Origin of the sequence: Galbibacter mesophilus, assembly GCF_023721415.1 — a bacterium.
Lineage (GTDB): Bacteria > Bacteroidota > Bacteroidia > Flavobacteriales > Flavobacteriaceae > Galbibacter > Galbibacter mesophilus.
Window position 1 is genome coordinate 519,041 of sequence record NZ_JAMQVC010000002.1, and the last position, 57,671, is coordinate 576,711.

The following is a 57,671-nucleotide window of genomic DNA, read 5'->3' on the forward strand; positions in this document are numbered from 1 at the left end:
CGGAAACAGAAACGTTCATAGAATCGATTTCACCTTCCATAGGGATAATAATGTTTTGATCGGATGCCTGCAACCATTCTTCAGAAAGACCAGTGGCCTCTGTACCCACCACGATGGCAGAAGACTTTTTATAATCTACAGAAGTATAATTTACGGAGGCTGTTAAGGCGGCACAATTAATTTGGATATTTCTTTCTTTAAAAAAATCAATAATTTCCGAAGTGCTGCCCGTGGCGATATTATTTGTGAAAATACACCCAACACTAGACCGAAGGATATTCGGATTGTAAAGATCGCTTTTAGGGTTGGCAATAATTACAGCATCTAAATTGGCGGCGTCGGCGGTGCGGAGGAGGGCGCCAATGTTGCCTGGTTTTTCAGGTGCTTCGGCTACTAAAATAAGTGGATTCTCATTATGGAATTGTAATTCCTTCAACGAATGATTTTTACTTTTGGCAACGGCAATAATTCCTTCCGTAGTCTGGCGATAGGCCAGTTTTTGATAGACTTCTTTGGATATTTTAATGACTTCGGGCTTGTCTTTGCTTTTCAATAGCTGAAAAACTTCTGTTTCCGATATAATATCCGGTGAAAAGAGCAGTGTTTCCAATTGGTAATTACCTTTTAAGGCCAATTCGGTTTCCCGAACACCTTCCAAAACGAATAATCCCGATTTTTTGCGTTCCCTAGATTTTTCTTTAAGCTGAAGTAATTGCTTAATAAAGGGGTTCTGCGTGCTGCTAATCTCTTTCAAACTGATTTTTTTTCAAAAGTAATGTAAATAGAAGAATGTATTCTAAAATTTGGCAAAAGAAATGGGAGGGAGACCGAAGACGGAGGCTGGAAGTTTGAAGGGTTTCTAGTTCTTTTCGGATATCGAGCAACGAAAAACGAAAAACTTTGCCACTTTGAACCTCTGAACCTTTGCATCTTAATGCATATTGCTGCTTTTCATCGATCAACAAAAAGCTCTTTAAAACTGTCACATCTGGCATCCAGCATCCAACTTCCTCGTAAATTTGTTTACAGCGTTTTATCCTTATAATAATTTACCAATAGCGCCACCACATAACTGTAGCTTTTTAATCCTTCTTTTTGGTTGTTTGCTTTTAAGAAGTTGTTATATGTTTGTTTAAAAGCAGGTTCGGCCTTGGTTTTGTGTCGTTTCCAAAAATTGGCGACTTCAATGTAATTTTTTATAATTCCACCGTGGACAATTTCGTTGTATTCCTCAAACTTCTTAATGTCCCTTCTTTTTACTTCACCTAAACAATACCGAAGCACATAAATGTAACCTGAATATTGAAAGTATAAATCTTCGTTGGCGGTGGCGGCAAGAAATGCTATAAAATTGGCCTCGTTTTCTGCGGAATATCCTATTTGGTGTGCCTGTTCGTGGCAACTTACGGTAGGATATTTAAAGTCGACTTGGAGTCCGTTTACCTGAGCTTCATTGGTAAACGGATTCAGGTAACCGCTGTATCCCATGTAGGTGAGAGCGGTGCTGTAAAGGGATGTTTTTATGCTTTTTGGATGATAGCTGAATGCTGGTATTTCTTTTCCCAGAACTCTGTAGCCGTCCATGGTTTTATTATAAATCTCAGCTTTAGAATACGGTATTTTCACCATGATGCTATCGTCTGCGACCAATTTTGAATGGATGGTGTTACTCTTTTCGATAAGTTTCTCAGTGAAATCATAAAGTTCTTCTGAAGTATAATCACTAGAAAGATTTAATTTTTTATGAATAGGAAGTCGGTAATAATTAAGTCCCCAGAATAAATGAAAGACAAAATAGATAAAAGAAATTACGAAGAATACTTCCCTAAAGAAAACACGTGTGCTGTAAAAGAAATACTTTCCTTTTAAAATTAAAAAACGAATGATGAATACTACCAACAAGGTGTAAAAAAGATCTCCAATGGAAAATGGAATCCAGCCGAAAGTATACCGAAAACCTTTTGAAATAAACTGATAAAGAAAGTTACTGTAATATTTTTCTATAAATTCCGGATATCCTGCCAGCCATTTCACCAAAATGTATTGTGGAATAATTGAAAAGGCTAAAATAGATTTGAGGCGGTTAGACATATTTTACCAGTAGAAATAATTTACATGGTAAATATGATGATATTTTTTTTAAATCAGCTGATATACAATTAGAGAATTATCCCTACTTGCCGATTTTTTATAAATTCAATTCTTATTTTTGTAAAATACCCATTACCAAATTCCAAGTCAATCAAAATTAGTAATGGGGATATTGCACCTGCCTTCCGGCCAGGCAGGTCTTACCAATATAAAAAAGTAGAATAACCAGATGAAAAATCTAAGCAATCAATATGAGTAAAGAAGTAAGAGCCCTAGCGCCTAATGAGATATGGGAAAAATTTGCCGATTTAAACGCGGTACCAAGACCTTCTAAAAAAGAAGAGCAAGTAATTGCCTTTATGATGGATTTTGGGCGAAACCTAAATTTAGAAACTTTCAAGGACGAAGTCGGGAATGTAATCATAAGAAAACCTGCTACTTCGGGAATGGAGAATAGAAAAACTGTTGTCCTGCAATCGCACCTTGATATGGTGCATCAAAAAAACAACGATACTAAATTTGATTTCAGCAATGAAGGAATCAATATGTATGTTACCGAAGACGGTTGGGTAAAAGCCAATGGTACCACTTTAGGAGCCGATAACGGGTTGGGAGTAGCGGCGATTATGGCAATTTTGGAGAGCAAAACAATACCTCACCCAGCGATAGAAGCTTTATTTACCATTGATGAGGAAACGGGCATGACCGGTGCAAAAGGTTTGCAAGGTGGTGTGCTTACGGGTGATATTTTATTGAATTTAGATACGGAAGAAGATGACGAAATTGATATAGGATGTGCCGGTGGTGTAGACATAACGGCTACCAGAAAATATGAAGAAGAAGACACGCCAGAAAATGTAACGGCATATAAAATTTTAGTAAAAGGTCTTCAAGGGGGACATAGTGGTATGGATATCCACCGCGGTTATGGCAATGCCAATAAAATAATGAATCGTTTGCTTTTTGATGGTTTTGAGAGCTTTGGACTAAGAATTTCGATGATAGATGGAGGCGGACTAAGAAATGCGATTCCAAGAGAAAGTGAGGCGATTATTGTTGTGGATGAAATCCATCACGATGCTTTTGCTTTGGAATTTAATCAGTTGGCAACCACTATTAAAAAAGAATATAGAACCAATGAGCCTTCTTTGTCTATTACTGCGGAAGTTATTGACGTTCCTGAGAAAGTAATGCATTTAGGAGTGCAAGAGGGGATAACCAGAGCCTTATATGCAGCGCATAATGGGGTTTATGTGATGAGTGCCGATATGGAAGGCCTAGTGCAAACCTCTAACAATATTGCACGGGTTAAAATTAAAGAAGGGAAAATAAAAGTTTTGTGTCTAACACGGTCTTCCGTGGAGTCTTCAAAAATAGATTTGGCCAATAGTTTACGTGCAACTTTCGAGCTATGTGGATGCGAAGTAACGTTAAGCGGTGAATATCCTGGCTGGAAGCCAAATCCGGAAAGTGCTATTTTGAAAGTGCTAAATGAAAAATACCAACAATTATTCGAAGAAACTCCGCATGTGGTAGCTTGCCACGCCGGACTCGAATGCGGTATTTTAGGACAAAATTATCCCGAAATGGATATGATTAGTTTCGGTCCGACCATCAAAGGCGCCCATTCCCCTGATGAAAGGGCGAATGTGGCTTCCGTTCAAAAATTTTGGAAATTTCTCCAAGAGATCTTAAAGGATATACCCGTTAAGGATTAAGTTGTTTTCAGCTATTATAGGAAAAGAAAATGACCAAAAAGCATCAGTATGCTACAAACGTAAAATGGACAGGCAACCTTGGCGATGGCACAAAAGGGTATGCTTCCTATACCCGTGACCATATTATTTCCGTAGAAGGAAAACCCGATATTATGGCTTCTTCAGATGTTGCTTTTCGCGGGGATGCAAGTCGGCACAACCCAGAAGATCTTTTTTTGGCCTCTTTGTCAAGTTGCCATATGCTTTGGTATCTTCATCTGTGTTCAGTGGAAGGTGTTGTAATTACTGCTTACCGAGATAGAGCAGAAGGTATCATGGAAGAAGATAAAAAGGGGAGTGGAAAGTTTACGAAAGTTGTATTGAAACCTTTGGTGGAAGTAGCTTCAGAAGAAATGAAAGAAAAGGCTATAAAACTACATCATAAAGCAAATGAATATTGTTTTATAGCCAATTCCTGTAATTTTCCAATAACCCACGAACCCAAGGTAAGGGTTAAAGAGTAAAGGAATTATTTCTTTAACATCTCCGCAGTTGCAACAGTACGGAATCCTAAATGTTCTTGTCCGGAATCCAATGAAGTAGCCATTCTTGCCGAGATTCTATAGCTGGCGCAATACGAATCACTACATAAAAATGAACCGCCTTTTATAACTCTTTCTTGGGAAAGTGGTGTATTTGGATTGTACCACTTGGTAGCTCCTTGCGGATTGGTAACTTCTCCCTGTTCCAACAGTTCTTTGTAGTAATTTATATTAAACCAATCTTGCGTCCATTCCCATACATTTCCAGACATTTCATACAGGCCATAAGAATTTGGAGGGAAAGACTTTACGGGTGCTTTATTCTCAAATCCGTCCTTTTCGTCATTTCTGGTAGGAAATTCCCCATCCCACGTATTGGCTTGGTCATTTAGCTTATTAACATCGTCGCCCCAAGCATACATTGAATTTTTAGAGCCTCCGTGCGCTGCCCATTCCCATTCTGCTTCGGTAGGTAATCTTCTTCCAGCCCATTCGCAATAAGCAATGGCATCTTCGTAAGCAATATGCACTACAGGATAATCTCCCATACCTTCAATAGAGCTTCCTGGGCCCTTTGGATGTTTCCAATCAGCGCCTATTTTCCATTCCCACCATTGGGAAAAATCATATAAATTGGGAACACTGTTTTTTGTTTTTTTAAAGACTAAAGAACCAGGTTGTAAAAGGGAATCATGTGGTTTAGGTGTGCCAGGAGGAACTTGTTTTTTTATTTCTTCCCATTCAATTTTTCGTTCCGCTACGGTTACGTATCCTGTTTCTTCAACAAACTTTGCATATTCGTCATTGGTAACTTCAGTTTCATCCATAAAGAAACCATCTACACGCACTGGGTGTGCAGGTTTTTCTTGATTCAATGCGAACTTATCGTTGTCTCTTGCACCCTGTGTGAAATTACCACCGGGAATCCAAACCATACCTTCAGGTGTTGCAACGTCTTTTGGTTTTTCCGTAATCAACGGTGCTGGAGTTTCTTTTTCAATAACTTCTGCAGTAGATTCCTTCTCTTCTTTGTTTTTACATTGAATAAGAAACACGCTAAACGTTACGATGGGTATTAGGCGTAGTAATTTCATTTGAGCTTTTTGAATTTGAATAATGCCAAACTTACAAAACTCTTTTCAAAAATCCACCCTCGCTTGTTTGATTTAAGCGGTTATTATCCTGTGTTTTTTAATAAAATCAGGATCAATGGTAACCCCATTTCCGTAACCTGTAGGAAGCTTAATTTTTCCATCCTTTGGAACGAGCGTAGAGGTATTGCATTCAAAAGGGATATTCGTAGAAATTCCTTTAAACTCATGGTAAGGCCCGGCATTTGGAAGTACGGAAACGAATTGCATCATATACAAATATCCAAGTCCGGTACCGGAAATATGCGGAGTGCATACCAAACCTTTGGCTGCTGCCATTCTAGCAACTTTCATACTTCTTATCATGCCACCAAAATAGAAAAGGTCTTGTTGAACCATGTGAACAGAGTTGGTGGCAATGAGCCATCTAAAATTACGGATGCTCACTTCTCCGCCACCCGAGCCAATAGGGATGGTGAGGTTTTCTGCAACTCGCTTCCAATCTTCATAATAATCCGTTGGAACAGGCTGTTCAAACAAATCGATTTCATTATTTTCTAGAAGTTTTCCAATTCTTATGGCTTCTTCGGCTTCATAACTTCCGTTGCAATCGGCGTAAATAGCAATGTCTTCACCGAAATTCTTTCGCATAAGCGGAATTAACTTTTCGGTTCTTCCGGCTGGATGTTCAGGGATGTTTCTTCTCCCACCAATTTTAAATTTAACGGCTTTGGCATTGGTTTCCTGCTGAAGCTTTTTAATGTTTTCTATACTTTCTTCAGCAGACTTACCTCGATTATTATTGGCCTGATAAATGGCGATATCGGTATGGTGTATGTCGCCAATGAGTTCTCCGGTGCTTTTTTTAGCTATATGTCCCAGCATATCCAAAATTGCCATTTCTACCGTGGCAAGCGGTATCCAAAGTGTGTACCCTTGGTATTTATAATTGTTTTGAAACAGCAGAACATCTTCCACCAATTTATCCAGATCGCGGGCATCTTTACCCACGAAAAACGGATTGATACGTTGTGTTTGCATAGGATATAAGTGAGGCATGCGAATATTATGACCTACACAGTATCCTTCAGCTCCCTCTTGAGACCTTACGCGGCACATATAATTTCCGTTATATTCCAAAAGTTCACACGATTCTATTATTACCTGATCTTTGAAAAGCTGTTTTTTTAAGACAGGCTTTTTTAAAGCTTCGTCCAAATCGGTATAATCTGGATACGTATTTTTGGTTTCTGTTGGTGCCGTATTGCAAGAATTTAAAAAAGAGACACCCACTCCGGCAGCAAGGGTATTTTTAACAAAATTTCTACGCGTATTTTTCATTGGTGCTAGATTGGTTTTTTTGTTTAATACTGATAAAGCTACATATTTTTTGAACCAGAATAGAAGCTATGAAGATATTTGATAACAAATCGATAAAATGAAAGCATTAGAACCCTAGAATTATTAGAAACTTTGTACCAAGTTAAAAAGAAAGTTTATAATGAAAATTACAAAGGGTTTAATTATAACGGCTTTATTGGCTGTTGTAAGTATTGGTTGCAAAAATGAAAATAAAGCAATTAAAAAAACTTCAACTGCAAAAAATGTTTTGGCTGAAGAAAATACGCCGATAAAAATGTACGGAGCCTTACAGATTGAAGGTGCCCAGCTTAAAAGTGAATGTGGAAAACCAATACAATTGGCAGGTATGAGCCTTTTTTGGCATCAATGGCCTGGAAAAGAATTTTGGAACGAAAAAGCATTTAGAAAACTTCGGGACGATTGGAAGTTACAATACCTAAGAGCTCCTTTAGGGATTGAACTAAAAGGCTGCTACATAGATAAACCAGAAGAAGGAATGGCACAAATGCGAACCGCTATTGAAGCGGCTATTGCCAATGATATTTATATTATTGTGGATTGGCATGCACATGATGCCCACCCTGAATTGGCGAAAAGTTTTTTTGCTGAAATTTCCAAGGATTACGGGAAATACCCGAATGTGATTTATGAAATATTTAATGAACCTACCGGAAGGTCATTTACCGATGTTGACGAAACTTGGCCTGAACTAAAAGCGTATTCCCAAGAACTTATTGCTACCATTCGAGAGAATGATCCGGACAATATTATTATAGTGCCCACACCATTTTGGGATCAACTGACCGATCAAGCAGCCGATGATCCCATCAATGTGGATGCAAACGGTAATGAAGTTTCCAATATTGCTTACACATTACACTTTTATGCTGGTCAGCATAAGGAAGATGTGCGTGATAAAGCGGAATATGCCATACAAAAAGGATTGCCTATTTGGGTGACAGAATGCGGACGTGTAGGGACAAATTTTGGAAAACCAAGGGCAGAGAATGCGAATCCGGTAGATGTAGAATCATTTGAAAAATGGATGCAATGGCTTAACAAACATCAAATAAGCTACAGTAAATGGTCTTTAAGCACCAAAGATGAAATGAGTTCTTCGTTTTATAAAGGTGCAGATCCACATGGAAATTGGACAGGAGCCGATTTAACCGAGGAGGGGAAATGGAACCGAAACCATTTCAGGGAACGTTTTAAAAACGGTTGGTCAGAAGGATGTAAATAGATTATTCCGAGGAAATACGCTAAAATTAATAATTACACATTTTTTTGAACGACTTCAAAAACCTTACTACCATCGCACTTCAAGGTCTTGGAAGGAAATTTCAACAAAAGCGCATAATCATGGGTGGCCATTAAAATGGTTCGCCCATTTTTATTTATTTCCTGAAGCACTTTCATCACTTCCACACTGGTTTGTGGATCGAGATTTCCTGTAGGCTCATCGGCTAGAATGAGTTCGGGGTCGTTTAAAAGAGCCCTTGCAATTGCAACACGCTGTTGTTCTCCGCCAGAAAGCTGATGCGGGAATTTAAAACCTTTGGTTGCCATGCCTACTTTTTTAAGAACTTCGTCAATTTTGGCGGTAATTTTATCTTTGTCTTTCCAACCCGTAGCTTTCAGTACAAACAATAAATTGTCGTTTATAGTTCTGTCTGGCAATAATTTGAAGTCTTGAAAAACAATCCCTAATTTACGTCTCAAGTATGGAATATCTTTTTCTTTGAGCGTTTTTAAATCATAATCAACTATAGTTCCAGAGCCTTGCGTTAAAGGAAGATCACCATAAAGTGTTTTCATAAAACTACTTTTTCCACTTCCAGTTTTACCGATTAAATAAACAAATTCCCCTTTGGAAATATCGAGGTTAATCTCGCTTAGTACTAAATTTTCACGCTGGTAAATAGCAACATCTTTAAGCTCTAAAATTACGTCACTCATGGTATTCAATTAATTGAAAAGTCTTTTAAGGGTTGTGCAAATTATGGTTTTCCTATAGATTCTCCCCAAATATTCCCATAATTTTTTGATTGTTTTTCAGAAGGAAAAATATGTTTTCTAAAAAACTTTCAGTAAAGGTAATTATAAAAAGCCTTTTTGAAATACAATTTATTCCTTTAGGATAATTATAACAAAATTTCCACGTTATTAGTGTGATCATTCATGTATTTTTGGATGGTATTATCAACTATCTTTGAAGGGATTTCAGGGATACGGAATAGCTAACAACCATCGACGTAAAACTCGAAATAATTAAACAGAATTAAACCAAATTTTATGAAGCTAGCTCAAAAAGGGGTTGCCGTGCTGCTGGTACTGGGGAGTGCCGTTTCTTTCGCACAAGAATCTAAAATTTATACATATACTGAAAAGGATTTCCAAAAAGCGTTGGATCTCTACAACAAAAAACAATATCAAGCATCGCAAGTAGTTTTTCAGAACGTCAAGAAAAACACGGAAGATGAAGAAATAGAAGCCAATTCGGCATATTATATTGCCAATGCGGCTATTAGAACCAATCAATTGGGGGCAGATCAACTAATGGAGGATTTTGTTACCAATTATCCAACTTCCACTAAACGCGGCTCCGCTTTTATGGATGTTGCCGATTATTATTTCGCGCAAGGAAAGTATGCCAATGCTTTAAAATGGTACGACCGCGCCGAAGATCGATCGATGGGTAACGCAGAACGTGAAGAATTTAATTTCAAAAAAGGATATTCTTTATTTGTTGCGAAAAAATACGGACCCGCACGTGAGTATTTAGAGCGTGTATCAACTTCTCAAAAATATGGTTCCCAAGCTAAATATTACATTGGGTACATGGCGTACCAAGGGGACGATTATAATGAAGCAAATCAATATTTCGATCAGGTTGCGGGAAACCAAGAGCTCAATAAAAACCTTTCTTATTATCAGGCGGACATGAATTTTAAGCTTGGTAATTTCGATAAAGCAATTTCCCTGGCGAAGGAGCAACTTCCAAACGCCGATCGCAATGAATTATCAGAATTAAACAAAATAATCGGGGAGAGTTATTTCAATAAAAAAGAATATAGCACTGCTATTCCGTATCTAAAAGAATACCAAGGAAAAAATGGAAAATGGAACAACACCGATTTCTATCAGCTTGGTTATGCGTATTACAAGCAAGGGGAATATGAGTTGGCGATAAATCAGTTCAATAAAATTGTGGAGGGAAAAAATTCCGTTGCACAGAATGCGTATTATCATTTAGGAGAATGTTATTTAAAAACTGGGAAAAAGCAGGAGGCTTTAAACGCGTTTAGAAATGCCACCGAAATGCCGTATGACGAGCAGATAAAGAAAGATGCTTTTTTAAATTATGCACGTTTGAGCTACGAAATAGGTAATCCGTACCAAAGTGCACCTTTGGTATTGACTAATTATTTAAAAGCCTATCCAGACAGTGAGAATGCCCAAGAAATAAGAGAACTTTTGGTAGATTCTTACATCACTTCTAAAAACTACGATGCAGCTTTGGAGCTGTTAGAAAACAATAAAAACTACAGCACCAAAACAACTTATCAAAAAGTGGCTTTTTACCGCGGATTGGAGTTGTTCAATGAAGGGAAATATGAAGAAGCGAAAACGTATTTTGACAAATCTGCCAAAGAACAGCAAGATCAATTATTTACAGCTAGAGCCACTTTTTGGAATGCTGAAGTAGATTACATTTTAGAAAATTATGATGAAGCGGTGATTGGTTATAAGCAATTTGACCAAAATGCTATGGCGCCACAAACCCCCGAATTTAAAAACATAGATTACAATTTGGCTTATGTTTATTTTAAACAAAAAGAATACAGTAAAGCCGCCGATCATTTCAAGGAGTTTCTAAATAGCGGTGACCAAAAAAATATGGCACGAGTTAAAGATAGCTACTTGCGCTTGGGGGATAGTCAATTTGCTGCCAGTCAGTATTGGCCTGCGATGGAGGCTTACAACAAAGCGATTGAAATTGGTGGTGATGATGCCGATTACGCACATTTTCAAAAAGCCATAAGTTATGGTTTTGTTGATAGAAGTGAAAAGAAAATAGAAGAATTGGAGTCGTTTGCAAATCGTTTTCCCAATTCCCCTCTTCGTGACGATGCATTCTATGAACTAGGAAACACGTATATAAACAACAACCAAACTCAGAAAGGAATCAACGCTTATGGTAAACTTGCACGGGAATATCGAATGAGCTCATTTGTACCAAAAGCGATTTTGAAAGAGGGATTGGTGTATTATAATGGAGGTGATAATGAAAAAGCCTTGTCTAAATTTAAAACCGTAGTTAGTAATTATCCCAATACGCCTGAAGCACTTCAGGCCGTTTCTACCGCGAAACAGGTGTATGTAGATCAAGGGAGGGTTGGTGAATATGCTTCTTGGGTAAAAGGACTGGATTTTGTAAACGTTACGGAAACGGAATTGGAAAGTGCGTCTTTTGAATCTGCGGAAAGACAATACGTTCAGAATAAATCTACACAAGCTATTAAAGGTTTTGAGAGCTATTTGAATCAGTTTCCTAATGGATCAAATGCTCTAAAGGCACATTTTTATCTTGGTCAGTTGTATTACAAGCAAGGAGATAAAGCGCGGGCATTGCCTCATTACGAATACATTGTGAATCAAAAACGCAATGAATTCTCTGAAGAAGCTTATGTACGAGCGGGTGAAATCTACTTGGAAAACAAAAATTATAACAAGGCTATTACCGTTCTAAAAACGTTGGAACAAGGAGCCGATTTTCAAGAGAATATCGTTTTTGCAAGATCCAATATAATGAAAGCGAGTTACGCGCTTAAAAATTATCCTGAAACCATTACCTATGCTGAAAAAGTATTGAATACGCCAAAAGTAGATGATCGTATAAAAAGTGATGCTTATACCATGATTGCACGGTCTGCCATTGCAACAGGAAACGAAGCCAAAGCGAAAACTGCGTACGCTGAAGTACAAAAAATAGCTACAGGCGAGTTAGCTGCCGAAGCTTTGTATTACGATGCATATTTCAAGAATCAGGAAGGTAATTACAAGGCATCCAATGAAGCTGCACAGCGATTGGCAAAAGATTATTCAGCTTACAAAGAGACAGGTGCTAAAGGATTAATTATCATGGCGAAAAACTTTGCAGCCATGGATGACGCTTTTCAAGCAACCTATATTTTACAGAGTGTTATTGATAATTTCGCTCAATTCCCAGCAGTAGTTGAAGAAGCAAGAACAGAGCTTTCTATTGTAAAAACAAAAGAAGCACAAAGAAACTCGTCTGTTAACCCTAACCAAAACTAAGCAGCGTTTATGCAAACCATTCAAATTAAAAAGAATAAAAACATAGCTCGTTATACAATGCGCAATAGAATAATTTTAGGTGCACTATTTATATTTTCAAGCAGTTCCATAATTGCTCAAGAAAAAGAAACTGATAAAAAAGAAGAAAAGGATTTGGGGACCGAAGTGGTGAATGTGATTAAACCTTACACGCCAACAATTTCCGATGCCAATAAAATAAAGGAAACACCATCCTTAACGGACTCTATAACCACTGCTAAAAAGGATATCGATTACACTATTTTTTCGGTGCCAGTGGCTTCTACCTTTACACCTGCTAAAGGAAAAGCAACCGGACTTGAAAAAGCGGCAAGGGAACGTTTGTACAATTCGTACCTTTCGTTGGGTGTTGGAAACTATAACACCGCTAAATTGGATTTTTACACAAGTCGCGATTTCAACAGGGATGAACGATTAGATATTATGCTAAATCATCATTCTTCCCAAGGTGGAATTGATGAAGTGTTTTTAGATGATAAATTCTACAATACCGGTTTGGAAGCCTATTACCAAAAAAGTGACCGTTATCTTAGCTGGGGAATTAATGGTGGATTTAAACACCAAATTTATAATTGGTATGGTATTCCGTTAAATACTTATTCTGAAGACGAAATTAATGCGATTGATGAAAAACAAAGCTATTATACAGGTTTTGTTGGCGGTAATTTAGAAATGCAGGATTCGTATTTTACGGGTGGAGAAGTGTATTACCGTCGTTTTTGGGATGGATTTAATTCCGGCGAAAATAGAGCGGTTTTGCAACCTAAATTCCAATTTCCAGTAGGCGCAGAGTTACTTAATTTGGATGTAGAAATAGATTATGTAGGCGGTAATTTTGATAGAACCTACACCAATGAAGATGCTATAAATTACAGCAACCTTTTTGGAGGGATTACCCCAAGCATTCAAATCATAAGTGATGATTTGGTATTTAATTTAGGAGCTTCCGTAGTGTACAATCAAGATTTGGAAAACAGCGATGGAGACTTTTTCTTTTATCCAAAAGTAGATGTTTCCTACAATATAGTTGAAGAATATGTAACTGCATATGCCGGAGTTAACGGAGAACTGCAGCAAAATTCCTATTACCAGTTCGCACAAGAAAATCCGTATGTTTCCCCAACGATAAATGTAATGCCAACGGATCAAAAGTACAATGCTTTTGCTGGAGTTAAAGGTCGATTTTTACCAAATGTTGGGTACAATTTAAAAGGTTCTTACAAAGCCACAAACAATCAGTATTTATACCGAACAAATTCTTTTTATACCATTGATGACATTGATGATATTAATACGGAAGGATATGCTTACGGAAATTCATTCGGTGTGGTTTACGATGATATAAAAACTATTTCAGTTTTTGGAGAGGTTAATTTTGATGTAAATAGGGAACTTACGCTAGGAGTTAATGGTGAATTTTTTGATTATACCATGGATGATGAACCTGAAGCTTGGAACCTTCCATCGTTAAAAGCTTCCCTTTTTGGTAATTATGTAAAAGGAAAGTGGTCAGCTGGCTTAAACGCATTTTATGTAGGTGAGCGAAAAGATTATATCGGTATTCCGGGCCAAATAAGCTCAGAGAGTAGGGAAGTGGTTACAATTGATGGCTATTTCGACTTAAACGCAAATGTTGGCTATGAAATTACACAACAATGGTCTGCGTTCATAAAAGCTAGTAATATTACTGGTACGCAATACGATCGATTAGTGAATTATCCAGTTCAAGGATTTCAAATTTTAGCGGGAGCCGCCTATAAATTTGATTTATAGTCTAAATGACAAAATTAAGTATCCGCAACTATCTTTATCAAACTTTCTAGCGAGAATATTACTAGATGGTTTTGTAAAGTTACTAGTTGCGGATATTCAATTTTTATATCAGTTAATTATACCCTTTTACCTCTCCCATATCCAAAGTGAGAAACAAAAATTTATGTTCCGAAGGCAAATAGGTAGTGGTTTCGGTAACTTTCCAATCATCCCAAGTAGCCTCTAAACCACCTATGGGTAAAATATTCACCCACATTTTAAAACTTTCAGGAAAACCATTGTCTTTTAATTTCCACAAATAAGAATCGCCTGGAGTAGTTCCCCCTTGGGTATACGTTACAAGAAGTGCTTCGTTGCCATTTTCCAAAGTAACTACTTTGCGCACGGTTCCTTTGTCCATGATTTTAAATGGTGCCACCAACCAAAAAGAGTCGTTGTTGAAATATTCTACGGCAGTATCAATTAGTTCTTGGCGCGGTTCGGTATGCATTTTCACACCATCGATAAAAACTTCGCTCAAACTATAATTGTTTAAATTGAGCTTTACAAGTTTGTTGTCCCATTTTACATCTGCAAGTTTCTTTTCCTTGTCCCATTTGTAAAAGTGGGAATTGTTAAAAGACCATTCTATAAAACGCGTTTTTGTGTAGTTGGTATAATTAATGGCTTTTAGCATTTTTTGTGCTAACGCTTCTGCTTGCGGGCCTTCTTTACCAGTTGGAAGCGGTTCGTTATATACAAAATAGACAACCGTGGCTATGGTTGCTAACACAACTACCAATAGTAGTATGAATTTTAGAATATTCTTTAAGATTCTCATCGATTAGTTTTTAAGTGAATTTACGAAACTGTGCGTAATATTAATCCCATGTATAAGTTTTAATTTAAATCCTTAAATTGCATAAGGAAAAAAAGGTATGGCTAGTTTAACTATTTCAGATAAAATTTTAGAAAAGTACTTTGGGTATTTAAAAACATTGGATATGAATACAAAGAAGATATTAATACGCAAACTATCCAGATCAATTGAAGCTAAATCAAAGAAAAAAACTGATTTAGCAAAAATGTATGGGGCATGGCAGGATGATAGAACGTCCGATGAAATTATTTCAGAAATAAGGAGTTCTAGAGTCGAAAAAAGTAGCAATGATAGTTTTTAATGAAGTACTTGCTAGACACAAATATTTGCATTCATTTTTTCCGAGGTCAATTTAAATTAATTGATAAACTTCAAGAGGCTCAAATTGAGAATTGTGCAATTTCTGAAATTACGCTCGCTGAATTGGTATTTGGGGCAGAAAATAGCTCAAATCCAAAGAAGAACTACCGCCTAATTGACGATTTCACTGAAGACCTAAAAATTCTTCCAATTTTTAATTCCATTCATTTTTATGCTAAAGAGAAGGTTAAATTAAGGAAAAGTGGTATTATGATAAGTGATTTTGATTTGTTGATTGGCTCTACTGCTGTTTGCAATGATTTAATTATGGTAACGGAAAATGTGAATGAGTTTAATCGCATTGCGAAATAAAAATTGAAAATTGGGTAGATCGAGAAAAACAAACTTAAAACCCTTCAGCAGTATCATCGCCCCGATTATCAGCGCCTGCTTCCAGAGTTCCATCGGGAAGTACTAGTATTGCATCTACGCTGCCTATAATCCTTGCGTTAGATTCGTTTATTTTATATCCCAGTTCTTTCAATTCAGATATAGTTTTCTTGTCAAAACTATTTGGCTCCATAAGTATTTCGTCTGGTAGCCATTGGTGATGAAACCTTGGAGCATCTACCGCTTCTTGCATCCCCATTCCGTATTCTGAAACATTAAGAATAGTTTGCAGTACTGATGTAATTATCGTAGAACCGCCTGGTGTGCCCAAAACCATGAATAGGTTTCCGTTTTTCGTTACAATTGTTGGAGTCATACTACTTAGCATTCTTTTTTCGGGTGCAATGCTGTTTGCTTCCGCGCCCATAAGTCCAAACATATTGGGAACTCCAGGTTTTGCACTAAAATCGTCCATTTCATTGTTGAAAAAGAACCCTAATTCTTCTGAATATAATTTAGAACCGTACGCACCATTCAGCGTTGTAGTTACCGAAACGGCATTACCAAAACTATCTACAATAGAGAAATGAGTGGTTTGATCGCTTTCCACAATTTCAATATTTCCATGGGAAACCTCTTCAGAAGAAGTAGCATTTTCAAAAGAAAAAGATTCCATTCGTTGGGAGAGATAGCCTTCGCTTATTAATTCAGATTGCGGTATCTCATAAAAATCGGGATCCCCCAAAAAATAAGCACGATCTGCATATGCCCTTCTTTCTACTTCAGTAATTAATTGTATAGTCTTTGTTGCGTTATGTCCATACTTTTTAATAGGGTAGGGAGCAATCATTTTCATGATTTGTGCCAGTGTAATGCCGCCACTACTTGGTGGCGCCATCGAAATTACTTGTAAATCTTTATAATCAAATACGGTAGGTTGCCTCCAAACAGTTTGGTATTTGTCGAGGTCTTCCGTAGTTATGAGTCCGCCATTTTTTTGAATAACTTCAGCAATTTTTTCGGCAATTTCACCTTTGTAAAAGCCGTCTTTACCTTTTTGTTGAATGACCTCCAGCGTCTTTGCCAATTGTGTGTATTTTATAGAATCTCCTTCTTGAAAAGACTTTGCAAAGAGGATGGTATCACCGCTTACTTCAGTAATGGTACTTTGGTGATATCCCAGTCGGTTGGCTTGTTTCTTGGTGATTACGACACCCTTATTTGCCAAATCAATGGCCGGTTGTATCAATTTTTCCATGGGTATGGAACCAAACCTTTTATGCGCTTCAAACATTCCAGCAACACTACCAGGCACCCCAATGGCCAAGGCTCCTTTGGTACTTTTGTATGGAATTACATTTTCTAGCGAGTCTAAATACATATTTTTGGTTGCGGCCAATGGAGCTTTCTCCCTAAAATCCAACGTCCCTGTTTCGCCAGTATTTAGTCGATACACCATAAAACCGCCACCACCAAGATTTCCAGCAAAAGGAAAAGCTACTGCCAATGCAAATTTGGTGGCAATCATGGCGTCAAAAGCATTTCCTCCCTGTTTTAAAATTTCGGTTCCAATTTTGGATGCTTCTTGTCTAGCCGAAACTACCATTGCCTGTTGAGCAATAAGCCCTTTTTTAGAGGTTTCAGTAGTTCTACAACTAAAAATAATGAGTAACAGTAATGCGAGTAGTTTTCTTAGCATATTTTAGTTAAATGAGTTTAACTTCTGTATACAGAAATCTTGGAGTTCTTCAAAAAAAGAGGTGAATTCAGCTTCAAAATCGACATAATTCTCTTCTAAATCATTAATAGCAAAATTCATTTTAGATCTGTTTTTTGTACGGCGGTTCATGCCATCCAGTACACGGGAAATACCATCCAGTTTGGCATAATTCAGCAGCCAATTATCGGCAATCATATAGGGCATTAATTTCTTTATGTTCATGGGTAAAATGTGGTAGTGCTTCCCAAGCAAGTCATAAAAATTATCTACAAAAATGCCCAAAGGTTCGTCGCTGTAATTATCCCAGTTTTTAGCCAAAAAATGATCATAAAAAATATCTACAATTACTCCGCTGTAATGACTGTAATTCTTATGAAGTCGTTTAGTACTTAGGCGTACAGTAGGGTGGGCGTCGGTAAATGTATCAATAGCCCGGTGTAAAATAATTCCCTGCTTAAATTCACGGGGATATTCTAAATAGCGTTTTCCGCGAATGCTATCTGCCATAAAATTTCCGACCTTGATTTTCGGATTGTCACCGGATAAAAATATATGCGCCAAAAAATTCATTTCCTAAATGTACGATTATTAATGAAATTGATTCGCATGGGTGAAAAATCTTACGGAAAACTCCGTGCAAAACTACTTCAAACAATAGCAAACTTTTATCTTTGTCGTAAATAGGTTTTTTTAGGTCGTTCATGGAAGTTTTTATGTTGCCTGTAGAAAGCCGACTAACTTAAAGAGAAAGAATATATGACACTTATAAAATCAATTTCTGGAATCCGCGGTACCATTGGCGGAAATACCGGCGATAATCTTACACCTTTGGACGCTGTTAAATTTGCTGCCGCTTATGGCACTTGGTTAAAAAAACAGGTAAAAAAGGACAAATTAACCGTTGTTATTGGTAGGGACGCGCGTATTTCTGGAGAAATGATACAAAACTTAGTTTCTTCGACCTTGGTTGGTTTGGGAATCGATGTAATCGATCTCGGACTTTCTACCACACCTACGGTAGAAATTGCCGTGCCGTTGGAAAAGGCTGATGGCGGGATTATTCTTACAGCCAGTCATAATCCAAAGCAGTGGAACGCCCTTAAATTACTGAACAACAAAGGTGAATTTTTAAATGGGGAAGATGGGAAACAAATTCTTGAAATAGCTGAAAGCGATGATTTTTCTTTTGCTGAAGTTGATGATTTGGGGGAAGTTACCGTAAACGATTCCTACATGGATATTCATATTGATGAAGTATTGAATCTTCCTTTGGTAGATGTCGATAAAGTGAAGGCTGCCAAATTTAAAGTGGTGGTAGATGGTGTAAATTCTTCTGGAGGGATTATCATTCCGAAGTTATTACAAGAAATGGGAGTAGAAGTGGTAGAACTTTACTGCGACCCAACGGGGCATTTCCCTCACAACCCAGAGCCTTTAAAAGAACATTTAACGGACATCTGCGATTTGGTGGTAAAGGAAAAAGCCGATTTAGGAATAGTGGTTGACCCCGATGTAGATAGACTTGCGTTTATAAGCAACGATGGTGAGATGTTTGGAGAAGAGTATACATTGGTTGCCTGTGCCGATTATGTGTTAGGCAAAACCAAAGGAAACACGGTTTCCAACATGTCTTCTTCGCGTGCGTTGCGTGATGTTACTGAAAAGCATGGCGGAACTTATGAAGCTTCTGCAGTAGGAGAGGTGAATGTGGTAACTTTAATGAAAAATAACAATGCCATTATTGGTGGGGAAGGAAATGGCGGAATAATTTATCCTGAGAGTCACTACGGAAGGGATTCTTTGGTAGGTGTGGCGCTATTTTTAACACATTTAGCAGAAAAAGGGGTTTCCGTAAAGGAATTGAGGGATAGTTACCCATCTTACTTTATGAGCAAAAAGAAGATTGCCCTGACCCCGGAATTGGATGTGGATGCGATTTTGGAAACGATGGAAGAACGTTACAAAAAGGAAAATATCACAACGATTGACGGCGTTAAAATCGACTTCCCAGAAAATTGGGTGCATTTACGTAAATCCAATACCGAACCGATTATCAGAATTTATACTGAAGCAAAATCCCAACAAGAGGCAGACAACCTAGCGGATAAATTCATAGCGGAAATATCTGAAGTGGCAGGACTTTAAATCTAAATTGGAAATATAAAAAAGGGCAACGATTTTATAGAATTGTTGCCCTTTTTTATGTTAATGTTTATCATTTTTTGTAAAATGCTAATTATTAATTGTTCTCACTTTTCATTTCCAAACCCACTCAAATAATTTTCAAAAGTCTGTAAATCCCGTTCATTGCTTAAATTGTTTCTGGCATCATGGGTAAGTGTTTCGACTTCTTTAAGAATAGCATTTTTATAAGATTCGTTCACACACGGCTGATACTGCAGGTATTTCAGCATAATAAGCAGTTTCTGTAGAATAATTATATCGTGCTTGCAGTAAAGCCGAATGGACGCCATAACATTATAGAGCAATTCAGAAAAACTAATGGAAACTTGATAAATGTGTGGTTTGTCATTTCTAAAATACATACTACGGTCTTCTTTTTTCATCCGTAGCGCCAGTAGTTCTGTTAAATAATCAATAGCGTTTAAAGCCGTCCCAGGGTCGTTAATTCCCGGCGACATGGCTTTTACTGTAATTTCAGTAATTTGTTTAAAGGCGAGGATATAGTTGTTTTCTATAAGTTCTCCTTTGGAAAAAAGAAAACTGTCTAAAATCTTTTCAACCATTTCTTCATCCAATTCTTTTTCCGAAGAAAATAAGGGCACACCTTCTAAAATGAAGTTTCCTCGAGCAACCAGTATCTTAAACTTAGTATTATGTTCTTCAGCAATATCTAAAAGTGTATCCGTCGCAATATTTTGAAAATAGCCAGACCTATGGGAGTTGTAATCGTTCCATTCGGACGTGTCAGGAAAATCTTCTTCGTATTCTTTTTGATTGTTTAATAATTCGGTTAGCCTTTTCTTGGAGGTTGAATAGATATTTTCCAGGATGTGATTTATTTGGATGGATTGTGATATGGAATGAATAAAGGAAATGAAGGCAGCCAAGCAAAGTGTCGTTAAAATGATGCTTATTAAAACTGCAAAACCGGGAATTTTATCCTCATCCGCGGTGGGTTCTATGGAAACCAAAATAAAGATACAGTAGAGTAGGGTGGCCAAATAAAAACCAAGTACCAATTGATGTCTCCTGTTGGAAATTAGGCCCGGTAAAATTCTTGGGGAAAAGTTGTTAGAAGCTTGGTTAAGTAAAACCATAACCATCGAAAAGCTAAATACCATTAAAGAAATTAACCCTCCGATAAACACGCTCAGTAAAGAACGTGCTGTTTCTACATTATCCACCACTAGCATAGGGATGTTTTCCCTGAGGTACTTAGAAATCCCTAGAGATTCCATATAAATCATTAAAAATGCAAACACACAGCCAATTATGGTAATGATGGTAGGGTAGAAGGCAATTTGATTTTTAATTGTACTAAAGAATACCTTTAATTTTCCGAGTAGCTTCATATATGGATATTTTTCCTAATGTCAATTTAATCGTTTTACTACGGTTTTGACATATCGGACATATTAATTTATACTAAATTTAGTTATTTTAAGACTTTTTGTCAGTAATTAATCACTTATTAATGACAGAAAGGCATGATTACTGGATTGGAATCAAATTTGTTTGTTATGAGTTGAAGAAAAATTAAAATTAAAGTATAACCAATAAAATAAAATGTTATGAGCTTAGTAAGAACAAACAGAAATTTACTGCCCAGTTTTTTTGATGAAGTTTTTAAACCAGACTGGTTTGGAGGCATGGAGAATTATGCTTCATCTGTACCAGCAGTGAACATTAAAGAAGAAGATGATAAATTTTCTTTAGAGTTAGCCGCGCCGGGCATGAAGAAAGACGATTTTAACGTAGAGGTGGATAAAAATGTTTTAACCATTTCTGCGGAAGTAAAGAGTGAATCTGAGGAAAGTAATAAGGAAAATGGAGTATACAGCAGAAAGGAATTTAATTACAGTTCTTTCAAGCGTGTATTTACGCTTCCTGAAACGATAGATAGTGACAAAATCAACGCTTCTTATGAAGATGGAGTACTTCTATTGACGCTTCCTAAAAAAGAAGAAGCATTGCCAAAACCAAAAAGACTTATTGAAATAGCTTAATTCAGGTTTAGTCTTTTAAAATTAGTTGAGTTAGTTGTGAACACCTCAGTTTTCTGGGGTGTTTTTTTATGGGAGCTTTTCGATTTTATAGTTTGAAATATTGAGATGAATGCTTCCTGTTTTAACATCTTGCGCTTTCATTTTTTTTCTTTCTACGTCAATGTCTTTGCCTAAATATTGAATGGGTAATTTTATTTTTTCAATTTCAAAATTAATGATAACCTCTTCGGGTAAAATGTCTTCATGCATTTTATAATCCATCACAATACTAAAAGTACCATCCTTTTTAGTGCTGATTTCAGTTTTTTCTATTCGTTTGGCTTCCGTGTTCAGCCATAAAGTTGCTATGGCAAAATCTGCTTTTGAATCGGTTGGAATAATGTTTAGTTTCTTTAACAAAGTACCCTGAAGTTTCTCTGTGCCCCTATCTACAGTAATAAATGGATATTGAAACAATTCCCGCATGGAAAGATCCAGTCCGCGTTTGGGAATCATTATAAAGTCATCCGACTCAAACTCCATCGGTTTGTTTTTTCTGTAGGTCATTTGAGCATGTTTGGGCTGCATGTTTATAAAATCAATATCAATGCTCAATTTTACGTCTGCTTGGAAACTATCAATACTATCGAGTCGTTCTTTTATGATTAAAAGTTCTGGGTCAATCTCTTGTGAAGACAAAAAATTGATTAGTAAAAAGATGCAAAAAGAACAAATCTGCTTCATATAATATCTCTTTTATTAAATATGATAACGCCAAGAATTAGAAAAAATATTGTATAACCCAAAAGAACCAGATTGTTGTGGGCAATAATGTCCCAAGGGATTTCTTCGTAAAAAAAGTATTGCCAAGTGTTATTTAGTTTCGGGAAAAACCATTGGTTGAAAAAATAGCTGTCGCTTTCAAACTTCAACAATATATTATTAATCACCAAAAACAACGCAGAGATAATCCATGTTTTGGTAGCTTCCTTTAAAAGCACGGCAATGGTTAAACTTACTACTGAAAAGAAAATCATACTGTTGGCTCCCGATAAAAATGCCAGTATAAGTCGGTATATGGCTTCACTATGTTCAAAAAAAGTAAGATTTCCCAAGTAAACGATAAGGTCTCCTTTTCCGAAGAAAATATAAGAGAATAAAAATGAAGAAAGTGCCGTTAAAAAAACTACCAAAAGCGTGAATAAGGTGGCAATTAAAAATTTGTTAAGTATAAATTTCCATTTAACAACAGGCTGCAGCAAAATAGATTGCACGGTGTTGTCTTTATATTCCGTAGTTAACATTCCCGAGATTACAATCATTAAAATAAGTGGTAAATGAAACCAAAGGGTGTTTAAAATTAGGTAAATCATTAGGTTGCCATTTAAAAGGTTTCCTTCAAAATAGAAAGAGTCTTTTATGTTGCTCAAAAGGATATCGATAATCGAATTCCCCTGAAAATAGGCCCCGATTAGAATCAAAAACTGAATAACAAAGATGGCGGCAAGCGCGTAATAGGTTTTACCTTGTTTGTAAAGTTTAAATATTTCTACGGAAAGCAATTTATTCATAATTCGCGTTGAAGTAACGTATCAAAATTTATTTCTGGAATGCAGGCGGTAACCACAATTTCTTCTTGGGCAAGCTTTTGAAGCAAATCTGCTAATTGCTGGGGCGGAATAAATATCACGGCACTGTTTTTCCTTACTGAAGAACGATATTCGCCAAGGGTTTTTGCATGTTCAATTCCGCTTGCGTAGAGCGTGAAAGCCTGCGTGTGTTTTGTAATAATCTCTTGTGTCTGTCCGTAGTTTATTATCTTTCCCTCGTTGATTATGTAAAGATTATCGCAAATTTTATTGAGTTCTTCAATAATATGTGAAGAAATAATAATCCCGATGTTTTCCTTTTTAATCAATCCTAAAATAAGCTCTCTTAACGACTTTATGCCCATTGGGTCGAGTCCGGAAAAGGGTTCGTCCAAAATAAGATATTCTGGATGGTTTAGCAGCGCTACGGCAATTCCCAAACGCTGTTTCATTCCCATGGAGTAGTTTTTCACTGCATCAGTTCTATCATTGGAGAGCCCCACTTTGTCGAGTTGCTCATTGAGTTCTGCATCGCTGAGATGCAACCCCTGTATTTCTGAAAAAACTTTAAGATTATCTTTTGCGTTTAAATACTCGTAAAGGGAAGGTTTTTCTATGATGCCACCCAAAGGCTTTACATGCGAAGAATTTATGGTGACTTTTCCCGAGTTAGGCTTCACTAAGCCAAGTAAAATTTTAAAAAGGGTGGTTTTTCCAGCACCATTTTTTCCTAGAAGTCCTACTATTTGTCCTCTTTCACACGAAATATGTGTTTGGGATAACACTCTTCGGTTACGGTAGTTCTTACAAACACCTTCAGCAATTATCATACAGTAGATTCTAATTGAAGATTTTTAAAATCGTGCTTAGCTTCATAGTTTTTTTCCAAGAAAGTACGAGACCAGAAACTTTTTTTGAATAAAAAAAGAGGTTCTCTAAGCATAAAATATGGAATGTAGTGGTACCATTTCACTCCTTTTGAAATGTAATGGTCTGTAAGTTCTTTTTTTATGCCCAGTTCTTCCGCCGCTACTTCTGCAGCAATCCGTTGACATTTAGAACCAATATAGGTGTCTGCGATACGTTCTTTAAAACCATACTCAAAAAACTGATCTTTAGCCCGTTTATAATTTTGGTATCGTGACCACCCATCCATTAAAACTAAGTAAATATGTATAAACGAAAATAGAAAACACCAACTCCAGAATAAGATAACAATCAAAGATGCTTCTTGCAGTGCTGCCTCTAAAAATTTCCAGTAAACCCAAGATTCAAGAACGAATAATACCAACGACAAATACAACAATCTACCTACTCTTAAGTAAGAAACAAATGGATGTGGTTGTATGGGAAGATTGCTTATTTCCATGCTTATGCACTAAATACTATTACGGTTTGTTAAATCAAATATACGATTAATCAAGTAATTGATTGACTAAAAGTTATAACGACAGTTAAGAATGGAGAATTAAATAGAATTTATGTTAAGAATATAATTTTTAAGTTTAATACGTTACAATAATAGAATATTTATCTATATATTGCCCTTAAACATTTTAATCATTTTATGCGCATAAAACATACGTTTTTACTAAACTTCTTATTTATTGTTTTCACCGCTCCATTCATTTATTCTCAATACGACACTATTCCCAAAATCGACTCTTTATCAGCACAAGAAAATTCCTTGGGTAAATTATCAGATGATAACATTGAGCAATATTTAAGCAAATACGTACAATTTGCTTCTGTGAGCGGACATGAGAAAGAAGCTGGTGAATGGTTAAAAAATGTTTGCAAGGAAAACGGTCTTCATATTACCCAAATGGGAGAGAAAGATGGCGAGTATAATTTTACTGCTTCCATTTACCCGTTGTTATCTAATTTGCCAAACATTGTTTTTTTAAATCATATTGATGTAGTTCCGGCTGGAGACTTAAGTAAATGGGAGTATCCGCCATATTCTGGAAAAATAACAGATACTGAAATTTGGGGCCGCGGATCTTGGGATAATAAAGGGAACGCTATTATGCAATTGTTTAGTATAGTAGAGATTTTAAACCGATATAAAGGCACCCAGCTTCCGTTTAATGTCTCTTTTTTGGCTGTTTCCTGCGAAGAGACTCAATGTAGGGGAGGTGCGGAATACGTTATAGCCAATTATCTTGATGAACTAAATCCAGCTGTAGTCTTGGGAGAAGGACCGCCAGCAATAACCGGAGCATTGCAAACGGATGTCGATAAACCAATTTTCCCTATTTCGGTAGCTCATAAAAGGGCTTTGTGGTTAAAACTGTCGCTAACCATAAACACATCTGCACACGGTTCTGTAACTCCTTTACGTTACGCGAATAAGGAGATGGTTCAAGCCTTGGATAATTTGCTTAGTAAAAAGCAGAAAGTGGTTTATAGCGATTTAAATATTAAAATGTTGAAAGATATGGGGAAGCTAGAAAAAGGACTTACTGGCTTCGCAATGCGGCACCCAAAGTTGTTCAGAATGTTTATTACTCCGCAGTTAAGGAAACAACCTGAACTCTTCTCTATTTTTTCAAATACGATTACACTCACAAGTTTGGAAAGTAATAATGATGTGGTGAATGTAATTCCCAGCGAAGCTACCGCTTTATTGGATTGCCGTTTGTTACCTGGTGCTTCTAAAGAAGAGTTTATTGAAGACATTAAAAAACGACTTAAAAATGAAGATATTGAAATCTCTGTAATTTACTCCATGCCTAAGATGCAATCTTCAGATGATAACAGTATTTATTTTAAAAACTTAAAGAAGGCAATTGAGAAAACCTATCCTGATATCGACGTGGTAACCATATCATTACCCAATACAAGTGATGCAGGCGTTTTTAGGGCCAAAGGAATTTTGACGTACACAACGGTTCCTATTGTATTGGACATGAGTTATTTAGATAATATTCATAGTGAAAATGAACGGATACCTAGAGGGATTATGGTTAAGGGTAAAGAAACCTATACAAATTTTATAGAGGAATGCATTAACGGTGATGACGATTCTGGAAAGAAAAAGAAGTTCTTAATTTTTAATACCAAAAAGGATTAAAAGCTCCGAAAAATAACCTTTTAAGTTTAAAATGTTTTACGCAAGAATGTATTGAGAATAGAATTTGCCACAAACACATTCTAAATATTTAAATGTATTTGTGGCAAAAGATCTCTTACAGACCACTAATATAACTTCCGTACGGATCTTTAAATTGATAACCTTCCGTAAAGCGATGTTTACTTAGTTTTTTAAATTCAACCAATCCCCAAAGAAGGAATTCCATTAAAAAATAAACATCTTCTTTCTTAACATCTGGATGATGTTTGGAAATTAGCATCTGCAATGGAGTGATATCTCCAAGCTGTTTTTTGTAATTTTTATCTGACACATCATCTAAGAGTTCAAAACCACTTCCTTCAAAAAACCAATTTACTACATCATCATAAGCGCTTGGTGTATTGGGACGCTCTAGCTTATCGATTTTAGGAAAATAGTTGGGGAACAATGTTTTGATTGCTGAACCCAGTAGCTGCTGAGCTACAAAAGAAGCTCCTTCTTGCTCTCCCTCATAAACCAATTCAACTTTCCCTGTGACAGAAGGGATAACTCCCATAAAATCACTTAGCCTAACACTGGTTTCCGTTTCATTGTTTCTCAGCATTCTACGTTCTGCGGTACTCATTAAGTTTTCAAATGCTGTAATGCTTAAACGTGCGCTAATTCCACTCTTATGATCTATATATTCACTATTTCTAGCTTCAAATCCTATTTGTTCTAAAATATCATATGCTAGGGCTGGCACATAAATAGCAGATTTTTGACTTTCTTGTATTTTTGCCTCTTGAAGCGTAATTTTTTTAGCGATTTCCACCGTTTCAGGGTAGTGGGTTAAAATTTGAGAGCCAATTCTGTCTTTAAGCGGTGTTACGATACTTCCACGGTTGGTATAATCTTCAGGGTTTGCGGTAAAAACGAACTGCATATCCAAAGGAAGACGTACCTTGAACCCTCGAATTTGAATATCTCCTTCCTGTAAAATATTGAAAAGCGCTACTTGAATACGTGCCTGTAAATCTGGAAGCTCGTTTATAACAAAAATACTTCGGTTGGCACGTGGAATCATTCCATAATGAATTACACGATCATCGGCATAAGAAAGTTTGAGATTGGCCGCTTTAATAGGATCCACATCTCCAATTAAATCGGCTACCGTTACATCTGGAGTGGCTAATTTTTCAAAGAAACGTTCTTCCCGATGTATCCAAATGATGGGAGTATCATCAGCTTTTTCCTTAATTAATTCTATAGCATAGCGGGATAGTGGCTGTAACGGATCATCGTTAATTTCCGATCCTTCAACAACAGGAATCCATTCATCCAGCAAAGAAACCATTAGGCGGGCCAGACGGGTTTTTGCTTGTCCCCGAAGTCCGAGTAAGTTTATATTGTGTTTTGATAAAATGGCGCGTTCCAGTTCCGGTATAACCGTATTTTCATATCCATGAATACCTTCAAACGTTGTTTCCCCTTTCTTTATTTTCGAGATAAGATTGTCCCTGAGTTCATCTTTGATCGGTTTGGACTGATAACCGGATGCTTTTAATTCGCCAAGCGTTTTAATTTTTTCAATTTGCATTAGTTTATTTTTTTTGAATTTTTTAATTGGTTTAATCACTAATTAAAAACGATGTGTATTTTTCTTTAAACAAGTTTGTTACGATGTTGTTTTAAATCCTTGGAAGGCGATTTGCCAGCTTACTGAATCCTTTTCTTTCTATTGGTTTCATAATCTTCAAAAATCATTTCCCCGAGTCCCTGAAGACCTGTGAAAAATGCTTTTCCTTTGTTAGCTTCGGTAAAATGCCTTACAAATTGCATAAGGTATGGATCTCTTGCAATCATGAAGGTGGTAATAGGAATGTGTAATTTACGTGCTTGCCGAGCCATAACGTAGCATTTGTTTACAATATAACTATCTAGACCTGCACTGTTCATGTAGTATTCACCGTCAGGTTGCCTTATGCAGCTTGGTTTACCATCGGTAATCATGAAAATCTGTTTGTTGGTATTTCTCTTTCTTCGCAGAATATCCATGGCAAGTTGCAGCCCGGCCACCGTGTTGGTGTGGTAGGGACCTACTTTTAAATATGGTAAATCTTTAATGGAAATTGGCCAAGCATCATTCCCGAAAACAATAATATCCAATGTGTCTTTCGGGTATCTCGTGGTAATGAGTTCAGCTAAGGCCATCGCTACTTTTTTAGCAGGAGTTATTCTATCTTCCCCGTACAAAATCATACTGTGACTAATATCTATCATGAGAACGGTACTCATTTGTGCCTTGTGATGCGTTTCTTCAACCACTAAATCACTTTCATTCATCATGAAATCATCTAGGCCATGATTTATTTGTGCGTTTCGCATACTTTCTGTCATAGATATGCGCTCCAAAGCATCACCAAATTGATAGCTTCTAAAATCGCCTGTATGTTCATCGCCTCTGCCGGTATGTTTGGTTCTATGGTTACCACTCGCACTTTTTTTCAGTTTACCAAAAATCTGTTCCAGTGCGTGTTTTCGAATGAGCTGTTCGGTTTTGGCGGTAATGGCAATTTTGCCATCTCCATCACCCGTGCTATCGCCATCGGGGTCAATTTCCTCCTGAACAAACCCTTTGCGTTTTAAATCTTCAATAAAATCGTCAATGGTATAATCGGCTGTGGTAAGCTCGTATTCCTTATCAAGTTCGCGTAACCAATCGATTGCCTCGTCAAAATCTCCAGAAGTATGCGTAATTAACTCCTTGAAAATCTCAAAAAGCTTATCAAAAGGGGATTGGTGAGGTGCTTCATACTTGGTAAATACAAATCCTTTTCTCTTCGTTTTATTCATAGCTCTATAAAATTAAGGAATTTTATAGACAAAGAGAATGTGTTATAAAACTTTAAGGATTTCTTAGGGAATTATTTAAACTGGTAGATTATTCTGCTTAAAATTAAATCTAGACGAATCCTTTTCAGAAGAAAATGGATTTAAATAAAAGTTTCTGAAGCAAAGCATTTGTTTAAAAATCAAATGAAGAATTATTCCTTTTTCGGTAATTCCTTCAGCATACCATCATAAGTTATAAAATCTCTTTCTGAGCTATTAACCGAAACGGAGGTCTTTCCGTTTAGGAAAACCATAAGGGTTACATCAAATGTCTCTGTGCTGTTATTGGTAGAAAAGGTGATACGGTGATGCTTCTTTTTGTCAAGATATTCTATCTCCAAATCGGTAATCTTATTATTAAATTTTATCCCTTCTCCTTCGGTATTATAACCGCCACCCATTTGTCTTTCGCCAAAAAATGGTAAATCTGCTTTTGCAGAATCGCCTTTAATTTGTATAAATGCACCGTCATCGATTATATCAATTCGCTGCACATTATTTCCAGGAGGAATTAATCCGCTATTAGCGACCCTCATCATGCTTGAACTAATTGTTGGCATGGCCCACTGGCAATCAATTCTGAATTCTTTTTTATTGATTACAGAATCCAATTTAGCAGCAGAGGCACTATCTACAGCTGCATTTTGCGTACTACCGCAACTTGTGATGGAAATACAAACAACTAACGCGAGAACAATGTTTAAGAGCTTCATCATTTTAATTTTAACGTACTTAAAGGTAGCAAATTTCTTTCATTATTCTAAAATTTTGTCTTACAGAAGTTATAAATAGTAAAGACTCAATGATAATTTTTGTTAATGTTTTTCTTCCGAAGAAAATATGGAAAAATCTATCCAATCCATTATACTGAATTCTTTGGTTCCGACACTAGTTTTATTTTTCTGAAATTTAAAATCCATGGTAATGTTTCCAAATAATGATTAGAAAGTACGGCCTCTGCTTCCAAAATAGTATTTTCTTATTTTAAAAACACTTGGCTAATTTGTTACTTGTTAGTATCTTTCAACATCAAAAAGTAGTGACGAACCTTAAACATTTATAGAATGTTAGAAGATAAAAATGATAACCTGCAAGCAGCGGCAGAAGGAAAAGAAGAGAATCCAATTGAAACTTCATCACAAAGTATTTCATCCTCAAAAGACGATGAAAATATAAAAGTTAATAGTGGAGAAAGTGAAGTAGAGGAGGAGCAGGAAGAAGACCCGCAGAACGAAATCGATGAATCCAATGCTGAAGACGCTGAAGATGAAGGGCATAAGGACCGTCATGAAATTCCCATGCCCGATTATCATGTTATGGACATGGAAGCGCTGGTGAATGAATTGGAAAAGCTTATACGAAAGGAAAAGGTTCAGGCCATAAAAAGGCATGTGGATTCCATTAAATCTGAATTTGACTTGAAGTTTCAAGAGCTTTTAGAGCAAAAAAAGGAAGACTTTGTTAATGATGGCGGAAATGAAATAGATTTTGTTTATACGACCAGTGACAAAAAGAAGTTTAACGAACTTTATGGCGAGTATAAAGAAAAGAAAAATCACTACTACAAAAGTCTAGAGAACCGTTTACAAGCCAATTTAGAAAATCGTTTGGCTATAATAGAAGAGTTAAAAGGGCTCATTAACGTTGAGGAGAATATTAATGATACCTACAAACACTTTAAGGAATTGCAGGATAGATGGCGAAATGCGGGACCTATTCCTAGAGTAAACTACAACGATGTTTGGCGTACGTATCATCACCATGTTGAGATATTTTATGATTTCTTAGATCTTAATCGTGATCTTAGGGATTTAGATTTTAAGCACAACTTAGAAGAAAAAGAAAAGATTATTGCGCAGTCAGAACAGTTAGCAGAAATAGGGGATGTTAACAAAGCTTTCCGAGAACTTCAACTATTACATAAAATCTGGAAAGAAGATTTAGGTCCGGTTGATAGAGAGCACAGAGATGCTATTTGGGATCGTTTTAGCGCTGCTACTAAGGTTATCCATCAAAAAAGGCAAGAGTATTTTAAAAATCAAGATGCCATACACGAAGCTAATTTAGCTGTCAAGGAGACCATCATCAATAAAATTAAAGCTATAACGCAACAGCCTGCTAATAACCATGGCGGTTGGCAAAAGCAGATTAAAGAGGTAGAGGCGCTTCGGGAAGATTTTTTTAATGCTGGAAGAGTCCCTTATAAAGTCAATGAACAAACATGGGCCGCCTTTAAAGAGGCTGTTCGTAGTTTTAACCGAAATAAGAATTCTTTCTACAAGAATTTGAAGAAAGGTCAGCAGGAAAATTTAGATAAGAAAATGGAGTTGGTAAAATTGGCTCAATCTTTAAAAGACAGTGAAGATTGGGAAGAAACCACTCCAATCATGAAAAAGATTCAGTCGGATTGGAAAAAAATTGGACATGTTCCTAGAAAATACTCTGATAAAATTTGGAATGAATTTAAGGCAGCCTGTAATCACTATTTTGACAAATTGCATGCGAGAAAGAATGAGCATTTCAAAGTAGAAATGGAAGCTTTTGAGAAGAAGAAAGCTTTTCTGGACGATTTAAAATCGTATGAACTTTCCGGTGATAAGGAAAAAGATTTAGCACAAGTCAAGCAATTTATTGCCGATTGGAAAACGATAGGTAAAATACCGCATAGCAAGAAGAGTATTGAAGGTAAGTTTAATAAAATTTTGGATGCGTTATTTAAAAAATTAGATGTTGAGAAGCAGAAAGCTGAACTCATTAAATATGGAAATAAGCTGGATCAATTGGCGAATTCGGATAACGATTCATTGATTAATAATGAGCGAATTTTCATCAGAAGAAAAATCGACGAAGTAAAGTCAGAAATAAGACAGCTTGAAAACAATCTTCAATTTATAAATGCTGACGATAGCAATCCAATAGTTCAAGAGGTACAAAAAAATATTGAGAAGCATCGTGAAGACCTAAATCTTTGGAAAGCTAAATTGAAGAAGCTAAAAAACATGGATCAATAAGGAAGAGATTGCCTAAAGTGAATTGAAACTATTTTCATATGGATGATTGTTAACTGGCATAAAAACAAAGTTGCAATTTCCATAACTTAAAGTTGTAAATGCAACAAGTTTACTCCATAAATAAATTTATTTAACATTTATTAACCTTTAAGGGGACTTTGTTATAAACATATTACGATTTAACGTAAAAACAATTTTGAAAACAAAATTTTATGTTAAATTTGAGTATGTTTTACAAGTCCCTAAATGAATTTAAAACCGACTTTATTATTTTTTTGTCTCATATTTAGTCTTCAAATTAGCAGCCAAAGAAAAGAATTAGATAGTCTATCTAAAGAGGTAGTTGCTTACAACTTTCTTTCCTCCGAAAAAAAAAGGGACACTTCCTACATCAATTTATTGAACAAATATGTTGTAGCAAACTATTATGTTAGCAACGATACGATTCATCATTATGCTTCTAAAAGCTTAGAGCTTTCCAAAGAACTTCAATATCATCAAGGTCAAATCGAATCTTTAATTAGTCTTGGTTTTTACGAGAGTGAAATGGGAAATTACAAGGAAGCAGTTTCCCATGCTGAAAAAGCCTTAGAAAAAGCTCTGGAAATAAATAGTTTTAAGCACAAGATTGTTTGCTACAGTAATTTGGCTACTATTTACCATTACGCAGGTAATATTAAGAACTGTGTAGAGGCTAGTTTAAAAGGTATTAGAATCGGGGAAGATCGATTGAATAAAACCCGTGAAGAATTATTGTATTTAAGTTTAATGTACGAAAACCTCGGCCTTACTTATGGAATGCAGCGGGAATATAAAAAAGCGCTTGATTTTTTGTTTAAGGCCAAGAAAATTAATGAAGAAACCGAAAGTAAACTAGCTCAGGCTCAAACGCTAAGTAATATTGCAAGTTATCAGTTGGAAACTCAGGAGTATGAAAGTGGTTTGGAGAACATTGAAAAATCCATCCCCATTTTTGATGAGCTTGGCTATAAAGATTGGTTGGCATTCGCTTTTAAAGTTAAAGGACAGCTTTATGCCGAAACCAATAAATATGAAGAAGCGTTGGATATTTATATGCAATCTTTAGGCATATATGAAATAGTGGAGGACAAGCGAGAAAAAACATCGCTATTAAATGAAATTGCAAAAACCTACTGCGATTTACAGGAGTATGATCTTGCCAAAATGTATGCAGAAGAGGCGCTAACAGGTGCAAAAGAATTGAATTCTTTTAAGGATATAAAAGAATGCTCGGAAACGCTTTATGAAGTTGCTAAAGAGACATTGGATTTTGAAAATGCGCTGTATTTTCATGAGCAATTTAAAAGTTATAACGATAGTATTTTCAACCATGAAAATACCAAAAGTGTTGCGGCGCATGAGGCTCAGATGTCTTTTATTTCCATGGAAAATGAGCTTCGTTTGGAAAGCGAAAAACAACTTAATAAACAACGACTCTTTATATACCTGTCTTCCGGAGGGGTAATTATTTTACTTACCATTCTTTTCTTCACGCAAAGAAGTAGAAAGGTGGAGCGAAAGTTAAACGGTTTACTGGCCAATAAAAATCATGACCTTAAAAAGCGGGAACAGGAATTGCAAGAGTTAAATGAGACAAAAAACAAATTTTTCTCGATTATTGCTCATGATTTGAGGACGCCCATTGGTTCGTTAAATTCTTTAATAGATTTGTTAAAAGACAATCAAATTAGTCCAAAAGATTTTATGCAATTTGCCCCGAAATTAAGTGAGCAAGTTAAAAGTATATCCTTTACACTTAACAACCTTTTGGTTTGGGGTCAAGCGCAAATGAAAGGAGCCAATTCGAGACCTACCAAAAATGATCTAAATATCATTTGTAATGATACCCTTAAATTATTGAAGGAATCTGCAGATAAGAAAAAAATATTGATAAAAAATAGAATTCCAAGCAAGGCGACCGTATTTGCAGATCTGGACCATGTGCAATTAGTTTTCCGAAACATAATAAGTAATGCCATTAAGTTTACGCCTGAATCTGGATTGATAGAGGTTTTTGCCACAGAGTTTGAAAAGCATTGGCAGGTGGAAATTAAAGATAGCGGAGTAGGGATGAGCAAAAAAGCCATAGATGCCATCCTTTCAGATAAAACCCAGTTCAATTCTACTTACGGTACAAATGATGAAAAAGGAACTGGTTTGGGACTGAATCTTTGTAAGGAAATGATTAAGAAAAACAATGGAAAACTTTGGATAGAATCTTTCCTAGGTAAGGGTACCAGTTTTTATTTTACATTGCCAAAACCTTAATTTCAGTCAAGTTTAATAGACTACATTCACTTGTTGTGACCAAACTTTAACAGCTACTTTGTCTATTTCTGAAATATATTCGCCGTCTACTTGAAAAGGTATTGGAATAGCAGTTTCAATGGTAGCGCTATCTGTTGAAATAACTTCAATAAAGTTATCGTGCATAGGAATTTCATCCAAAATGGTCTCAAATATCTTCTTTATTTGAAAGGTTTTTATGATCAAAATTTCAAATTTGCCATCATCCAGCTTCCCTTTTGGGTTAATAATAGCACCGTTGCCGTATTTTCTAGCATTGGCAATACCAATCATCATGGCGCTTCCTTCTTTTATGGTACCGTTACTGTTAATCTTAAATCGAAACGGATCTTTAAAGTCGATAAGCGTTGGAATGGATTTAATAGCATATCCTAATTTACCACGAATACTACCTTCATCGTAGTTTTTAATCAATGAAGCATTTAGACCAATATCACTAATGTGAATGGAGGTTTCGCCATTAATGTCCAAAACATCAATAGGTTTTGTTTCCTCTCGCAGCGCAATGTCAATGGCTTTGTCTATGTCCTCAGGGATTCCAAGATCCGTCGCCATACCGTTGGCACTTCCCGCAGGAATAATAGCCAGCGAAGTTTTTTTGTCCTTTAGGGCTTCTACACAAAGTTTTATAGTACCATCGCCACCAACAGAAATTAACCTATCAGGTTTCTGTTCCCTTATCTTTTCTTGTATATTCTCTAAATCCTTTTCGCCAGTAGTTTTATAAACAGAAAGTAAAATGTTCTGCTGGGTTGTCAGCGACTCAATTTTCTCAATAATCCTATTTTTGTTTTTATCGCCCGAAATAGGATTAACTACCAATAAAATTTGGTTAAGATGCTTCATTTAAAAAGAATTTTAACTAAATTAAATAAAATAAAGAACGAATGTTATTAAGGAAACTATAAATCCATGAAATTTGACTTGAAACTTTATAGAGGGTATGCTAATGAACAACAAGTTATTTTATTCGGGCACGTATTTAGATCCTTGGCGCCAGATTATTTTTTAACCGATAAGAAAGGATACAGGCATGCCAAAGGAGTATACGAAATGTTTACGATTAAAACCTTGGAAAATGCTACTGTAAAAGTCTCTTTTTTAGATGAAACAATAACTACTAAAACCACCAAGGACGGCTATTTTCGTATATGTGTGCCTAAGAAAAACATTTCAGCAGGATGGCATGAATTTTCTGCGGAAGCCTATTATGAAGATTACCATTCCAAAGAGCAAAGTGAATTTCTCAAACCTTTTCCTGGAAAGATTGGAGTAATTTCTGATATCGATGATACCTTTTTAATTTCCCACACCAACAATATTTTAAAGAAAGTATATGTGCTGCTTACCAAAAACGTGAATAAGCGAAAAATTTTTGAAGATGTAGCAGAGCATTATCAGCTTTTAAGTGAAGCAGGTCGTGAGGGAGAGGTCGAAAAAAACACCTTTTTTTACGTCTCCAGTAGTGAGTGGAATTTATACAGCTTTATATTGAATTTCACCCGACTTCATAAGCTGCCAAAATCGGTGTTTAAACTTAAAAAAATAAAGACAGGCCTTGGAGATTTTCTATTTTCCGGAAGGGGTAATCACAGTCACAAATTTGATAAGATTAAAGATATATTGGAATTCTATCCGGAAATGAGATTTGTCCTAATGGGCGATGATTCTCAAAAGGATCCATTTCTATATCAAAGAATAGTAAAATATTTCCCAAAAAATGTAGCTGCCATTTACATTCGTCAAACCGGAAAAAAACAAAAAGAAAAAACGCTGGAAGCTTTAGAAAGTGTTTCCAGTTTTCATGTGGCTACTTGCTATTTTAGAGACAGCTCAGAGGCTATAGAACATTCAAAAAAAATAGGATTACTTTAAAACTTTAGTCTCAACATAAAAATCTTCATCAACTTTAAAAGTTTGAATGTTTTCCTTAACAGAAATTTCCTTCCATTCGCTGCTGGGGAAAATCCATTTTTTTTCGTCGTTAACTACAACTTGAAGGGGCATGTCAAAATCTGCTACAATGTTGGAATATTGAAATTTAACTGTTCCATTTTTTAATTTATATTCCAAAACAGGAATTTGGGTAGTCCTTAGGTATTGATTGAAAAATGCTATTAAATCTTTACCGGTTTGTTCAGATAAGTAGGTTTCAATTTGTTGTGAGGTAACCGTTTGATGATAAAATTCTTCGTTCATGCCGCGTAAGATAGAACGCCATTTTTCATCGTCTTCCACTAATTGGCGAAGGGTATGGAGCATATTGGCACCTTTGTAATACATGTCGCCAGAACCTTCATGGTTAACATCATAAACACCTATTATTGGAATGTCATTCTGAATGTTCTTTCTGGTTCCTATTACATATTCGCTAGCTGCTTTTTTTCCGAAGTGATAATCAAGATAAAGACTTTCTGAATAGGCCGTGAAGCTTTCATGAATCCACATATCGGCAATATCCTTATTGGTGATATTATTCGCGAACCATTCGTGTCCGCTTTCATGGATGATTATAAAATCAAACTTTAAGCCCCATCCAGTACCCGATAAATCACGCCCTAAGTATCCATTTTTGTACTGATTTCCATACGTTACCGAACTTTGGTGCTCCATTCCGAGATAGGGAACTTCTACCAATTTAAAACCGTCTTCATAAAAAGGATAAGGCCCAAACCAATGTTCAAAAGCTTTCAACATTTTAGGGACTTGCTTGAATTGTTTTTTAGCTTTTTCTAGATTATCACGCAAAACATAATAATCGAGGTCTAAAGTTCCTTTATCACCTTCATATTTTCCGTCGAAATGAACGTAGTCTCCAATGTTTACATTTACGCCATAATTGTTAATAGGATTATTTACTTTCCAGTGAAAAGTTTTAGAATTTTTGTGGGTGTCGATCCCGACGAGTCGGCCGTTAGAAACATCCATTAAGTCTTTCGGAACAGTGACACTAATTTTCATGCTGTCCACTTCATCGTACATGTGATCTTTGTTTGGCCACCAAACGCTAGCTCCAAGACCCTGGCAGGAAGTGGCTACAAACGGATTTCCATTTTCATCTTTTTTCCATGAAAAACCGCCATCCCAAGGCGCTCGAATGGCCTCCTTTGGATGTCCAGAATAATGCACAACGATTTCATCGTAACTACCAATTTTCTGCTGTTTTTTTAACTGAACAAAATGAGCATTCGCTTCAGAAGAAAAAGAAAGTTCCTTACCGTTTTGGGTAACTTTCTCAATTTTTAAAGGTGGTTGAAGATCTACCTGAAGCGTTTGATTAGGCTTTAAAACTGTATATCCAATAGTGTTTTTTCCTGAAATATTTTTTTTTCCCGGATCCACATTTACATCCAAATGATAATAAGTAAGATCCCACCAAGCTCTTTCTGGAGTAATGCTCCCACGAAGGGAATCTTGTTTGGTAAATTCCTGATGATTATGAAATAAGCCCGTATCTTGAGAATACATAAAACTCGCAGAACACAGTAGAAACGTAACAAAAGCTATTTTATTCATTCAATATGGTTTTCAGCAAAACTAATGAAAATGCTTAAAAAGTAGTGAACAAGAATGTTTGATACTAGAAATTGATAGTCATAAAAACTTACTTCAATAGCTTCAACAGTTTTTCCCAAGCTTTATCGTGTGCTTTTTTGTTCGCTGGGTCGGCATCCTCCTGAGCACCGCTTCTCATGAAAGCATGTCCGGCGCCTTCATAAATTTCAGTTTTATACGTTTTGCCATATTTTTCCATAGCTGCTTTGGTCTCTGGTATGGTGGCATTCACCCGGTTGTCGTTTCCGCCGTAAAATCCATAAACAGGAGAGCTGATTTTTTCCAATATTGAAGTGTCTTTTGGGGCTGTCCCGTAGAAAACAAAAGCTTTTTCAATTTCATTATTGTTGGTTGCATAGCGAAAACTCTGCGAACCTCCCCAACAAAAGCCGACTACCGATACTTTTCCGGTGCTCGAAGCTTCATTTTTTATATAGTTGTAAGTGGTGTGGAGGTCTTTAGTGACTTGTTCTGCATCGAGTGCATAAATAGCTTCCCGTGCTTTATCACTATTTTCAAAATCGGTAGTTTTTTCAATGCCCTCCACGGTATTTGAAATTAAATCGGGAGCAATTACCAAATAGCCTTTTTCTGCTAATTTATCAGCAAAGGAGCGTGCCCAATCATTTAAGCCACGATTTTCATGAATTACGATCACCGCATCGGTCGCCACGGAACTTTCGGGATAGACAACAAAGGCTTTAAACGTGCTATTTTCCCTTTTTAAATCAATCCATTCATGATGGCGCTGGGATTCAGCAAGTTCATTACTTATTTTTGAAACTGCTTCAGCAGCAATATCTTTTTTGGTTTCCGACTCAGATTTACAAGCGGAGAGAAATAATAAACTCAACAAAATACTGGTGGCTATTCTCATGATTTTCATTTTTAATGATTCCATTAAAGATATTGAAAATCAATTAAATAAAACTTAGTTTCTAATAATCGTATTTGGAAAAACCACAACGCTTTCATGTCCGTTTTCACCAACGGCTGAAACTCCGAAGAAAAAATTATCAATTACAATGCCTTCGAGTGTAAATGAGGTAACGTCTTCTACGTAACGCGAATGATCCCAAGTGGGGGAGGTGGTATCGCGCCAATAGATTTTGTAGCCTTTTGCACTGGGAACTTTGCTCCATTCAAATTTTGCAGACGCTTCTACAATTCCACCGATGGCAACTTTTTCGGGAGCGGGTGGCGCCCAGGCCAATGAAGCAAGATTAATGGCATTAACAGCCGTAAGTTTAGCGGTGTAATCAAAATCCACATATTCGAGTCGGTCGCCATATTTAATCCCGTTTTCAACACGAATGTCTTGATGTTGTTGCGTATAATTTTCATGTGCTTCCATAATTCTTATTCCTGCAAAACCCACGTCGTTAAATGGTCTATGATGACCGCCACGCCCAAAACGATCTAAACGATACACCATCATTGGGTTCATTTCTGGCATGTAGGTATTCACGGTTTTATACACGTAACGAGCTAATTGTCGGGAAATTCCATCAACCTCACCGCCATAAAAGCGTCTAAGTGTACGCTCTCTTTCTGTTTCCGTTGGAGGTACAGGTTCTGAGAAAATTCTAAAGTCGGTATTGCTTATCACGCCATCTACACCTTTAATATTGCCAATCATATCGTTATTGAAAACACCAATGATTTCCCAACCTTTTTCCTTTGCATACTCGGCTAAGCCTTTTCCACCAAAGAGTCCTTGTTCCTCTCCCGATAACCCTGCGTAAATTATACTGTTTTCAAATTTGTATTTAGAAAGTACACGGGCAGCTTCCATGGCACCTGCCATTCCTGTGGCATTGTCGTTAGCGCCGGGAGCTTCATCTGTAAAGTTATTTGGATCGGTAACGCGGGAGTCGATATCACCGCTCATGATAATAAAACGGTTAGGGTGTTTAGTGCCTCGTTGTATGGCAACAACATTGTTTACCCAAACGTCTTTAGTGATTCTTTCATTGGTGCCTTTTTCAACAAAGTTATTTTGCATAAAGACTTCCAAACATTTGTTACAATCCTTGGAAATATTCTCAAACTCACTTTTTATCCACCTTCTTGCCGCGCCAATGCCACGAGTTTTCGAAACTGTATCGCTAAGGGTATGCCGAGTGCCAAAACTTACTAATTTGGTCACGTCGTTTTCAATTCTTTCTGCTGAAACGGAGTTTATAATCTCGTAAAGACGGGCGTCCGTCTGTGAAAATGATAGAAAAGAAACAGAAAGCAGGGATAGTAAAAGTAATTTTTTCATAGAATCTTTAGCGTTTAAACGTCTAAAGATACACAATAGAATTTAATTTTTTCTTCCGAAGAATTTTATGGGATTCGAGCTATTTCTTAGCTTCTAGTTCACCAATTATTTCAATAAAAGTACCATCGTAATCTTTGATCAAAACAAATGTTTTACCGTTATCTAAAACAATGGGTGTTTCTCCCAGCATTTTGATTTTGTTTTTTATTATTCTTTCAATGTAAGGCCCAATGTTATCTACATGAAGCGTTATGTATTGTACGCCCAAGTCTTGCTGAATATAATCTGGATACCAATTTTTGTGTTTCCCAAAGGTCATCAATTTTAGTTGAGTAGATTGGTTGCCTTCTTCCATTTGAAGCACGGTTACTTCTGTAGCCAAGCCACTGGTTAAACCGGATTTTCTTCCGAATTCCTTATCAATCGGGAATTGGCCAACTTCTTTCATACCCAAAACATCTTTATAAAGAATTAAGGACTTTTCCATGTTGGTGACTACAATTCCGATGTCTATAATGGCTACTTTAGATTCTTTTTTTGGTTCGGGAAGATCTTCCCCCACAACTACGGCTATTTTTTTTCCGTTCGGACTTACAGCTAAACGCGTAATATCTTTAAGCTTAAAAAACTCCAATGAAGTAACTGGAATCCATTTTTGTTTTTCCTTGGGTTGATATTTATAAAGGATTTCATTTTGCCCCATTAAAATATCGCCGTTGGGCGTCCAAGTATAGTCTTCTGAATTCTCAAGGGAAGTTGTTATTAACTGATCATTGCCGGTCACGGGATTAAACGAGCGGATTTCCCACGGTTCTTTGCTTTTATCAACATAACTTACAAGATCTGTATTTGGGATTTTGTGAATTGATCTTCCGATGTTTTGTTTAAAAGCAAAATGTGTTTCGTCTTTTAGGTTATGAACCATTAGTTCCGAAGGTTCATTAATGGCATAGGAAACAATAGTGTTTTTATCAAACCACGTGTAATAACCAACTTTCGGTTCGGGAACCAATTCGGTATATCCACCATTACTTTTTTGATAATAATATAATTTCTGAATACTGTCGTTATCTAATCGAATCGCTGAGTACATACCTCTAGAAGGTGCTTGTGGAGAATATTCACTTCCGGCGGTGTTGGTAATCCATTCCTGTGTGCCCTTTTTTAAATCGGCGACTTTAATGTCGGTTTGCCCATTGCGTGTAGAAACGTAAACCAAGGTATTGTTGTCCTCAAAATAAGGCTGGTTATCGTACAATTCAGGATTATTCGAAATATTGATTGGATTGGTAAGTCTGTAAGATTTATCCAAATCAAATAGATATACTTCCGAAGGAGCTTGTGCACCTAAGTACCAAGTAGCAAGTAAGGCGATTAGTAGGGTCGGTTTCATTTTAGGCGGAACAACTCATTTAAAAAAGGCAAAATGAACTGTTTAAGTTTTGTTATACCTTACTAATTTAGAGAAAGTTATGTTTTTGTTAAGGAAAACTCTACAACCTACAAGAAATAATCGATGTAATTGACGAATGTATTTTGAAAAAGAACAGACCCAACAGCATTTTTAGCTGATGGATCTGTAGCATAATAAAAATTAGTTTTCTGTAAACTTGCTTAAGATGTTTCTTACTTCTTTGGTATCTTTCACATAATATTTTGCTTTGGTCTTTTTAAAACCAACTTTTACCGTGTAAGATCCTTCAGGAACCTCTTCAAACATGTATTCATCTGTCCAGTCGTCACCAATAGTAAATATAAAATCGTAATCTTTTGCCGATAAAAGCCTCGAAGCCGCACGACCTTTGTTTACGCTGCTGCTTTTTATTTCGATTACCTTATTTCCCTTCAAAACTGAAAGATCATTGTTGGAAATTAAACTCGTAAGAACGGTATTTAGTTCGATGGTTCTAATCTGAGCCAACTCAGGATCGGCTTTTCGGTAATGCCACGCCAACGAGTATTTCTTTTCTTCAATAAAAGTTCCTGGAGTTCTATCTACAAAAGTTTCTAAGATCGGACGTATATTTTCCATCCATTCGGTTTTAATACGTTCCAAGGCTTCCCATTTTCTATCATTTTTCTTCAACCAAACGCCGTGATCTGTTATTAACGAATAGTCTTTAAGACCAAACCATTTTTCAAAAGTTTCTTTGTCTCGACCACTTATAATTACCATGTCGGTATTGGGCAAATCGTTAATGTTGTCGAGCAATTTCAATAATTCTGCATCCGGACTCGCATTCTGGGGATTGTCTTGAAAACCGGAAAGTGTTCCGTCGTAATCCAATAAAATTAGTTTATTCTTTGCCTGCTTAAATTCGCTAAACATTTCCTGCTGAATAGAATTATCCAATTTTTTGGAAACGATAACTTGACCAAGATTTTTGGTGGCATCCAAGGATTTCATGAATTCCATGGCCCATTTCTCTACACTATAACGTTCCAATCGTTTTTGAAGAATGGTATTGCGAGAAACTTGCTCTTCTTTAGGCATTTCCAGCGCCTGTTTTATAGCATCTGCAATTCCTTCGAAGTTGTTGGGATTGATGATCAAGGCCTCATTCATTTCTTTGGAAGCTCCCGCCATTTCGCTCAAAATCAAAACCCCATCTTTATTGGTACGCGTTGCAACATATTCTTTGGCCACCAAATTCATTCCGTCCCGAACGGGTGTAATTAATGCTACATCGGCGGAGGTGTACAAGTCAATTAAATTATCAAATGGCATAGAGCGATAAAAATACCAAATGGGCGTCCAGCTCACGGTAGCAAATTTTCCGTTAACTCTTCCTACCAGTTCATCAGTTTCTTTTTTAAGTAATTGATATTGAGGAACATTTGATCGTGAAGGAACTGAAAGCATAATCAATCGTACCTTCTCTTTAAACTGCGGATATTTATTCAGAAAATATTCAAAAGCACGGATTCGGTTTGGAATTCCTTTGGTGTAATCCAGTCTATCAATTGAAAGGATCAATTTGGTATCTTCCGAAGATTGAATATGGTCATCTAGACGCTGTTGCAGCTCCGATCGATCCTTGGAATTTAACTCGGTATGCTGTTTGGCGGCATTGTGAAATTTATCGTAATCGATTCCCATTGGGAAAGAATCCACCTTTACAATACGGTCATGATAAATAATTTCGTTGAATTTTACATCCAATCGTAAAATCCTTTTAATGGAACTTAGAAAATGACGCTCGTAATCGTAGGTATGGAAACCTAAAAGGTCTGCCCCGAGCATTCCCGTAAGCAGTTCTTCCCGCCAAGGAAATGTTCTGAATATTTCATAGGAAGGGAAGGGGATATGCAAAAAGAAACCAATTGAAGTATCTGGTTTTTTCTCCTTTATCAGTTGTGGGAGCAATAATAGTTGATAATCGTGAACCCAAACCTTATCGCCATCTTCAAGATGTTCAATCACTACATCGGCAAATTTTTGGTTAACGCGTTTGTAAGATTCCCAAAAGTCTTTTTCAAATTCAGTATATTCCATAAAATAATGGAACAGCGGCCAAAGGGTCCTGTTGCTAAAGCCATAATAGAAATTGTCAATATCATTTTGCGACAGGTTTACTGCGGCACAATTCTCCTTTGCAACGGCGGCATCTACTTTTTTTTCCAGTGATGCATCCAGTTCTTCTTCCGTTAACCCCGACCATCCTATCCAAATGCCATCTCCATCTTTGTGAACAGATTTCATTCCAGTAGCCAAACCACCTACACTTGGAGTAATTTCTAAATCGTTGTTATTTAGTTGAACTTGCAGCGGTAGTCGGTTGGAGACAATTATTGTTTTACTCATAATTTGGTTGTTGTTTTTCTTTTTTTAAGTTGATGTTTTTTTGTGATTCTTTTTATGATTAATTAATAAATAACGGATGTCTTTTATCATTATCGAAATGTGATAACTTCTTATGTTTCATTTATGATTAGATTATTGCTTTAGACCTAAGATTTTCGTTAATTTAAGGAATTATTGGCTCATAAACGTTATAAAATATATAATAAATGCATAATTTAGAATACGGAATTATAGGAAATTGCAGAAGTGCTGCACTTATATCTAAAACAGGATCAATCGATTGGTGTTGTTTACCAGAGTTTGATTCTTCTTCGGTTTTCGCAAAAATTTTAGATGATGAAATAGGAGGCAACTTCGGTTTTATGGTAGATGATTCTTATACCATTACGCAAGAGTACTATAAAAATACAAGCGTTTTGGTTACCAATTTCTCAAATGGAACAGATGCTTTTGCAGTTTGGGACTTTATGCCGAGATACTATGAAGAGGATGGTGGCTACAATTCTCCTCCGGATATTATTCGATATATAGAACTTAAAAGTGGAAATCCGAAATTTAAAGTAGATTATAAACCAAAGTTGGAATATGCTTTGGGTGTTACTAATACGTATGTTAAAGACGACTTCATAGTTAGCTTAACCGATAAGGAGAAATTTGACACCCTGTTTTTATACACCAGTTTTGATAAGGAGAAGGTGGTAGAAGGGAAGGAGTTGGAGATAAAAGAAGACGGTTACTTTTTAGTGGGCTATAACGAAAAGATTTTTGTTCCTACCGTAAACCGGGCTTTTTTAGAACTGTCTCGAACAAAAGTGTACTGGCTTAACTGGTCTGAACGTACGCCTACCTATAAAAAATACAACAAAGAAATTTTAAGAAGTGCCCTTACCTTAAAAATGCTCAGTTATGATAAATCCGGTGCGGTTTTAGCAGCGGCAACTACATCGCTTCCTGAAACTATTGGAGAAGTAAGAAACTGGGATTATCGTTTTTGTTGGATTCGGGATGCTTCCATGGTTATAAAAGTGGTTTCTGAATTGGGTCACAAAAATATGGCGAAACGATTTCTTCAATTTATCATTGATTTGATACCCGATAAAGATGAGAAACTTCAAATTATGTACGGTATCAACAAGGAAAAAATTCTTACTGAAGAAACCCTAGACCATTTAAGTGGATACAAAGGTTCGAAGCCGGTTAGAATTGGAAATGCCGCCTACGAACAACGCCAGAATGATATCTACGGAATTTTAATGGATGTTATTTACGAACAGTTCATGAAATTCGACACGCAAATTGAAAACAGTGAAGACCTTTGGACGATAACAAAAGGAATTGTTTGGGTGGTAAATAAACACTGGAAAGAAACCGATAAAGGGATTTGGGAATTTAGAACGGAAGAAAAACATTTCACTTTCTCAAAAGTGCTTTGCTGGGTGGCTGTGGACAAAGCCTTGCGAGTGGCCAAAATGCTAAATAAAACCCGAAAAATTGAAAAATGGCAAGCATTGGAAAGCGAAATAAAAGAAGATATTCATAAAAATGCTTGGAATGAAGAAGTGCAGGCCTTTACACAATTTTATGGTTCAAAAGATTTGGATGCCTCGGTTTTACTTATGGAACCTTACGGTTTTATAGATGCAAGAGATCCGAGGTACGTGAGTACTGTTGAAGCTATTGGAAGGGAGCTTAGCAATGACGGATTATTGTACCGATATAAAAATCAAGACGACTTCGGACTGCCATCTTCCTCTTTTACTATTTGTACATTTTGGTACATTAATGCACTCAATAAAATTGGGAATCACGAAAAAGCTGTAGAACTTTTTGAAAGATTGTTGTCTTACAGTAATCACTTGGGGCTGTTTAGTGAGGATATTGATTTTAAAACCAAACGTTTGTTGGGGAATTTCCCACAAGCTTACTCACATTTGGCTTTAATTGAAACCGCCATTAATTTGTCTAATTTTATTACTGAAGAAGAGCAGATTATGGGGAACGTAAGGCATGATTAAAGCCGGTATCTCCCAAGCACAAAGAATTTAAGTACTTTTCCACCTTGATTATTTAAGTAACTCTGTTAATAATCAAGGTGGATTTTTTATACTACAAGATTTTTGATTTGAGCATATTGCAACAATATGATGGTCTTGGCATCGGTTATTTCGCCGGAATGTACCATTTGAAGGGCATCTCCCATGGAGACTTCAAAAACTTCAATCTCTTCATGTTCGCTATCAAGTCCGCCGCCTTCGTGCATTTTCATTTCAGAAGTGTATTCCGCAACAAATAGGTGTAGTTTTTCGGTTACTGCTCCCGGCGAGGTATAAGTTTCCATTACTTTTTGGACGTCCTTGATTTTATAGCCAGTTTCTTCATCGGTTTCTCGAATAATGGAATCTTTCGGACTCTCATTTTCGATAATACCTGCTGGAACCTCTATCATCATACCGTTGGAATTCCCATTTAAATAGGTTGGAATTCTGAATTGCTTGGTTAGGATTACGGTATTTTTATGTTGATTATACAAAAGTATAGCCGCGCCATTCCCACGGTCATAGACTTCTCGGCTTATTTTTTCCCAACTATCTTTTTTATTTTTATAGCTGAAATCAACCTTTTTTAGAACGTACCAATTCTTAGATAGAATGGTTTCTTTTTCTATTCTTACCGTCATTTTCTATTGGGAAATGCTTTTTCTTTTTTAATAGTCAGGCTAATTAATTCTCATTGGTTTTTAAAGATCTTGCTGTCAGGCTGAGCTCTCGTGCTGAATCTAGCTTCAGTATGTCGAAGCCTATCATGGAACTTCAAGTTACCGCATCAATAATTATCATCATTCACTTCAATCCAGTACCCGTTGGGGTCCCGCAAGTAAATTTGACGAACATTATCAGGACGAGTGTTGGTGGTATTCGCCTCGCCAGGCCAGTTTTCAAACGGTATATTGTTTTCTCTAAGATGCGCAATAAAACCGTCCAAATCCTTGGTATGAAGTGCAAAATGAACTCCCTTCACATCGGGAACTTTATGGTTTTTGTCCTCGATTACATGAAGCGATGTTCCTTGCCCCAAGGAAAACCATCTAATGTGTGATTTTTTGGTTTTGTTTTCTATTTCTTCGAGTCCGATAATGTTAAGATAAAAATCAGCACTTTCCGTAAGGTTTTTAACCAAAATAGCATTATGATCGAATTCTAATTTAAAACTTTGTGCCTTGGCTTTTGTCATTGTTAAAAAAGTAAATGTTATTGCAAAAATTAAAAATATCCTTTTCTGTACCATGATTATTATTTATTGGATTCGCGTTGGTAAAGTTTTCGTCCCAATTCAGCTAAAAATGGTATTCCAACAGTATCATATTCGTAAACCCCGTCATTGTAAATTTTATTCTTGTTTACATGAATGGTTGCTGTTACCAAAAACTCTACATTATTTTTCGCGTCTTTAATGTATGCACAATCGGTTAGATATCCGTAAGCATATCCCACTTTATTGTAGATTTTTATATGGGAAGGAATAGTGTCTTTTTTATCGCCAAACATAAAGAACTTCCCGTAACTATCGTAGTATTCTTCGCGATCATATCCCTGTTTTTTGGGTAAGGTAGACATAGAGGTGAGTAGAAACTCCCTATCGCTGTCACTAAGTTGAAATTGTTCTTTTTCTGAAAATTGTTCAGGAAAAATTACCCGTTTCATAATATTATGCAGCGTGCTTACTGGTAAATAATTCTTCAGTGAAAAATCCATTGGTTCGAGTACAATCGAATCCCCTTGTGCATATCCTTTACCTTTTTGTACGGCTTCAATTTTTAAAGTGTCAATTGGGGAGTTTGTACTTCCTGGAACTTCCGTAAGGGTATCGTTGACCCTAAAAATGATTGGTTTATTTTGTAATTCATAGGCGTTTGGAATAGACAATCGATGACTGATACGCACTGTTTCCAGCCCTTTTTTCTTTAAGGTGTTGTTAATATAATCTTTACCCAAATACTCAAAAAGACGGTTATAGGCATCGTTGTCGCTAACAGCAAAAATTTTGTTTATTTCCTTTTCAAAGGTTGTTTCCACGCTATCTCCTTCAACATAAAATGGTGTTTTTCTATCAAACCGCTGGTCTTTGTTTAATTTTTCCAAAGCCAATACTGCGATTGGAAATTTTACACTACTTGCCGGATAAAAATAAATAGAGTCGTTTACGTGGTAGGAATAATCTTTAAAAGAAACTTTACCTTCTTCTCGGTTTATTTGAGTGAACAGAATTTGAACTTCATAAGCATCGCTTTTCTCTACAACTTTTGTAATGAGGCTATCTTTACTGCTTAGGATGGATTGCAACGGGTTAACATCTACAATTTCTTGCTCAGTTGCGTCCGGCTCTTTTTTTTCTTCGGAACCACAACCGATTAAAAGGATAGTTAAAAATAAAATGAGGGATTTTGGGAGGTAGTTTTGCATGATTATTCTTGAAGTTTATAGGTTAGCTTTTTTCGGCATCGTATTCTTTCCAGTCTTTGTTTTTATAAATATCGTCTCCAAAATATTTAGCAATTTTTAAAAATCCTTTTGGCTTTTGGTAACCAGGAACCGGAGAAAGAATTTCTTGTTTTTCATTTAAAAAAATAACCGTTGGGAAACTCATTTTACCTTGAAGCAACGCTGCCGCCAATTCGTGATATCCACTTCTGCCTTGGGAAATGAACTTAAAAGTTTTGTTTTTGTAGACTACATCATCTTTACTTTCTGCATCCATTTTCACCATATAAAAATTGTCTTTCATATAAGCTGCTACTTCTGGATTGTTAAAAGTGTCTTTATCCATTTTTTTGCACCAACCGCACCAATCCGTATAAACGTCCACAAAGATTTTTTTAGGTTTTTTCTCCGTCTGCGTTTTTTCTACGGCTTCCGTCCAAGACATCCATTCAATTTCCTGGGCTTGACCGTAAACCACTGCAAATAGTAAAACAAGTAAGATGATTGGGTTTTTCATTTGTGACATTTTAAAATTTTTCGCAGTATCCTGCGGGTTAAAGAAGTAAAGATAAGGAAAATTGTTTTCGAATAAATGATGACGACAATTACTGAATTTTAAGATATCTATTTTGTTTTACAGTAATCTTAATCAATAAAAGACATAAAAAAACCCGGTGCAAAGACCGGGTGAGATTATAAAGATAAATATGTTAAGCTTCATTTACCACTTCTTTTTTATCGAAAGCGGGAATGTTAGGCTCCACAAGGTTGGCTACAATGTCATCAAAAGTTTCTCCTTTTCTAATTAAATGCGCCTTTCCTTCGTGCCAAAGTACTTCTGGTGGTCTAAATCTAGAGTTGTAATTACTCGCCATGGAGAAACAGTACGCCCCTGCATTTTTAAAACATAAAATGTCCCCTTCAGAAATTTCTGTAATGCGTCGGTTACTTCCAAAAGTATCTGTTTCACAAATATATCCTACGATTGAATAGAAACGTTCTTTACCTTTTGGGTTGGAAATATTGGTGATTTTATGGTAGGAATTGTAAAGCATAGGTCTTATTAAATGGTTAAAACCAGAATCAATTCCAGCAAAAACAGTAGAAGTTGTCTGTTTTACCACATTTACCTTGGCTAAGAAAAAACCAGCTTCGCTTACCAAAAATTTACCAGGTTCGAAAGCGAGGGTAAGGTCACGACCAAATTCTTTACAGAAATTATTAAAACGCTTAGTCAATTTTTTTCCTAACTCTTCTACATTGGTTTCAATGTCGCCTTCTTTATAAGGAACCTTAAAACCACTACCAAAATCTATAAATTCTAAATCTTCAAAATTCTTTGCCGTTTCGAAAAGTATTTCTGAAGCATACAGGAAGACTTCAATATCCAATATATCGCTTCCCGTATGCATGTGGATACCGTTTACGCGCATCCCAGTATTTTCTACAATTCTTAAGATGTGTGGAATTTGATGAATACTAATCCCGAACTTGGAATCGATATGCCCTACGGAAATATTGGAATTTCCACCTGCCATTACATGTGGATTGATTCGGATGCATACCGGCACATCTGGATTTCTAGTTCCAAATTGCTCTAAGATTGAAAGATTGTCTATATTGATTTGTACTCCCAATTTGGCTACTTCTTCTATCTCTTCCAAAGAAACCCCGTTGGGCGTAAAAATGATGTCTTCAGGTTCAAAACCGGCCAAAAGCCCGAGTTGTACTTCCTGTACGGAAACAGTATCTAGTCCACTTCCTAAAGAATTCATTAACTTTAAGATGGAAACATTAGACAACGCTTTAACCGCGTAATTCAGTTTTAGGTTTTTTACATTCTTAAAAGCAGACGTAAGTCTGTTATATTGATAAACAATTTTTTCTGAATTGTAAACGTAAACCGGACTCCCAAATTCCTTGGCTACTTGTAAAAGTTCATTGTTGTTCATACTGCGTATTTTAAGGAGGCAAAATTAATAAAGTGCCCCATTATTAAAAAGAAAAATAAATTAAATAAATAAAAATAAAACAATGTGTTTCATTTGTAACACTTCAATGATATGAAGCATTGTTGAGCCCGCATTATTTTTTGTAAATTTAAAAAAAGAATTGAGTAATCCACTTATCTAAAAATTAAATAGTTGTGGGACGTATCATTCCATTGTTCCCTTTGCGGACCGTAGTTTTTCCGAATGAAAAATTGCCGCTTCATATTTTTGAAGAACGGTACAAACAGCTGGTGAACGATTGTGTTCGAGGAAATATGAATTTTGGAATTCCTACTTATTTAGATGGAGAGTTGGGGTATGGCACTGAACTCAACATCGATAAAATTGTAAGAACTTACGAAAATGGCAGTTTGGATATAGTTTGCTTGGGAGTACGGGTTTTTAAAATCGTAAAGTTTTTTAATCCGATACCTAATAAATTATATGCTGGTGGCGAAGTTGAATTTTTTGAAAATGAAGAAGATGCCATTCAAGAGCAACAGGAGAAAGTGCTCGATTTAATTCATCGTATGTATAGAAATATCGATATGCCTATGGAGGCCATGGAACCTGACTCGTTTAAAAGTTATGTTTTTGCCCATAAATTAGGACTTAATCTTCAACAAGAATATAAATTACTTCAACTTACCAAAGAGAGCGAACGACTGGATTTCATTGAAAATCATCTAAAAACCGTCATTCCCGTTCTGGAACAGATAAACGAAACTAAAAAACGTATTCAATTGAATGGACATTTCAGAAATTTCGACCCATTACAATTTTAAACCTGAGTTTGATTATTCTAACAATTCCATTCATTTTTTTTAAAAGCTTTCGGAATTACTTTATTCTGGGCTTTATTTCAATCAAAAGAGCACACATTTTTCCTACTATTTCCAAAAATATAATTCCTTTTTGGGTTTATTAAACTCCATTTGTTACTTTTGTTTCGCTTTAAATTATACAACGTAATCGTTATGAATTTACACGAATATCAAGGAAAAGAAATATTAGCAAGTTTTGGGGTACGCATTCAACGTGGTATTGTGGCCGAAAATCCACAGCAAGCTGTTGAAGCTGCCAAACAATTAACAGAGGAAACCGGTACTGGTTGGCATGTTATAAAAGCACAGGTACATGCCGGTGGACGAGGAAAAGGAGGCGGAGTTAAGCTTGCTAAAAACCTTAAAGAAGTAGAAGAAGTAGCAAGTAACATTATCGGAATGAACTTGGTGACTCCACAAACTTCTAAGGAAGGTAAAAAAGTACATCAAGTTTTGGTGGCAGAAGATGTTTACTATCCTGGCGATAGCGAAACTTCAGAATTTTATATGTCGGTGCTTTTAGATAGAAGCAAAGGAAGAAATATGATTATGTATTCTACGGAAGGTGGAATGGATATTGAAGAAGTTGCCGAAAAAACCCCACATTTAATTTATCATGAAGAAGTAGATCCTGCAACAGGACTGCTACCTTTTCAAGCAAGAAGAATTGCTTTTAACCTTGGGTTGAGTGGAACGGCTTTTAAAGAAATGACAAAGTTTGTTACAGCACTTTACAAAGCATATGATTCTTCTGATTCTTCTTTATTTGAAATAAATCCAGTGTTAAAAACATCTGATGATAAAATTATGGCTGTAGATGCCAAAGTTACCATTGATGATAATGCACTTTACCGTCATAAAGATTATGCTGAAATGAGAGACCTTCGTGAGGAGGATCCTGTAGAAGTAGAGGCTAAGGAAGCTGGATTGAACTTTGTGAACCTTGACGGAAACGTTGGTTGTATGGTAAACGGAGCTGGCTTGGCAATGGCAACAATGGATTTGATTAAAATGGCTGGAGGGGAACCTGCAAACTTTTTGGATGTTGGAGGAACAGCAGATGCAAAAAGAGTTGAAACTGCTTTTAGAATGATTTTGAAAGATCCAAACGTAAAAGCTATTTTGGTGAACATCTTTGGTGGGATTGTACGTTGCGACCGTGTAGCACAAGGTATTGTAGACGCATACAAAAACATGGGTGACGCTATTCAAGTGCCAATTATTGTACGTTTGCAAGGAACCAATGCAGATATCGCTAAAGAATTAATCGACAATTCTGGTTTGGCTGTACAATCTGCTATCGAATTTAAAGAAGCAGCAGACAAAGTACAGGAAGTCCTAAAATAAATTATTGAGACCCAAGCTCCCAAAGCCGAAGGCGCATGGGAGGTTGATGGACGAAATAACCCCGACCTTTGAGTCGGGGTCTTTTTTTGACTGTTTTTGAATTGACCCAAGCTCCCAAAGCCGAAGGCGCATGGGAGGTTGATGGACGAAATAACCCCGACCTTTGCGTCGGGGTCTTTTTTTGACTTTTTTTTGAATTGACCCAAGCTCCCAAAGCCGAAAGCGCATGGGAGGTTGATGGACGAAATAACCCCGACCTTTGCGTCGGGGTCTTTTTTTGACTTTTTTTTGAATTGACCCAAGCTCCCAAAGCCGAAGGCGCATGGGAGGTTGATGGAGAAATTTACCTGCCTACTGAGAAGTAGGTGGGTTAACCCCGACCTTTGCGTCGGGGTTTTTTGTTTCAGCAATGTAAATTGAGATTGTAAAGCAAAATGGTTTGTAAAATTAAGGTTACGAACAAGCGCTCTTTTTATGGGAATAGGAAAGTGTTAAAGTATATGGTTTTTTCTTGCAGAAAAAGTAGGATAATCTGTTGAAGTTTGTTTTTTAGTTATAGAATTTAATTGCTTATTGAGAATAAAATTATTCTCTTTCCGCTGTCAATTTAACGGTCTTTCTTGGCAAGGCCTGTGGCTGCTGTCTTTTTTAAATTATGGTAATTTGATAGTGGATATTAAGGAAACGTTACACCATTTAAGAGTTGGTTAAATAGCTGTTTTATAGTTTTTTAAGTTGTTTTGTGGTTGTAATTTTGACATGTAATCAAAAAACAAAAAAAGCTTTATGAAAACAATTAAATTAACCTTAGTAATGGCATTATTGGCAGTTTCAACTACTGTTTTGGCCAACGAGAAAGACCCTAAACCAACTGGTAAGGAAGTGTCAACACAACTATCAGCCATTTTGGGAACCCCATCTTTTGATGTATCGAGTAAAGATCTTCTAGCAAAAGTTCATTTTATGGTGAATAAAAAAAGCGAATTGATTGTGATCAACGTAGATGCAGAAAACGAAATGGTTGAAGACTATATTAAGAGTAGAATGAATTACAAAAAAATCGACAAGTCTCTCCTAGAGGTTGGAGAAGATTACATCGTTGATGTAAGAATCGTTGCAGCGAAGTAAATAGAAATATAAAATTTATTTTAAAAGCACCTAAATTTTGGTTTAGGTGCTTTTTTTATATGATAATAGGAAGCTTCCACATTTTTAGCACCGTCATCAATCCCCGGCATGATGTGGCAATGTATATCTATAAAATTGTTGAAAAGATCTACCAATCTTTTATTTCTTCGGAAAATAGTTAGCATAGGTGTCGTTTTGGTACTACCAAAATAGGTAATTTCTGTTAAGAACTTAAAATCAACCGATTAAAAACACCAAAATACACGTCCTCCAACGTGTCGGGATACGTTCAGGACCTCGCTGGACACGTCCACCAACGTGTCGGGAGACGTTCAAGACCTCGCTGGATACGTCTACCAACGTATCGGGATACGTTCAAGACCTCACTGGATACGTCTACCAACGTATCGGGATACGTTCGAGACCTCGTCGGACACGTCCACCGACGTATCGGGAGACGTTCAAGACCTTGCTGGACACGTCCTCCAACGTATCAGATGGAATAAAAAACCTATCGCTTGCGGTCTTTTGCCGCGACAAACACGTTAAAGAATGTTCCGTATACGTTAAAAACACAAAAATTTAGGTTGTATAACCTGTCTTTTGGTCTAATAAATACCGAAATTTAGGTTTAGCAACGTATCGAGAGGGTTATTTGACCTATTTAAAGGTGTTTTTGTGAAAATAGTATTGCATGTTGATAATTAATCGATAACGGAAATCACTGTTATTATTTATTTTTGGAAGTGATACATCGCCGTATTTCGGCATGTAAGTTTCACTGTTAATACGCTTTTAAAATGAAATTTTTAAGACCATTACTTTTTATTGTATTCATCACCGTTGTTCTCATTTCTTCTTGTCAATCAAATAAAACATCCGAAGAATTAACTCAAAAAGATGCTATTAGAATTAATCAAATCGGGTATTATCCAAATGCTATCAAAAAAGCCATCATAGCCGATTCTTTAAAGGCAGCAAAGTTTTCAGTAATAAATAATAATAATGGAGAGACTGTATTGGAGGGAGATTTATCTCAAACGACGGAGTGGAAACTAGCAGGGGAGAAGGTGAAAATAGCAGATTTTAGTCAGCTAAAAGATACAGGAAACTACGCATTGGTCATTCAAGGACTAGGCAAATCCTATGATTTTTCCATCCAAGAAAATGTTTTGGAAGATGTATTTAAAGGTTCGCTAAGAGGACTTTACTATCAAGGAGTTAGTATGCCGTTGGAAAAAAAATATGCAGGTAAATGGGAGCGTCCATTGGGACACCCAGATAACCAAGTGAAATTCCATATTTCCAGTGGAAGGGATACCACAGAAACCATCTCTTCGCCCGGTGGTTGGTACGATGCGGGAGATTACAACAAATATGTAATCAATGCAGCATTTCCGTTGGGTCAAATGTTTTTGTTGTATGAACAATATCCGGAAAGGTTACATAAAATCGATTTAAATATTCCTGAAAGTGGAAATGCCACGAGTGATTATTTAGATGAAATGAAATATGAAATGGATTGGTTGTTAACGATGCAAGACCAAGACGGCGGATTGTTTCACAAACTAACGACTAAGAATTTTGAAGGGATGGTAATGCCTCACGAAGCTGTAAGTCAGCGATATATTGTAGGCAAGGGTACGGCAGCAACCTTAGATTTTGCAGCCGTAATGGCACAAGCGTATAGAATTTTCAATAAAGAAGACAATGCCTATGCTGAAGAATGTCTTAAAAGGGCACTTTCAGCTTGGAGCTGGGCTATTAAAAATCCCAATGTTGAATTTCGAAACCCTGAAGATATTCATACAGGAGAATACGGGGACAAAAACTTTGATGATGAATTTTATTGGGCAGCGGCAGAACTTTATGTTTCTACGGAAGAAAAGGAATTTTTAGATTATTTATTGGCAAATGAACCTTCGTATGCATTTAGACCAGGGGAGAGTTGGACAGCATATATGCGTTTTTTGGGAATGTTTAGTATGCTAAACAATGCGGAAAGAATGCCAGGAGATTTAGTTGAAAAACTGAAAACAAACATAATCGCTTCAGCGGATTCGTTGGTAGAAGCTACCGAAACAAATCCTTATTTCCAATCCATCACCGATTTTCATTGGGGCTCCAATAGCGATGTTCTAAATGCCAGTATGCTAATGGCGCAAGCCTACCGAATTACGAAGGATAAGAAGTATTTACAAGCGGTACGGGAAAATACAGATTACGTTTTAGGGAAGAATCCTATGGGTTATTCTTACGTAACGGGCTATGGATCTAAAACCCCTATGTTTATCCATCATCGGCAGAGTGCCGCAGATTCTATTGCAGAACCGGTTCCTGGACTGTTGTCTGGAGGCCCCAACAGCAGACAGAATGATAAAGAGCATGTGGATTATCCCGCAAACGTAGCACCTATGAAAAGTTGGGTGGATGAAGAACCCAGCTATGCCAGTAACGAAATTTGTTTAAACTGGAATGCACCTCTTACCTATATTCTTGGATTCTTGGAATTGGAAAGTAAATAACCGTCTTGTATATTAAAAGTAGCGGATTTTCTGCACTGATTATTTGGATTAACAATGATCTCTAATTTATAAATTTGTTAAGATTAAGCGATTAAATCGCTTTTTTAAACTTTGTTACCTGATGGCCTTTTTCTTTGGTTCAGCTAGATGAATGTTCTTTGCGACCGTAGGAATGAGGATTGCGATGTTCTTAAGCTTGTGTAGACTTTATAACAAGTTATATGTTTCACTTGGCGGAAACAATAATTCAATTCCTTTAGGCTTGATTTTGAACAAAGGTCCTTTTTCGACTACTTTTCCTTTGGAATTTCGTTTTATTAAATGGTCAAGTGTTATAATTCCTTGTTCAATTAATAAATCAAATTGAGATGTAATTGGTTTTTTTGTGTGTTCAACCAATTTGTACTGAAAGTGTTCTCGATTATCTATTTTTATACTTTCTGCTTCAACCCAAAAAGTTTCTTTGTGTTTTGATTTAAGTCTATTGTGTAGCTTGTCCAAAGTCCAAACCACAAAATCTCCAATTTCAGGTTTATCAGAGTTCTCAATCAGTTGCTTGATGTCGCTATCAATTCTCATATTTAATCCTTGTGAGTTTCTTGTAATTGCCGAAACTGTACAATACAGTTTAAAGTCATCTTCACGTTCGTAGCCAAAAGCATCTAAAATTTCTGCTGAACTTTTGAATTTACTTAATTTCCAGTCAGGAACTTGAGCGAACAGATTTTTTCTGTTTGTTCTACTGTTTCTGAAAGACTTTAGCTCAATACCTTTATAATCTGGCTGTTTAGAAGAATTAATATCTATTTCCAATGCAGTTTCAAGCGTTCGACCAACAGACGTGTCAGCATCTACCATTGAAGGAATTGGTCCGGAACCTGCAATTTTTCTTAACATTGATAAAAGCTCCAGAGCAACCTCATTTTCAGTTGTATTGATTGCATTGATTAACTCTTGAAATGGATTTTGAATTGAAGAATCAATCAACGTTTTGACATCAAGTTTTGTTAAGTTGAAAATTTGAAAACTATCGTTAAAATAAGTGATTGCAATAATATCGTTCGGGTCAGCAATCTTCGTTAAACTATAAAACCAAATTCTTGGGTCTCCGTTTTTAGTTTGAGGCCTGTATAAAGAGGCTTTTGATTTTATTACCTTAAAGCCTGTATGAATTACTGTTGGAATGATAACTTTATTATCAGGACCTTGTTTTTGTAATTTGTAATCGTGAATTCCTTCACTTTTCAGAAAGCTACGAATAGACCCGGTTGCGTCCATAATTGATTTTTTCAATCCTGTTTCGGTAGGCTCAATTAACGAAAGAGCAACTTGGTTTTTAGTCAGTAATTTTATCTTTTCTTGTTCTGCGTTAGTAAGTTTTCTCACTTAATATTTTTTAAAATTTCACTTGCGACAGCTCTTGCTAATAAAGGTGGAACTGCGTTTCCAACCAAAGTGTATTGTGGAACTTCTGTTTTTCTGTTATTACCACCTGTCGAACGCTTGCCTTGAAACACAA

Annotated in this window: 48 protein-coding genes (2 of these 48 running past the window's edge); 18 read left to right on the forward strand and 30 right to left on the reverse strand. The window is 36.4% G+C overall.

From position 1 onward, the window contains the following. Positions 1–754, reverse strand: partial view of a TrmH family RNA methyltransferase gene (locus tag NDQ75_RS09080; RefSeq protein WP_202027159.1) — the 5' portion only. It extends 44 nt beyond the left edge of the window; 754 of the gene's 798 nt are visible here — the first part of the coding sequence; it begins with the start codon at positions 752–754; the stop codon falls past the left edge of the window. A gap of 269 nt (positions 755–1,023) precedes the next feature. Next, positions 1,024–2,091 carry a DUF3810 domain-containing protein gene (locus NDQ75_RS09085; protein ID WP_202027160.1) on the reverse strand — a complete coding sequence of 356 codons (1,068 nt, stop codon included), beginning with the start codon at positions 2,089–2,091 and terminating at the stop codon, positions 1,024–1,026. Between the two features lie 251 nt (positions 2,092–2,342). Between NDQ75_RS09085 and NDQ75_RS09090 the strand changes: the two genes are divergently transcribed. Beyond that, positions 2,343–3,809, forward strand: coding sequence for an aminoacyl-histidine dipeptidase (locus NDQ75_RS09090; RefSeq protein WP_202027161.1), 1,467 nt, complete (start codon positions 2,343–2,345; stop codon positions 3,807–3,809). A 29-nt stretch (positions 3,810–3,838) separates the two neighbouring features. Then, positions 3,839–4,312, forward strand: a complete 474-nt coding sequence (locus tag NDQ75_RS09095) for an OsmC family protein (protein WP_202027162.1) — start codon at positions 3,839–3,841, stop codon at positions 4,310–4,312. A gap of 5 nt (positions 4,313–4,317) precedes the next feature. Here the strand turns inward: NDQ75_RS09095 and NDQ75_RS09100 are convergent, their stop codons facing one another. Further along, a complete protein-coding gene (locus NDQ75_RS09100) occupies positions 4,318–5,424 on the reverse strand; it encodes a formylglycine-generating enzyme family protein (protein ID WP_202027163.1) in 1,107 nt (368 codons plus the stop codon). Positions 5,425–5,496: 72 nt separating this feature from the next. Continuing rightward, positions 5,497–6,762 (reverse strand): mandelate racemase/muconate lactonizing enzyme family protein, encoded by a 1,266-nt coding sequence (locus tag NDQ75_RS09105; RefSeq protein ID WP_202027164.1) that lies wholly within the window; start codon positions 6,760–6,762, stop codon positions 5,497–5,499. A 160-nt stretch (positions 6,763–6,922) separates the two neighbouring features. On the opposite strand from NDQ75_RS09105, the gene NDQ75_RS09110 reads away from it, so the two are divergent. Next, a complete protein-coding gene (locus tag NDQ75_RS09110) occupies positions 6,923–8,026 on the forward strand; it encodes a glycoside hydrolase family 5 protein (RefSeq protein ID WP_202027165.1) in 1,104 nt (367 codons plus the stop codon). Positions 8,027–8,058: 32 nt separating this feature from the next. Here NDQ75_RS09110 and NDQ75_RS09115 read toward each other — a convergent pair whose 3' ends face one another. Beyond that, the gene (locus NDQ75_RS09115) at positions 8,059–8,742 is read right to left on the reverse strand and encodes a cell division ATP-binding protein FtsE (RefSeq protein ID WP_202027166.1); all 684 of its coding nucleotides are present in this window, start codon (positions 8,740–8,742) and stop codon (positions 8,059–8,061) included. A 336-nt stretch (positions 8,743–9,078) separates the two neighbouring features. On the opposite strand from NDQ75_RS09115, the gene NDQ75_RS09120 reads away from it, so the two are divergent. After that, on the forward strand, positions 9,079–12,105 hold the full coding sequence (locus NDQ75_RS09120; RefSeq protein ID WP_202027167.1) for a tetratricopeptide repeat protein: 3,027 nt from the start codon (positions 9,079–9,081) through the stop codon (positions 12,103–12,105). A 9-nt stretch (positions 12,106–12,114) separates the two neighbouring features. Continuing rightward, entirely contained in the window at positions 12,115–13,917 is a 1,803-nt protein-coding gene (locus NDQ75_RS09125; protein WP_202027168.1) for a TonB-dependent receptor, read from the forward strand. A gap of 112 nt (positions 13,918–14,029) precedes the next feature. Here NDQ75_RS09125 and NDQ75_RS09130 read toward each other — a convergent pair whose 3' ends face one another. Further along, positions 14,030–14,737, reverse strand: a complete 708-nt coding sequence (locus NDQ75_RS09130) for a hypothetical protein (RefSeq protein ID WP_202027169.1) — start codon at positions 14,735–14,737, stop codon at positions 14,030–14,032. A 97-nt stretch (positions 14,738–14,834) separates the two neighbouring features. Here NDQ75_RS09130 and NDQ75_RS09135 point away from each other — a divergent pair, with 97 nt between their 5' ends. Together NDQ75_RS09135 and NDQ75_RS09140 are read left to right on the forward strand one after the other, a co-directional pair. Then, on the forward strand, positions 14,835–15,077 hold the full coding sequence (locus tag NDQ75_RS09135) for a hypothetical protein (RefSeq protein ID WP_202027170.1): 243 nt from the start codon (positions 14,835–14,837) through the stop codon (positions 15,075–15,077). After that, positions 15,077–15,448 (forward strand): PIN domain-containing protein, encoded by a 372-nt coding sequence (locus tag NDQ75_RS09140; RefSeq protein WP_242513609.1) that lies wholly within the window; start codon positions 15,077–15,079, stop codon positions 15,446–15,448. The genes NDQ75_RS09135 and NDQ75_RS09140 overlap by 1 nt, the downstream gene beginning before the upstream one ends. A gap of 34 nt (positions 15,449–15,482) precedes the next feature. Here NDQ75_RS09140 and ggt read toward each other — a convergent pair whose 3' ends face one another. Both ggt and NDQ75_RS09150 read right to left on the reverse strand, forming a co-directional pair. Beyond that, entirely contained in the window at positions 15,483–17,165 is a 1,683-nt protein-coding gene (gene ggt, locus NDQ75_RS09145; protein ID WP_202027171.1) for a gamma-glutamyltransferase, read from the reverse strand. 3 nt (positions 17,166–17,168) lie between these two features. After that, on the reverse strand, positions 17,169–17,756 hold the full coding sequence (locus NDQ75_RS09150) for an acyl carrier protein phosphodiesterase (protein ID WP_202027172.1): 588 nt from the start codon (positions 17,754–17,756) through the stop codon (positions 17,169–17,171). Between the two features lie 186 nt (positions 17,757–17,942). On the opposite strand from NDQ75_RS09150, the gene glmM reads away from it, so the two are divergent. Further along, complete coding sequence (gene glmM / locus NDQ75_RS09155; RefSeq protein ID WP_202027173.1) at positions 17,943–19,331, forward strand: phosphoglucosamine mutase; 1,389 nt, start codon at positions 17,943–17,945, stop codon at positions 19,329–19,331. 104 nt (positions 19,332–19,435) lie between these two features. On the opposite strand, the gene NDQ75_RS09160 is transcribed toward glmM, so the two are convergent. Further along, positions 19,436–20,722, reverse strand: coding sequence for a DUF2254 domain-containing protein (locus NDQ75_RS09160; RefSeq protein WP_202027174.1), 1,287 nt, complete (start codon positions 20,720–20,722; stop codon positions 19,436–19,438). Between the two features lie 219 nt (positions 20,723–20,941). Here NDQ75_RS09160 and NDQ75_RS09165 point away from each other — a divergent pair, with 219 nt between their 5' ends. Next, positions 20,942–21,376, forward strand: a complete 435-nt coding sequence (locus NDQ75_RS09165; protein ID WP_202027175.1) for an Hsp20/alpha crystallin family protein — start codon at positions 20,942–20,944, stop codon at positions 21,374–21,376. 66 nt (positions 21,377–21,442) lie between these two features. Here NDQ75_RS09165 and NDQ75_RS09170 read toward each other — a convergent pair whose 3' ends face one another. The 4 genes from NDQ75_RS09170 to NDQ75_RS09185 are packed head-to-tail and all read right to left on the reverse strand — an operon-like array spanning position 21,443 to position 24,313. Beyond that, complete coding sequence (locus NDQ75_RS09170) at positions 21,443–22,099, reverse strand: hypothetical protein (protein WP_202027176.1); 657 nt, start codon at positions 22,097–22,099, stop codon at positions 21,443–21,445. After that, a complete protein-coding gene (locus NDQ75_RS09175; RefSeq protein WP_202027177.1) occupies positions 22,096–22,926 on the reverse strand; it encodes an ABC transporter permease in 831 nt (276 codons plus the stop codon). Before NDQ75_RS09175 ends, NDQ75_RS09170 begins: the two co-directional genes overlap by 4 nt. Further along, positions 22,923–23,774 carry an ATP-binding cassette domain-containing protein gene (locus NDQ75_RS09180; RefSeq protein ID WP_202027178.1) on the reverse strand — a complete coding sequence of 284 codons (852 nt, stop codon included), beginning with the start codon at positions 23,772–23,774 and terminating at the stop codon, positions 22,923–22,925. The genes NDQ75_RS09175 and NDQ75_RS09180 overlap by 4 nt, the downstream gene beginning before the upstream one ends. After that, positions 23,771–24,313: a hypothetical protein gene (locus tag NDQ75_RS09185; RefSeq protein WP_202027179.1), complete on the reverse strand. Its 543-nt coding sequence runs from the start codon at positions 24,311–24,313 to the stop codon at positions 23,771–23,773. Before NDQ75_RS09185 ends, NDQ75_RS09180 begins: the two co-directional genes overlap by 4 nt. 198 nt (positions 24,314–24,511) lie before the next feature. Here NDQ75_RS09185 and NDQ75_RS09190 point away from each other — a divergent pair, with 198 nt between their 5' ends. Beyond that, the gene (locus tag NDQ75_RS09190) at positions 24,512–26,020 is read left to right on the forward strand and encodes a M20/M25/M40 family metallo-hydrolase (protein WP_202027180.1); all 1,509 of its coding nucleotides are present in this window, start codon (positions 24,512–24,514) and stop codon (positions 26,018–26,020) included. A 115-nt stretch (positions 26,021–26,135) separates the two neighbouring features. On the opposite strand, the gene NDQ75_RS09195 is transcribed toward NDQ75_RS09190, so the two are convergent. From NDQ75_RS09195 to NDQ75_RS09205, 3 genes are all read right to left on the reverse strand, one after another. Beyond that, positions 26,136–27,599: a sigma 54-interacting transcriptional regulator gene (locus NDQ75_RS09195; protein WP_202027181.1), complete on the reverse strand. Its 1,464-nt coding sequence runs from the start codon at positions 27,597–27,599 to the stop codon at positions 26,136–26,138. Between the two features lie 119 nt (positions 27,600–27,718). Further along, on the reverse strand, positions 27,719–28,855 hold the full coding sequence (locus NDQ75_RS09200; RefSeq protein ID WP_202027182.1) for a vWA domain-containing protein: 1,137 nt from the start codon (positions 28,853–28,855) through the stop codon (positions 27,719–27,721). Positions 28,856–29,046: 191 nt separating this feature from the next. Beyond that, the gene (locus tag NDQ75_RS09205) at positions 29,047–29,610 is read right to left on the reverse strand and encodes a DUF4251 domain-containing protein (RefSeq protein WP_202027183.1); all 564 of its coding nucleotides are present in this window, start codon (positions 29,608–29,610) and stop codon (positions 29,047–29,049) included. 348 nt (positions 29,611–29,958) lie between these two features. Between NDQ75_RS09205 and NDQ75_RS09210 the strand changes: the two genes are divergently transcribed. After that, the gene (locus NDQ75_RS09210; protein WP_202027184.1) at positions 29,959–31,905 is read left to right on the forward strand and encodes a DUF349 domain-containing protein; all 1,947 of its coding nucleotides are present in this window, start codon (positions 29,959–29,961) and stop codon (positions 31,903–31,905) included. A gap of 246 nt (positions 31,906–32,151) precedes the next feature. Next, positions 32,152–34,194, forward strand: coding sequence for a tetratricopeptide repeat-containing sensor histidine kinase (locus NDQ75_RS09215; RefSeq protein WP_202027185.1), 2,043 nt, complete (start codon positions 32,152–32,154; stop codon positions 34,192–34,194). 12 nt (positions 34,195–34,206) lie between these two features. On the opposite strand, the gene NDQ75_RS09220 is transcribed toward NDQ75_RS09215, so the two are convergent. Continuing rightward, positions 34,207–35,079 (reverse strand): diacylglycerol/lipid kinase family protein, encoded by an 873-nt coding sequence (locus tag NDQ75_RS09220; RefSeq protein WP_202027186.1) that lies wholly within the window; start codon positions 35,077–35,079, stop codon positions 34,207–34,209. 66 nt (positions 35,080–35,145) lie between these two features. On the opposite strand from NDQ75_RS09220, the gene NDQ75_RS09225 reads away from it, so the two are divergent. Continuing rightward, positions 35,146–36,108 carry an App1 family protein gene (locus tag NDQ75_RS09225; protein ID WP_202027187.1) on the forward strand — a complete coding sequence of 321 codons (963 nt, stop codon included), beginning with the start codon at positions 35,146–35,148 and terminating at the stop codon, positions 36,106–36,108. Here NDQ75_RS09225 and NDQ75_RS09230 read toward each other — a convergent pair. The 5 genes from NDQ75_RS09230 to NDQ75_RS09250 all read right to left on the reverse strand — a co-directional run bounded on the left by NDQ75_RS09230 (position 36,100) and on the right by NDQ75_RS09250 (position 43,859). After that, positions 36,100–37,701 (reverse strand): M1 family metallopeptidase, encoded by a 1,602-nt coding sequence (locus NDQ75_RS09230; RefSeq protein WP_242513635.1) that lies wholly within the window; start codon positions 37,699–37,701, stop codon positions 36,100–36,102. The genes NDQ75_RS09225 and NDQ75_RS09230 overlap by 9 nt on opposite strands. 136 nt (positions 37,702–37,837) lie before the next feature. Next, the gene (locus NDQ75_RS09235; RefSeq protein ID WP_202027189.1) at positions 37,838–38,665 is read right to left on the reverse strand and encodes a dienelactone hydrolase family protein; all 828 of its coding nucleotides are present in this window, start codon (positions 38,663–38,665) and stop codon (positions 37,838–37,840) included. A gap of 54 nt (positions 38,666–38,719) precedes the next feature. Continuing rightward, positions 38,720–40,054 carry a M28 family peptidase gene (locus NDQ75_RS09240; protein ID WP_202027190.1) on the reverse strand — a complete coding sequence of 445 codons (1,335 nt, stop codon included), beginning with the start codon at positions 40,052–40,054 and terminating at the stop codon, positions 38,720–38,722. A 79-nt stretch (positions 40,055–40,133) separates the two neighbouring features. Then, positions 40,134–41,447 carry a VOC family protein gene (locus tag NDQ75_RS09245; RefSeq protein ID WP_202027191.1) on the reverse strand — a complete coding sequence of 438 codons (1,314 nt, stop codon included), beginning with the start codon at positions 41,445–41,447 and terminating at the stop codon, positions 40,134–40,136. Positions 41,448–41,648: 201 nt separating this feature from the next. Further along, complete coding sequence (locus tag NDQ75_RS09250; RefSeq protein ID WP_202027192.1) at positions 41,649–43,859, reverse strand: bifunctional alpha,alpha-trehalose-phosphate synthase (UDP-forming)/trehalose-phosphatase; 2,211 nt, start codon at positions 43,857–43,859, stop codon at positions 41,649–41,651. A gap of 206 nt (positions 43,860–44,065) precedes the next feature. Between NDQ75_RS09250 and NDQ75_RS09255 the strand changes: the two genes are divergently transcribed. Continuing rightward, positions 44,066–45,874: a glycoside hydrolase family 15 protein gene (locus NDQ75_RS09255; RefSeq protein ID WP_202027193.1), complete on the forward strand. Its 1,809-nt coding sequence runs from the start codon at positions 44,066–44,068 to the stop codon at positions 45,872–45,874. A gap of 86 nt (positions 45,875–45,960) precedes the next feature. Here NDQ75_RS09255 and NDQ75_RS09260 read toward each other — a convergent pair whose 3' ends face one another. The 5 genes from NDQ75_RS09260 to lysA form a co-directional block, all read right to left on the reverse strand. After that, positions 45,961–46,536 (reverse strand): NUDIX domain-containing protein, encoded by a 576-nt coding sequence (locus NDQ75_RS09260; RefSeq protein ID WP_202027194.1) that lies wholly within the window; start codon positions 46,534–46,536, stop codon positions 45,961–45,963. A gap of 146 nt (positions 46,537–46,682) precedes the next feature. Beyond that, complete coding sequence (locus NDQ75_RS09265; protein ID WP_242513610.1) at positions 46,683–47,090, reverse strand: VOC family protein; 408 nt, start codon at positions 47,088–47,090, stop codon at positions 46,683–46,685. Positions 47,091–47,149: 59 nt separating this feature from the next. Continuing rightward, complete coding sequence (locus NDQ75_RS09270; protein WP_202027196.1) at positions 47,150–48,319, reverse strand: serine hydrolase; 1,170 nt, start codon at positions 48,317–48,319, stop codon at positions 47,150–47,152. 22 nt (positions 48,320–48,341) lie between these two features. After that, positions 48,342–48,854 (reverse strand): thioredoxin family protein, encoded by a 513-nt coding sequence (locus tag NDQ75_RS09275; RefSeq protein ID WP_202027197.1) that lies wholly within the window; start codon positions 48,852–48,854, stop codon positions 48,342–48,344. A gap of 193 nt (positions 48,855–49,047) precedes the next feature. Then, positions 49,048–50,289: a diaminopimelate decarboxylase gene (gene lysA, locus NDQ75_RS09280; protein ID WP_202027198.1), complete on the reverse strand. Its 1,242-nt coding sequence runs from the start codon at positions 50,287–50,289 to the stop codon at positions 49,048–49,050. Between the two features lie 194 nt (positions 50,290–50,483). Between lysA and NDQ75_RS09285 the strand changes: the two genes are divergently transcribed. The 3 genes from NDQ75_RS09285 to NDQ75_RS09295 all read left to right on the forward strand — a co-directional run bounded on the left by NDQ75_RS09285 (position 50,484) and on the right by NDQ75_RS09295 (position 53,627). Next, positions 50,484–51,113: an LON peptidase substrate-binding domain-containing protein gene (locus NDQ75_RS09285; RefSeq protein WP_251762024.1), complete on the forward strand. Its 630-nt coding sequence runs from the start codon at positions 50,484–50,486 to the stop codon at positions 51,111–51,113. 192 nt (positions 51,114–51,305) lie between these two features. Further along, complete coding sequence (sucC, locus tag NDQ75_RS09290; protein ID WP_202027199.1) at positions 51,306–52,499, forward strand: ADP-forming succinate--CoA ligase subunit beta; 1,194 nt, start codon at positions 51,306–51,308, stop codon at positions 52,497–52,499. Positions 52,500–53,312: 813 nt separating this feature from the next. Next, positions 53,313–53,627 carry a hypothetical protein gene (locus tag NDQ75_RS09295; RefSeq protein WP_242513611.1) on the forward strand — a complete coding sequence of 105 codons (315 nt, stop codon included), beginning with the start codon at positions 53,313–53,315 and terminating at the stop codon, positions 53,625–53,627. Between the two features lie 20 nt (positions 53,628–53,647). Here NDQ75_RS09295 and NDQ75_RS09300 read toward each other — a convergent pair whose 3' ends face one another. Then, complete coding sequence (locus NDQ75_RS09300) at positions 53,648–53,812, reverse strand: CpsB/CapC family capsule biosynthesis tyrosine phosphatase (protein WP_202027201.1); 165 nt, start codon at positions 53,810–53,812, stop codon at positions 53,648–53,650. A gap of 615 nt (positions 53,813–54,427) precedes the next feature. Between NDQ75_RS09300 and NDQ75_RS09305 the strand changes: the two genes are divergently transcribed. Continuing rightward, on the forward strand, positions 54,428–56,152 hold the full coding sequence (locus tag NDQ75_RS09305) for a glycoside hydrolase family 9 protein (RefSeq protein WP_202027202.1): 1,725 nt from the start codon (positions 54,428–54,430) through the stop codon (positions 56,150–56,152). Between the two features lie 207 nt (positions 56,153–56,359). Here NDQ75_RS09305 and NDQ75_RS09310 read toward each other — a convergent pair whose 3' ends face one another. Beyond that, positions 56,360–57,538, reverse strand: coding sequence for an MvaI/BcnI restriction endonuclease family protein (locus NDQ75_RS09310; RefSeq protein ID WP_202027203.1), 1,179 nt, complete (start codon positions 57,536–57,538; stop codon positions 56,360–56,362). Next, positions 57,535–57,671: the 3' portion of a DNA cytosine methyltransferase gene (locus NDQ75_RS09315; protein WP_317191276.1), read on the reverse strand. 2,116 nt of this gene lie beyond the right edge of the window; 137 of the gene's 2,253 nt are visible here — the last part of the coding sequence; the start codon falls outside the window, past its right edge; the stop codon is at positions 57,535–57,537. Before NDQ75_RS09315 ends, NDQ75_RS09310 begins: the two co-directional genes overlap by 4 nt.

Excerpts from the sequence above, each read along its gene's own strand:
- NDQ75_RS09090 (WP_202027161.1), top strand. The coding sequence starts at position 2,343 with ATGAGTAAAGAAGTAAGAGCCCTAGCGCCTAATGAGATATGGGAAAAA.
- glmM (WP_202027173.1), top strand. The coding sequence starts at position 17,943 with ATGACACTTATAAAATCAATTTCTGGAATCCGCGGTACCATTGGCGGA.
- lysA (WP_202027198.1), bottom strand. The coding sequence starts at position 50,289 with ATGAACAACAATGAACTTTTACAAGTAGCCAAGGAATTTGGGAGTCCG.
- ggt (WP_202027171.1), bottom strand. The coding sequence starts at position 17,165 with ATGCTAAGAAAACTACTCGCATTACTGTTACTCATTATTTTTAGTTGT.
- NDQ75_RS09300 (WP_202027201.1), bottom strand. The coding sequence starts at position 53,812 with ATGCTAACTATTTTCCGAAGAAATAAAAGATTGGTAGATCTTTTCAAC.
- NDQ75_RS09240 (WP_202027190.1), bottom strand. The coding sequence starts at position 40,054 with ATGAAAAAATTACTTTTACTATCCCTGCTTTCTGTTTCTTTTCTATCA.
- NDQ75_RS09085 (WP_202027160.1), bottom strand. The coding sequence starts at position 2,091 with ATGTCTAACCGCCTCAAATCTATTTTAGCCTTTTCAATTATTCCACAA.
- NDQ75_RS09295 (WP_242513611.1), top strand. The coding sequence starts at position 53,313 with ATGGCATTATTGGCAGTTTCAACTACTGTTTTGGCCAACGAGAAAGAC.
- NDQ75_RS09110 (WP_202027165.1), top strand. The coding sequence starts at position 6,923 with ATGAAAATTACAAAGGGTTTAATTATAACGGCTTTATTGGCTGTTGTA.
- NDQ75_RS09150 (WP_202027172.1), bottom strand. The coding sequence starts at position 17,756 with ATGAATTTTTTGGCGCATATATTTTTATCCGGTGACAATCCGAAAATC.
- NDQ75_RS09305 (WP_202027202.1), top strand. The coding sequence starts at position 54,428 with ATGAAATTTTTAAGACCATTACTTTTTATTGTATTCATCACCGTTGTT.
- NDQ75_RS09120 (WP_202027167.1), top strand. The coding sequence starts at position 9,079 with ATGAAGCTAGCTCAAAAAGGGGTTGCCGTGCTGCTGGTACTGGGGAGT.
- NDQ75_RS09185 (WP_202027179.1), bottom strand. The coding sequence starts at position 24,313 with ATGGAAATAAGCAATCTTCCCATACAACCACATCCATTTGTTTCTTAC.
- NDQ75_RS09130 (WP_202027169.1), bottom strand. The coding sequence starts at position 14,737 with ATGAGAATCTTAAAGAATATTCTAAAATTCATACTACTATTGGTAGTT.
- NDQ75_RS09125 (WP_202027168.1), top strand. The coding sequence starts at position 12,115 with ATGCAAACCATTCAAATTAAAAAGAATAAAAACATAGCTCGTTATACA.
- NDQ75_RS09100 (WP_202027163.1), bottom strand. The coding sequence starts at position 5,424 with ATGAAATTACTACGCCTAATACCCATCGTAACGTTTAGCGTGTTTCTT.
- NDQ75_RS09135 (WP_202027170.1), top strand. The coding sequence starts at position 14,835 with ATGGCTAGTTTAACTATTTCAGATAAAATTTTAGAAAAGTACTTTGGG.
- NDQ75_RS09270 (WP_202027196.1), bottom strand. The coding sequence starts at position 48,319 with ATGCAAAACTACCTCCCAAAATCCCTCATTTTATTTTTAACTATCCTT.
- NDQ75_RS09245 (WP_202027191.1), bottom strand. The coding sequence starts at position 41,447 with ATGAAACCGACCCTACTAATCGCCTTACTTGCTACTTGGTACTTAGGT.
- NDQ75_RS09205 (WP_202027183.1), bottom strand. The coding sequence starts at position 29,610 with ATGATGAAGCTCTTAAACATTGTTCTCGCGTTAGTTGTTTGTATTTCC.
- NDQ75_RS09215 (WP_202027185.1), top strand. The coding sequence starts at position 32,152 with ATGAATTTAAAACCGACTTTATTATTTTTTTGTCTCATATTTAGTCTT.
- NDQ75_RS09095 (WP_202027162.1), top strand. The coding sequence starts at position 3,839 with ATGACCAAAAAGCATCAGTATGCTACAAACGTAAAATGGACAGGCAAC.
- NDQ75_RS09190 (WP_202027180.1), top strand. The coding sequence starts at position 24,512 with ATGCGCATAAAACATACGTTTTTACTAAACTTCTTATTTATTGTTTTC.
- NDQ75_RS09105 (WP_202027164.1), bottom strand. The coding sequence starts at position 6,762 with ATGAAAAATACGCGTAGAAATTTTGTTAAAAATACCCTTGCTGCCGGA.
- NDQ75_RS09230 (WP_242513635.1), bottom strand. The coding sequence starts at position 37,701 with ATGTATTCTCAAGATACGGGCTTATTTCATAATCATCAGGAATTTACC.
- NDQ75_RS09260 (WP_202027194.1), bottom strand. The coding sequence starts at position 46,536 with ATGACGGTAAGAATAGAAAAAGAAACCATTCTATCTAAGAATTGGTAC.
- NDQ75_RS09165 (WP_202027175.1), top strand. The coding sequence starts at position 20,942 with ATGAGCTTAGTAAGAACAAACAGAAATTTACTGCCCAGTTTTTTTGAT.
- NDQ75_RS09115 (WP_202027166.1), bottom strand. The coding sequence starts at position 8,742 with ATGAGTGACGTAATTTTAGAGCTTAAAGATGTTGCTATTTACCAGCGT.
- NDQ75_RS09265 (WP_242513610.1), bottom strand. The coding sequence starts at position 47,090 with ATGACAAAAGCCAAGGCACAAAGTTTTAAATTAGAATTCGATCATAAT.
- NDQ75_RS09170 (WP_202027176.1), bottom strand. The coding sequence starts at position 22,099 with ATGAAGCAGATTTGTTCTTTTTGCATCTTTTTACTAATCAATTTTTTG.
- NDQ75_RS09160 (WP_202027174.1), bottom strand. The coding sequence starts at position 20,722 with ATGAAGCTACTCGGAAAATTAAAGGTATTCTTTAGTACAATTAAAAAT.
- NDQ75_RS09210 (WP_202027184.1), top strand. The coding sequence starts at position 29,959 with ATGTTAGAAGATAAAAATGATAACCTGCAAGCAGCGGCAGAAGGAAAA.
- NDQ75_RS09180 (WP_202027178.1), bottom strand. The coding sequence starts at position 23,774 with ATGATAATTGCTGAAGGTGTTTGTAAGAACTACCGTAACCGAAGAGTG.
- NDQ75_RS09140 (WP_242513609.1), top strand. The coding sequence starts at position 15,077 with ATGAAGTACTTGCTAGACACAAATATTTGCATTCATTTTTTCCGAGGT.
- NDQ75_RS09200 (WP_202027182.1), bottom strand. The coding sequence starts at position 28,855 with ATGAATAAAACGAAGAGAAAAGGATTTGTATTTACCAAGTATGAAGCA.
- NDQ75_RS09275 (WP_202027197.1), bottom strand. The coding sequence starts at position 48,854 with ATGAAAAACCCAATCATCTTACTTGTTTTACTATTTGCAGTGGTTTAC.
- NDQ75_RS09235 (WP_202027189.1), bottom strand. The coding sequence starts at position 38,665 with ATGAGAATAGCCACCAGTATTTTGTTGAGTTTATTATTTCTCTCCGCT.
- sucC (WP_202027199.1), top strand. The coding sequence starts at position 51,306 with ATGAATTTACACGAATATCAAGGAAAAGAAATATTAGCAAGTTTTGGG.
- NDQ75_RS09250 (WP_202027192.1), bottom strand. The coding sequence starts at position 43,859 with ATGAGTAAAACAATAATTGTCTCCAACCGACTACCGCTGCAAGTTCAA.
- NDQ75_RS09195 (WP_202027181.1), bottom strand. The coding sequence starts at position 27,599 with ATGCAAATTGAAAAAATTAAAACGCTTGGCGAATTAAAAGCATCCGGT.
- NDQ75_RS09220 (WP_202027186.1), bottom strand. The coding sequence starts at position 35,079 with ATGAAGCATCTTAACCAAATTTTATTGGTAGTTAATCCTATTTCGGGC.
- NDQ75_RS09255 (WP_202027193.1), top strand. The coding sequence starts at position 44,066 with ATGCATAATTTAGAATACGGAATTATAGGAAATTGCAGAAGTGCTGCA.
- NDQ75_RS09225 (WP_202027187.1), top strand. The coding sequence starts at position 35,146 with ATGAAATTTGACTTGAAACTTTATAGAGGGTATGCTAATGAACAACAA.
- NDQ75_RS09175 (WP_202027177.1), bottom strand. The coding sequence starts at position 22,926 with ATGAATAAATTGCTTTCCGTAGAAATATTTAAACTTTACAAACAAGGT.